Origin of the sequence: Nocardioides sp. T2.26MG-1 (genome assembly GCF_950101795.1) — a bacterium.
Classification (GTDB): Bacteria; Actinomycetota; Actinomycetes; order Propionibacteriales; family Nocardioidaceae; genus Nocardioides.
Genome location: NZ_CATNLZ010000004.1, coordinates 1 through 57,671, shown reverse-complemented (window position 1 = coordinate 57,671; position 57,671 = coordinate 1). Strand labels below are relative to the sequence as shown.

Here is a 57,671-nt window from a genome sequence, read left to right as displayed (position 1 = left end):
AGCTCGACGCCCGCCGGCAGGGCCGCGACGACGCCGCGGTGCGCGCCGCGCTCGCCCGGATGGTCGACGCCGCCCGTGCGGACGACAACCTCATCGAGCCGATGCTCGACGCCGTCCGGGTCGAGGCGACGCTCGGCGAGATCTGCGACGCGCTCCGCGCCGAATGGGGGGAGTACCGCGAGCCCGCCCGGTTCTGAGTCGGCCGGTTCCGAGGTCCCAACCGCTACCCGTCGGTAGCCGCCGAACGTCCCAAGACCGTCGGCCCGCACCCAGGGGACTTCCGGCCCGGGTGGGGGGTGGTGGGGTCTGGTGGAATCGTCCTCGTGGATCTCGCTCAGGCACTCGCGTCCCTGCCCGCCAACCCCCGCGTCGTCGTGACCGGCAACCACGCCACGCCGTGGCACACGGTCAAGCTGGTCGACGACGCCCTGGACGAGTACCGCCTCTGGGCGCTGAACGGCCAGCCGCAGCTGCCCGACCGCGAGGGCGTGGTCCTCGAGACGTCCTTCGTCGGCCCCGGCCAGCGCAAGAGTCCCCGGCTGAGCTACGTGCCGTCGCGGCTGTCGATGGTGCCCTCGCTGTTCGGCAAGCAGCTCCCGCCGGACGCGGTCGTCATCCACACGACGCCCCCGAGAGACGGCAAGGTGTCGCTCGGCGTGGAGGTCAATGTCCTGCCCGCCGCGATCGAGGCCACCCGGCGCAACGGCGGCCTCGTGATCGCCCAGGTCAACCACAACATGCCGTGGACCTTCGGCGACGCGCTGGTCGACCTCGACCAGATCGACGTGCTGATCGACGCGGACGAGCCGATGCCGACCGCACCTGTCAGCGCCATCGACGAGACCTCGGCCCGGATCGGCCAGCTGGTCGCCGAGCGGGTCTCGGACGGCTCGACGCTCCAGGCCGGCATCGGCGCCGTCCCGGACGCCACCATGCACGGCCTCACCAGTCGCAGCGGCCTGCGGGTGTGGACCGAGATGTTCTCCGACAGCGTGCTCGCCCTGGAGAAGATCGGCGCCCTCGACCGCAACATCCCGATCTCCGCGTCGTTCCTGTTCGGCTCGCCCGAGCTGCTCGAGTGGGTGGACGGCAACGAGCGCGTGGAGATGGTGCGCACCGAGGTCACCAACGACCCGGGCCGGATCGCCCGCAACCCCAAGATGGTCAGCGTGAACACCGCGCTCCAGGTCGACCTGTTCGGCCAGGCCAACGCCTCGCGCATCAACGCCCGCATCCACTCGGGCTTCGGCGGCCAGACCGACTTCATCGTCGGCGCCATGCACAGCGCAGGCGGCCAGGCGTTCCTCGCCCTCCGCTCGTGGCACCCGAAGGCCAACTGCTCCACGGTCGTCCCGATGGTCGACGAGCCGATCACGTCCTTCCAGATGAGCGCGATCGTCACCGAGCAGGGCCTCGCCACGGTGTTCGGCAACGACCAGCGGGAGCAGGCGCGCCAGATCATCGAGCACGCCGCCCACCCGAGCGTCCGCGAGGAGCTGCGCGAGGAGGCCGTGGCCCTGGGCCTCGCCTGAGCCGCGTGTGAGTGGATGCCCCGCCCCTCCCTAGGATGGGGCCCATGAGCACCCCACGAAGTCGCGTGCTTCCCCCGCTTCGCTCCTCCAGCCCACGATTCCGCGGGGGCCCCGCATGACGCAGCAGCCGTTCTCCCGCCCGGGAGCGATCGACCTCTCGGGACTCAAGAGCCCGGCGGCCCCGCCGGTACCTGGAGCGCCGGCGGGGGCCACCGCCGGTGGCTCGTCGTACGCCGTGCAGGTCAGCGAGCAGAACTTCCAGGCGACCATCGAGGCCTCCACGACGGCCCCGGTGCTCCTGGTGTTCTACTCGCCCTCCCGGATGCCGGAGAGCGCCCAGCTCGCCCGCGACCTGGAGACGCTGTCGGGCGAGTTCGAGGGCCGGTTCCTCGCCGGGCTGGTCGACATCGACCAGGTGCCGGCGATCGCGCAGGCGATGCAGATCCCGTCGGTGCCGCTGGTGGTCGCGGTGCTCGACGGCCGGCCCGCCCCGCTGTTCCAGGACGTGCTGCCGCTCGAGGAGCTGCGCGCCGCACTGACCCAGGTCATGCAGCAGCTCACGGTCAACGGGGTCGCCGGGCGGCACCAGCCGCGGCACGCCGCACCGGCCGAGGGCGAGGAGACCGACGAGCCGGCCGTCGACCCGCGCTACGCCGCCGCCCAGGAGGCGTTGGGCGCCGGGGACATCGACGGGGCGGTCGCGGAGTACCAGCGGCTCGTCGACGCCAACCCCGCCGACGCCGAGGCGGCCGCTGGTCTGGCCATGGCCAAGCTGCTCCAGCGGACCCAGGGCGTGGACCTGGCCGAGGCCCGGGCCGCCGCCGCTGCCAGCCCCGACGACGTCGACGCGCAGACGATGGTCGCCGACCTCGACATGCTCGGCGGCCACGTGGAGGACGCCTTCAACCGGCTGATCGACCTGGTCCGGCGTACCGCCGGTGACGAGCGCAACGCGGCGCGCGAGCACCTGCTCGGGCTGTTCGGTGCGGTCGGCAACGACGACCCGCGGGTGCTCAAGGCCCGCCAGAACCTCGCGTCGGCCCTCTTCTAGATCCTCGATGAGGCTCGTCACCGGGTTCTCGCGGGGCAACGGGAGGGGGCCCAACCTCGACCGCTGGGTGGTCACCGACGGCTGGGCCGCGGTCTTCGACGGTGTGACCCCGCGCGGGACGGACCTGGACGTGACCACGGCGGCCACGGTCGCGCTGGTCGACGACCTGGTGCGTGCCGTCGAGGCGGCCGCTGCCGACCTGGAGCCGCTCGCGATGGTGGAGCGGCTCACGGAGACGACCGCCGCCCACCAGGGCGCGCAGCGTCCCTCGGCGGCGGCCGTGGTCTTCTCGCTCACCGCCCGCCGGGTCGTGGTGGTCGGCGACGGCTGGGTCGGCGTCGACGGGGCGGCGAGGTTCTACGACCACCGGTTCGAGTCCGTGGTGACCGAGGCGCGCCGGGCAGTCACGCAGGCGGCACTGGCGGCGGGCCGGTCCGTGGACGAGCTGCGTCGGGACGATCCCGGTCGCCGGGCGGTGCACGACCTGCTGGTCGGCGAGGCGGAGTTGCGCAACGTCGACGCCGACGGCCCCTACTTCTACTCCTGCCTCGACGGACGTCCCGTCCCGCGCCGGCACCTCGCGGTCGTCGACGTCCCGGCCGGCGCCCGGAGCCTCTGCCTGGCCTCGGACGGCTACCCCGTGCTCGCCGAGACCTGGCAGGAGAGCGAGCGCGCGTTGTTCGCGGACATCGAGGCGGACCCGCTGCGGATCGGGCGGCATGCCGGCACCAAGGCGCTCGCCCCGGGTGCGGAGACCTTCGACGACCGGACCTTCCTGCTGCTCGAGCTCTAGCCTTCCTCAGCTCTCGAGCGCGTCGAGCAGGGCCCGCACCGCCGGTGACTGCGCCATGCTGCGCCGGTGCACCGCGATCACGTCGCGGGTCGGCACCGGGTCGTGGGCAGGTACGGCGACCAGCCGGTCGCCCAGCGGCGCGCGCCCGAGCCGCGGCACGAGGGCGATGCCGAGGCCGGCGCGCACCAGCGCGAGGTGGGACTCGAACTCCATGGCGGTGTGCACGATGCGGGGAACCCGCCCGGTGCCGTCGTACATCCGGTTCAGCCACTGCCGGCAGATCGTGCTCTCGGGCGTGGCGATCCAGCCCTCGTCGAGCAGGTCGCGGGGGCTGAGGCGGTCGCGGCCGGCGAGGTGGTGGCCGGCGGGGACGATCACGTCGGCCACGTCGTGCGCGACCACCCTGGCCTCCAGGTGGTCGGGGATCGCGAGCGACAGGTCGCCCCAGCGGTGCACCAGGCCGAAGTCGCTCTGGCCCGAGGCGACCAGGTCGACGGTGTCCCAGGGCTCGCGCTCGGTGAGGGCGACGGTGAGGTCGGGGTGGGCGGCACTCAGGTCGCGCACGATGGGTGCGACCAGCCCGCGCATCGCGGTGGAGAACGCGGTCAGCCGCAGGTGCCCGGCGACGGTGCCGGCGCGGCGGTGCAGTCCGGCCTCGACCTCCTCGAGGTCGGCGAGGAGGCGGGCGCCGGCGTCGACGAGCTGGCGGCCGTGGTCGGTGAGCATCACGCCGCGTCCGACCCGCTCGAGCAGCGGTACGCCGGTCTGCCGCTCCAGCCGCTTGACCTGCTGGGACACGGCGCTGGGCGTGAAGCCGAGGGAGTCGGCGGCCGCCACCACGGACCCCTCGGCGGCGACGGCGCGGAGGCTGGTGAGGGCGATCAGGTCGATCATGTAGCCAAGCTACATGGATCGATGTATGACACGTCGCTGGTGCTTCATGGTCTGCCTCGGGTTGGCTGGCCGGGTGAACCGACGCGACTCCCTGCTGGCCGCCCTCGTCGCGACCATCTGGGGCTTCAACTTCGTGGTGATCGACTGGGGCATGGACGGCGTGCCGCCGCTGGTGTTCGCGGCCGTGCGGTTCACCGTGGTCGTGGTGCCGGCGGTGTTGTTCGTCGGCCGGCCCGACGCCCCGTGGCGGGTGGTGGCGGCGGTCGGGGTCTTCATGTCGCTGGGGCAGTTCGGCTTCCTGTACGCCTCGATGGCGGCCGGGATGCCGCCCGGCCTGGCTGCCTTGGTGCTGCAGGCGCAGGTGATCTTCACGGTGCTGATCGCCGCAGGGGTGCTGCACGAGCTGCCGACCCGCGCCCAGGCCGCGGGCGTGCTGCTGGGCTCGGCCGGGCTCGTGGTGGTCGGCGCCGGCCGCGGTGGGCACGTGACCGTGGCGGCACTCGCGCTGTGCCTGAGCGGCGCCCTGTCGTGGGGGATCGGCAACGTGGTCTCCCGCGCGTCGGGCGTGCGCGGCGGCCTGTCGCTCACCGTGTGGTCGGCGCTCGTCGTACCCGTCCCGCTGCTCGCGCTGGCGATGGCGATTGACGGCCCGGCGGTCGTCGGCGACGCGCTGGTCTCACTGTCGTGGCAGGCCGGGCTGTCGACGCTCTACACGGCGGGGCTCGCCTCGCTGGTGGGGTACGGCGTGTTCAACACGCTGCTCGCCCGCAACCCGCCGTCCGCGGTCGTGCCGTGGGTGCTGCTCGCGCCGGTCGTCGCGATGACGTCGGCCTGGCTGCTGCTCGACGAGCGGCCGAACGCCGCCGAGCTCGCCGGGGGAGCGGTGCTGATCCTCGGCGTGCTCGTGGCGCTGCGTCCGTCGGGGGGACGGTCAGGCGGTGGGTCCCTGCGCGCGGACGTCGGCGACCGCGTCCATGGCCTGCCGGAGCTCGGCCAGCCAGTCACCCTCGTGCTGGCCGACGAGGCGGACGCACCAGGCGAGTGCGTCCGACCGTGACCGGGCCACCCCGGCGTCGACGAGGGTGTCGAGCACCAGCCGCTGGGGCTGGCGCAGCCGGGTCATGACCGGCGCCGCGACGTGGGTCCACAGCTCGCGGTGCTCGCCGACGACCACACCCCACGACACCTTGCGCTCGAAGCGGTGCTGGGCCTCGCGGGCGATCTCCATCCGCCGCTCCCGGGTCTCCTCGCGGAACGCCGACGCTCGTCCCGCCCGCGCCTCGGCGAGCGCGATCTCGCTCGGCTCGGCGAGCTCGACGTCGGGGATGGTCAGCACCACCGTGATCTCCTCGCGGTCCACCGTCACCCCGGCCGGCGCGCTCTGCCACTCCTGGGGGAGCCGGCCGGCGAACCAGCCACTCACCCGCTTGTTCTGATCTGATGTAATCATGTAATCAGTGTTGCACGGTGATCAAGGTGGTCCGTCTCCCGATCGCTGTCGTTTGGTCACCAACGACAGTGATCCGCCCCTGACGAACGCCGTTGGTGACCAAACGACAACAGTTGGCGGGGTCGCGGATGCGGGGGGGCGTCCGTCTCGCCCGTCACGCGAAGGGCGGGAGTCCTCAGACCCCGCCGGACTCGGTGTACGACGGACCGGACGCATCGAGGTTGGCGAGCGCGGAGGAGACCCGCCGTGCGGTGAAGTCGGCGCACCGGTCGCGCGCCTGCTCGGGGGTGCAGAACTCCGCGGCCCGGATCTCCCGGGTCTGGCGCACGATCGAGTCGGTGATGGCCGCGTCGTGGGCGCCGCCGTCGAAGACCAGGCACAGCGCGTCGTCCCAGCCGCTCCACGGCGGCAGCCAGTCGGTGAGCAGCAGCGGCCCGGGCTCGATGCGCAGCCCGAGCTCCTCCTCGACCTCGCGGGCGACGGCGAGCTGCGGCGACTCGCCGACCTCGACGACCCCGCCGGGCAGGTCCCAGTCCTGCTTGTAGGTGAGCTGGCACAGCAGCACCCGCTCGTCGCGGTCGCGGATCAGCATCTGGCTGATCGCCCGCTTGCGCGGCAGGAACGAGTTGAGCAGCGCGCGGAAGCCCTCGGGCTCGTGCACGGGTACGTCGGTGGCGAGCCGGGCGTAGACGATCCGGTCCACGGTGCGCCCGTCGACGGTCACCCCGCGCATCACGCCCTCGCGGCGCAGCCCCGACCAGGTCGCGATCCGCTGGGCCGCCTCGTCGTCGGGGTCGACCAGCGCCTCGACCCGGGCATGCGCGGTCAGCGCGGCGGCCACCTCGTGGCGCACCACGTCGACCGGCTGGTCGGGCGCCCACGTGATCCGGGCGATCCCCTCCGCGACGGTGGTCACGGAGGTCGGCTGCTCGGTCACGAGGTCAGATTAGTGTCTCGACAAGCTCGACCGCCGAGCGTCACCGCTTGCGGAACCACACCGTCGCCAGCGGCGGCACCACGATCGTGGCGTGTGCCGGCTGACCCGACCACTCGCCCTCGACCGCGGTGACCGCGCCGAAGTTGCCCACCCCGGAGCCGGAGTAGAGGTCGGCGTCGGTGTTGAGCACCTCGTCCCACTCACCCGCTGCGGGCAGCCCGAGCCGGTAGCCCTCGTGCGGGACCGCGGCGAAGTTCGAGACACAGACCAGGTCGGCGTCACCGCCGCGACGGATGAACGAGAAGACGTTGCGGCCCGCGTCGTTGGCGTCGATCCACTGGAAGCCCTCCGGCTCGTGGTCGCGCATCCACAGGGCAGGCGAGTCGACGTACGCCGTGTTCAGGTCGCGCACCAGCGACTGCACGCCCCGGTGCTCGGGGTGGTCGAGCAGCCACCAGTCGAGCTCGCGGGACTCGGCCCACTCCGACTCCTGGCCCAGCTCGGCGCCCATGAACAGCAGCTGCTTGCCGGGGTGGGCCCACATGAACCCCAGGTAGGCGCGCAGGTTCGCCAGCTGCTGCCACCGGTCGCCCGGCATCTTGCGCAGCAGCGAGCCCTTGCCGTGCACGACCTCGTCGTGGCTGATCGGGAGCACGAAGTTCTCCGACCAGGCGTAGACCAACGAGAACGTCATCTCGCCGTGGTGGTAGGCGCGGTGCACCGGCTCGTGGGCCATGTAGTCGAGCGAGTCGTGCATCCAGCCCATGTTCCACTTGAAGCCGAAGCCCAGGCCGTCGTACGCCGTCGGCTTGGTGACGCCCGGCCACGAGGTGGACTCCTCGGCGATCGTGGTGATGCCCGGGACCCGCTTGTAGACGGTGGCGTTCATCTCCTGCAGGAACTGCACGGCCTCGAGGTTCTCGTGCCCGCCGTGGATGTTCGGCGACCACTCGCCCTCCTCGCGCGCGTAGTCGAGGTAGAGCATCGAGGCGACGCCGTCGACCCGCAGCCCGTCGGCGTGGAACTCCTCGAGCCAGTACAGCGCGTTCGCGTAGAGGAAGTTGCGGACCTCGCGGCGCCCGAAGTTGAAGATGTGGGAGCCCCACTCCTTGTGCCAGCCGCGCTGCGGGTTGGGGTCCTCGTAGAGCGGCGTGCCGTCGAAGCGGGCCAGCGCCCACTCGTCGGTCGCGAAGTGCCCGGGCACCCAGTCGAGGATCACGCCGACCCCGGCCTGGTGCAGCCGGTCGACCAGCAGACGGAAGCCGTCGGGGTCGCCGAAGCGTGCGTCCGGGGCGAAGTACGACGTCACGTGGTAGCCCCACGAGCCGCCGAACGGGTGCTGCATCACCGGCATCAGCTCGACGTGCGTGAAGCCCAGCCCGGCGACGTACGCCGGCAGCTCGTCGGCCAGCTCGGCCCAGGACCAGTACCGGCCGTCGGGGTGCTTCTTCCACGACGCCAGGTGCATCTCGTAGACGCTCATCGGCGACGCGACCGGCTGCCGGGTGGCGCGCTGCTCGAGCCACGCGTCGTCGCCCCAGGAGTAGCCGGACTCGAAGACCTTCGAGGCGGTGTCCGCGGGCCGCTCGGCCCACTGCGCCATCGGGTCGGCCTTCTCACGCCACTGCCCGTCGGGGCCGAGGATCACGTACTTGTACGCCGTGCCCGCGCCCACGCCGGGCACGAACAGCTCCCACACGCCGGACGTGCCGAGCTGGCGCATCGGGTGCTCCCGGCCGTCCCAGCTGTTGAAGTCGGCCTTGACCCGGATCGCGCGCGCCGAGGGCGCCCACACCGCGAACGAGGTGCCCGTGATCTCGCCGAGGGCACTGGGGTAGTGGTGCACCCGGGCCCCGAGGACCTGCCACAGCAGCTCGTGGCGGCCCTCGTTGATCAGGTGGAGGTCCATCTCGCCGAGCGTCGGCAGGAAGCGGTAGGGGTCGTCGACCACGATCTCGTCGGAGCCGTAGCTGACCGCGACGCGGTAGTCGGGGACGTCCGGCAGCGGGATCACCCCGGCCCACACGCCCTCGTGTTCGTGGCTGAGCTCGGCCTCACCCGAGGTGCCGGAGCCGTCGCTCCACCGCACGACCACGCGGGTGGCCAGCGGGCGGAGCACCCGCACGGTCACCGCGCCGTCGTGGGGGTGCGGGCCGAGCACCCCGTGGGGGTTGCCGTGCTCGCCGTGGGCGATCTGGTGCAGCTCTGCCGTCGAGACCGGCTGGACCGCCGGCGTCACCGCCGGGGACGGGCTCGCGGCCGGTGCGGGCGCGGGGGTGGAGGTCTGGCTCTTCTTGGTCTTCTTGAGGGTCATGCCGCTCCGATCCTCGCCACGGCCTCGAGTGGGATGGCCACCCAGGTCGGACGGTTGCGTGTCTCGTACACGGTCTCGTACACCGCCTTGTCGGCGACGTAGGCGTCCAGCAGGACCTGCTGCGCGTCGGTGAGCTCGCCGCCGGCGTACGCGGCGAGGAAGTGGTTGCGGTTGCGGTGCGCCCACTCCTCGGCGCGGTACGCGCGCTGGCTGGCGCCCTCGGGCTGGTCCTCGGCGAACTGCCGCTCGACCACGTGCGGCACGTAGTCGAAGGAGCGGAGCATGCCGGCGACGTCGCGCCACACGGAGTCGGGCCGCAGCCGCTCGGCCAGCGGCTTGGCCGGCTCACCCTCGAAGTCGACGATCTTCCAGCCCAGGCTGGTGCGCAGCGTCTGCCCCAGGTGCAGGTCGCCGTGGACCTGCTGCACCTCGAGGTCGTCGAGGGTGCGCAGACGGGCGTACGCCGCTCGCAGCGCGTCGGCGTGTTCGGCCAGCTCGGGCACCACGCCGAGGGCGGCGTCGAGCCGCGCCAGCATCGCGTCCGCGAGCTCCGCGATCGCCTCCGGCCCGCGATGCTCGACCGGGAAGTGCGCGGCCAGGTCGTCGTGGACCTCGCGCAGCGCCTCGCCGAGGCGGGCGGCCTCGGCGGCGAAGTCGCCGCCGGCCTCGTGGGCGTGCAGGTCACCCTCCGCGAACAGGTTGCGGGCGCTGGTGAGCGCCAGGTCCCACCCGTCGCTGGCGGTGCGCAGGAACTGCTGGAGCATCGCGAGCTGCATCGTGGTCCCCGAGCGCTCCTCGGCGTCGGGGTCGGCCTCCCAGTCGACCCAGTCGAGCCAGCCGTAGAGCGCCGCGATGTGGTCGGAGCCCGCCTTGGTGAGCACCTCGTGGACGCTGATGTCGGGGTTGACCCCCGGCGTGATCTTGCGGAACACCTTCATCAGGCAGTCCTCGCCGTACGCGACCGAGGAGTTGGACTGCTCGCCTGAGAACAACGCGGAGTGCGCGGTCAGGTCGAGGTCGTGGCCGGGCAGCCGGTGGAAGCGCAGCCCGCTGTCCTCGTCGCTGAGGTTGCCGCCCGGCTCGCGGGCCGCACGGTCGAACGCGCGTAGCCAGCTGTCCATCGCCTCGCGGTCGTGGAGGGCGTCGTAGGCGTGCACCCAGCCCTGACCGGGCTCCTCCCACCAGCCGATGAACGCGTGGTCCAGGCGCGCCTCGGGCTCGGTGTAGAACGACATCGGGACCTGGTAGACCTCCGAGCCGCCCGGCCCGTCGCCGTAGGCGACCTCGACGAGGTCGATCACGACGCGGGGGCCCTCCGCCCCGTCGTCGCGGGGCACCTCGCCGATCCGGCGTACGGAGGCCACCTCGAAGGGCCGGCCCTTGCCGCCGAACCAGCGGGTTCGCTCCAGGTAGCGGGCGAACACGTCGGGACCCTGGACCTCGATGGGCGCGGGAGCCGCGCCGGGGGTGCCGGGCACGGTCGGCTCGGCGGGTGTCACGTCGTCGTCGGGGCTCACAGCAGCTGCCCCTCCTCGGTGGTCTCGGGGGCGGTCAGTCGGAACCAGTAGAACCCGTAGCCCGCCAGGGTCAGCAGGTAGGGCAGCTCGCCGATCTCGGGGAACGGCACCCGGCCGAGCAGCTCCACCGGACGCCGGCCCTCGAACCGGCGCAGGTCGAGCTCCACCGGCTGGGGGAACCGCGAGAGGTTGTTGACGCACAGGATGATGTCCTCGGTGCCGTCCTCGGCGACGTGCTCGCGCACGTAGGAGAGCACCGTGGAGTTGGACCCGCCGAGGTCGTAGAAGGTCCCGAGCCCGAACGCCGGATGGTTGCGGCGGGTGTGGATCATCCGTCGCGTCCAGTGCAGCAGGGACGAGGTGTTCTCCAGTTGGGCCTCGACGTTCACCGACTGGTAGCCGAACACCGGGTCCTGGATGATCGGGCGGTCGAGCTTGCCCGGCGTGGCCGAGGAGAAGCCGGCGTTGCGGTCGGCCGTCCACTGCATCGGGGTGCGGACCCCGTCGCGGTCGCCGAGCCAGATGTTGTCGCCCATGCCGATCTCGTCGCCGTAGTAGAGGACTGGCGAGCCCGGCAGCGACAGCAGCAGCGCGTTGAACAGCTCGATCTGGTTGGTGTCGTTGTCGAGCAGCGGGGCGAGTCGCCGGCGGATCCCGATGTTCGCCTTCATGCGGGGGTCCTTGGCGTACTCGCCCCACATGTAGTCGCGGTCCTCGTCGGTGACCATCTCGAGCGTGAGCTCGTCGTGGTTGCGCAGGAAGATGCCCCACTGGCAGCTGTCCGGGATCGGCGGGGTCTGCTCGAGGATCTCCGAGATCGGAAAGCGGGACTCGCGACGTACCGACATGAAGATGCGCGGCATCACCGGGAAGTGGAACGCCATGTGGCACTCGTCGCCGCCGACCTCGAAGTCGCCGAAGTACTCCACGACGTCCTCGGGCCACTGGTTGGCCTCGCAGAGCAGCACCCGCCCGGGGTACTCGTCGTCGACGACCTTGCGGACCTTCTTGAGGAAGTCGTGGGTCTCGGGGAGGTTCTCGCCGTTGGTGCCGGGCCGTTCGTAGAGGTAGGGGACGGCGTCGAGCCGGAAGCCGTCCATGCCCATGTCCATCCAGAAGCGGATCGCGTCGATGATCGCGTCGTGGACCGCCGGGTTGTCGAAGTTGAGGTCCGGCTGGTGGGAGAAGAACCGGTGCCAGAAGTACTGCTGGCGGACCGGGTCCCAGGTCCAGTTCGACGGCTCGGTGTCGACGAAGATGATCCGCGCCTCCTGGTAGAGCTCGTCGGAGTCGGACCAGACGTAGAAGTCGCCGTAGGGGCCGTCCGGGTCGGAGCGCGAGGCCTGGAACCACGGGTGCTGGTCGCTGGTGTGGTTCATGACGAAGTCGATGATCACGCGCAGCCCGCGCTGGTGGGCCTGGTCGAGGAAGAACCGGAAGTCGTCGATGGTGCCGATCTCGGGGTGCACGCCGGTGTAGTCGGCGACGTCGTACCCGTCGTCACGCAGCGGGCTGGGGAAGAACGGCGGGATCCAGAGGCAGTCGACCCCGAGCCACTGGAGGTAGTCGAGCTTCTCCACCAGCCCGCGGAAGTCGCCGGTGCCGTCGGCGTTGGAGTCGCGGAAGGCGCGGACCAGGACCTCGTAGAAGACCGCGGTCTTGAACCACTCGGGCGTGCTGTCGGACGGGTTGTCGGGGGTGTGGTCGGGTGTGGTGCCGGGGACGGCTTCGGTCACCGGGGCCTCCTGACGCTGAGGATGTGGGCCGGCTCGTGGAACGGGTCGAGCCGCACGTAGTTGTGCTCGCCCCAGCTCCAGTCCTCGCCGGTGATCTCGTCGTGGACCACGAAGCTGTCGCCCGCCGTGAGGCCGAGGGCGGCAAGGTCGAGGTGCACGGTGGTCTCGCGGGCGCCGTGCGGGTCGACGTTGACGACGACGATCACGATGTCGCGCTGACCGTCGGGGAGCGTGGCGCTCTTGGAGAACACCAGGATGTTCTCGTCGTCGCTCCAGTGGATCGTGACGTTGCGCAGCAGCTGCAGGGCAGGGTGCTGGCGGCGGATCTCGTTGAGACGGGTCAGGTACGGCGCGAGCGTGCGGTTGTCCCGCTCGGCGGCGTCCCAGTCGCGGATCCGGATCTGGTACTTCTCCGAGTCGAGGTACTCCTCGCTCCCGGGCCGGACCGCCACGTGCTCGAAGAGCTCGTAGCCGGCGTAGACGCCCCAGCTGGGCGACCCGGCCGCGGCGATCGCGGCGCGGATCTTGAATGCGTTGGGGCCGCCGTACTGCAGGTAGGCATGGAGGATGTCGGGGGTGTTCACGAAGAAGTTCGGCCGCATCAGGTGGTCGGACTCGTGGGACAGCTCGCGGAGGTACTCCTCGATCTCCCACTTCGCGTTGCGCCAGGTGAAGTACGTGTAGGACTGGTGGAAGCCGATCGCCCCGAGCGCCCGCATCATCGCCGGACGGGTGAACGCCTCGGCCAGGAACAGCACGTCGGGGTCGGTGCGGCGGACCTCCTTGAGCAGCCACTCCCAGAACGCGACCGGCTTGGTGTGGGGGTTGTCGACCCGGAAGATCCGCACCCCGTGCGACATCCAGAGCCGGACGATCCGCAGCACCTCCTGGCAGATGCCGGTCGGGTCGTTGTCGAAGTTGATCGGGTAGATGTCCTGGTACTTCTTGGGCGGGTTCTCGGCGTACGCGATCGTGCCGTCGGCGCGGGTGGTGAACCACTCGGGGTGGGAGGTGACCCACGGGTGGTCGGGCGCGGCCTGGAGCGCGAGGTCGAGCGCCACCTCGAGGCCGAGGGAGCCGGCCCGCGCCACGAACGCGTCGAAGTCGTCGAACGTGCCGAGGTCGGGGTGGATCGCGTCGTGCCCGCCGTGCTTGGAGCCGATCGCCCACGGCGAGCCGGTGTCGTCCGGCCCCGGGTCGAGGGTGTTGTTCGGCCCCTTGCGGTTGACCTCGCCGATCGGATGGATCGGCGGGAGGTAGATGACGTCGAAGCCCATCGCGGCCACCGCGTCGAGCCGCTTGGCGGCGGTCTTGAAGCTCCCGCTGGTGACCTTGCCGGTCGTGGCGTCCCTGGTGGCGCCCTCGGAGCGGGGGAAGAACTCGTACCAGCTGCTGGCCAGCGCCTTGGGGCGGTCGGCGTACGCCGGGTAGGGCCCCTCGACCGTGACCAGCTCGCGGATCGGGTGGCTCGCGAGCACGCCCGTGACGTCCGGCGCCTCGAGCACGGCCAGCCGGGCGGCCGCGGGCCGCTTCGCGTCGGTGGCGGCGTCGATCGCGCCCTGGAGGACCTGGGCGGCGTCGGCCGCGGACGGGTCCCGCGGGTCGAGCGACGCCACGACCTTGTCGAGGAGGATCCGGGCCTCGAGGAACATCAGGTCGACGTCGACCCCGGCCGGGATCTTCAGGGCCGCGTCGTGCTGCCAGGTGGCCAGCGGGTCCGACCAGGCGACGACCTCGAACCCCCAGGCGCCCCCGGCGTCCGGGGTCACCCAGGCCTCGTAGCGGTCCGGGATCGTGTCGTGCGGGGTCATCCGCACCGGCGGGCGGCGGCGGCCGTCCGGCCCGGTCAGCACCACCTCGGCGGCCAGCTGGTCGTGCCCCTCGCGGAAGACGGTGGCGGTCACCGGAAAGGGTTCGCCGACGGTTGCCTTCGCGGGCTGTCGGCCGAGGTCGACGATAGGAGTGACGTTCATGACGGGGATGCGTCCGACCATGATCTCCAACCTAGCGAGGATGCGGGCAGATGCGGCACCGGAAGTGCCGCCCTGGACGCCGTACCCCGCTGGGGTCGTGGAAAACGCGGGTGGTTTCGAGGCTCGCTGCGCTCGCACCTCAACCACCGCCAGGCCTCGACCGGTGGTTGAGGTGCGAAGGCGCGCTAGCGCCAGGCCTCGACCGGTGGTGGAGGTGCGAAGGCGCGCTGGCGCCAGGCCTCGACCGGTGGTGGAGGTGCGAAGGCGCGCTGGCGCCAGGCCTCGACCGGTGGTTGAGGTGCGAAGGCGCGCCAGCGCCAGGCCTCGACCGGTGGTTGAGGTGCGAAGGCGCGCCAGCGCCAGGCCTCGACCGGTGGTTGAGGTGCGAAGGCGCGCTAGCGCCTGAGCCTCGAAACCACCGGAAAGCAACGCAGGGCGGTGACCGGGGTCACCGCCCTGCCTTGGGTCACTGGGCTTCGACGCGCTCGCGCGACTTCGTTCCTCAGTCGCGTCGCTTGCTCAACCTTCGCTCACGACGCGCCGTGCTCCTGCGTCGCACGCCGCTGCTCGCTTGCTCAACCTTCGCTCACGACGCGCCGTGCTCCTGCGTCGCACGCCGCTGCTCGCTTGCTCAACCTTCGCTCACGACGCGCCGTGCTCCTGCGTCGCACGCCGCTGCTCGCTCGCTCAGTACACCTGCAGCTCGGCGGCGTGCACGATCGTGCCGCGGTCGGACCCGGCCTTGCAGTCGGTGTCGTTGATCGGGTCGTTGTCCTGCTCCCCGGCGTACCCGGCGAAGCCGGTGCACTGGTTCTCGAGCACCACGAGCCGGATCGCGGCCGCCTTGGTCGCGGGGACCTTGAACGTGCGCAGCGTCAGGTTCGGGGCGACCGGGCGGGGGCGCACGGCCGGGAACGCGTTGGCGGGGGAGGTGTAGAAGCGCTTCCAGACCGCCTTGGCGGTGCCGCAGCCGCTGACGCACGCCTCGAGCGCGAACTGCCGCAGCGCGGTGAACCGCGAGCCCGAGTCGGGGTCGGGGTCGGCCGCGAACGGCAGCTCGTTCGGGTCGGCCGGCGCCGGGTTGAGCATCGCGCTCACCTGGACCCGGCGCACCGTGTGGACGCCGCCGGCGAGGTCGACCGCGACGTACGGGCGGGACTCGTCGACGTTCGTGGCGGACACCCCGCCCCACGCGGTCCGCTCGGTGCCGTCGAGCAGGGCCGACGCGTTCAGCGACCCGTCGCTCGCGCCGAGCAGTCGGGCGCCGTTCCTCTTCGCCGCCAGGTTCTGCGGGGCCCGGACGGTGACCTGCTGCGTGCCGGCCTTCACCGTCATCGTGAACCGCTTGAAGCCACCGGCCTGGGAGACGAAGAGCATCTCGTAGCGACCGGGGACGAACCGGGCGGTGTTCTTGAGCCCGCCGGCCGCGGTGGTGTCGGCGACCGGGGTGGCCCGGGCCTCGTAGTGCCCGACGTAGAACCTGCCGGAGCGGTTGCTGCGGAACGTCACGCGCCCGTTCGTGGACTTCGGCGACGCGAAGCTCGGGGCGGTGTCGCCGGAGTCGGCGTTCGGCACCGAGGCGCCCTCGCCCATGCCACGCCTGGCGAACGCGTCCCACATCACCTTCAGGTCCTTGCCGCCGAAGCGCATCCGGTCGGCCGCGAGCATCGCGTCGCGGGCGTCCAGCATCGAGGTCGCACCCTGCTGCAACAGGAAGGAGTCGAAGACCAACTGGATCCAGCGGCGGTTGCCGGGGCAGTGGCTGGCCGGCAGCCGGCTGCCGGTCGCGGTCGCCTGCGCACAGCGCAGCTGGAGAGCCTTGTTGGTGTACGGGAACTGCTTGTTCCACTTGTTCACCAGAGCCTGGCGGACCTCCCACTGGGTGCCGTTCCAGATCTCGCCGTCCGCGTGCACCTCGTTGCCGGTGCTGTCGAACCCGTAGTCGGAGTAGTTGAGCGGGTTCTTGTTGATCGCGTAGTCGCGGATCGCGACCGACTCGTTGCCGGTGGCGTAGACCCCGACCGCCCACGGGTTGCCGCCGTTGGCGTAGCCGTGGCTGAACATGTACTCACCGGCCGTCAGGTCGCTCCAGGACTCGCCCATCGCGCCGCCCTGCTCGGAGGTGAGGCCCTCGTCGGGGCCGGCGACCATGCGGTTGCTGATCGCGTGGGTGTACTCGTGGCCGACGATGCCCATGTCCAGGCCGCCGTCGACGCAAGGGGAGTAGAACGCGCCGGCGATCGGCTGGAAGAGGTACTGGTTGGTGATGCCAGGAACGCCGTCCTGGAGCGTGATCTGGTTGGCGTTGTCGCGGCCGAGGTACGACGGCTGCCCGCCGGTCAACGCGCCGGCCTGGGCATTGCCGACCTCCTGGTCACCGGGGACGCCGCCGCGGCCGAGGTTGTCGAGCTGCATGTTGTAGTTGTCCTCGGTGAAGCCCAGATAGTACGAGTAGTCGTGCATCCGGTTGTGCGCGACGAACAGGTTGGTCACGGTCGCGTCGATGTCGTTGCCACCGGGGGTCAGCTGGGTCGGGTCGCAGCCGGAGTTGTTCCACGCGTCGGTGAACTCGGTGGTGTACTCGCGGGTGGGCGAGATCGGCGCCTGCGCCGTACCGCCCGGGGTCAGGGGGCTGACCCAGGCCTCGTGGGTGTTGGCGTTGTTGCCGACGGTGGTCATCGAGCCGACTCCGGTCGAGGCCACCGAGTCCCAGGGACCCGGTGCGGCGACGTTGCGGAACGGCCCGGTCGGTGAGGTGCAGCCCTCGCCGGCCACCCAGCAGCCGATCACCGAGTTCTTCGGGGTCGTGGTCGTGGAGTAGTCCAGCGAGGGGTTCGCGGTGAAGTACCGCCACTTCGGGGAGAACCCCACGTCGCCGGTCGACGGGCCGGCCGTGTCGCTGGTGGTCACGCTCGCGACGTAGTTGCCCGGGGGCAGGAACGGCACGGTCGGGTCGGCGAAGGGGCAGACCCGCATCGTGTAGACCCCGACAGGGATCGCGTCGGCGGAGTACGTCGCGGTCTCGGGGCTGGTGCCCAGGTCGCCGGTGACGAGGAGCTGGCCGGCCGGGTCGAAGATCTTGATCTCGATGTCGTTGAGCGTGTTGGCCGCCGCGGCGACCGCGACGATCTGCTTGGTCTTGGCGTCGGCCAGCTCGAACTCGTGCTTCGGGCCGCACTCGGTCGCGGTGACCTCCCCCTGGAACTGGAACGCGTCGCTGCTGTTCTCGGCCTGGTTCTGCCGGTGCAGGACGGCGCCGGTGACGCCGTCGACCATCACGGTGTAGGCGAACGCGGAGCCCTTCTGGACGTCGAGCACGTTGGTCTCGAACACCGGGCGCACCGAGCCATCGGCCAGCGCGAGGGCACGCAGCCGGACCAGCTGGTCCTGGGGATAGCCGGGCACGGACAGGTGCGTCCATCCGTCGGCGACCCGCGAGGTGATCTTGTCGAGGACGCCGCCCGCGAGCGTGCGGCCGATGTTGGCGGCGGCCTTGGTCCAGGCCTGGACCGGGCTCAGCGTCGCGGTCGGCGCGGCGCCCGTGGCCTTGACGATGGAGGAGGAGACGTAGGCGATCTCGCCGTTGGCGACACCGACGGTCACCATGCTCGCCAGCGCCGGGTCCAGGTCGCCGAAGCGCTGGCGGAGCAGCACGGCGTGCGCGTCGCTCTGCGCGAGGCGCTGGTCGTTGACGAGCTCGAGGTCCGCGACCGCGGCCCGGGTCATCCCGAACACCGCGGCGTGGTCGCTGAGCCAGGCCCGGGCGGCGGTCTCAGGGTCGCTCGAGGTGGCCCGGGCCAGCACCCCGTCGGCGGGCAGGATCGAGGCCGGCGTACCGAACTGGTTCCAGCGCAGGTCGACCGCACCGAGCCGCGCCGCGGCGGAGCGCTGCGCGGCGGAGGGCAGCACGCTGCCCCGCGCGTCGAGGTCGCTGAGGCCGGCGACCGGGTCGCCCAGGCTGCCCAGCGGGTGGGTGGCGTCGTCGCCGGTGGGGGCGGTGGCGCGGGCCGTCGTGGGGCTCGCGGCGAGGGCGGGCAGCTGCGCGAGCCCGGGGACCAGGGTGGCGGTCAGGAGGGCCAGCGAGGCGGTGCGGTACCGACCGCGGCGCAGGGGTGAGCGGGTCATGCTCCGGTCAACGCCGGACGGGAGGGTTCGTTATGTGGACGGCGTTCTCGCGGACAGTGACGAGGACCGCACGACAACGTTCTCGCCATTCTTTGATCGTTCCAACCTCGAGGCTGTACCGTCGCCGGGTGCGTGCGATCCGTCGATTCACCGTCCGTCCCGTCCTGCCCTCGGCCCTCACCCCGTTGGGTGACCTGGCCGGCAACCTGAGGTGGTCCTGGGACCCGGCGTCCCAGGACGTCTTCGAGTCCGTCGACCCGGTCCTGTGGGAGTCCACCGGCCGCGACCCGGTCAGGCTGCTGGGTGCCGTCGGCCGGCGCCGGCTGGAGGAGCTGGCGACCGACCAGGACTTCCTGGCGCGACTGGGCGCCGCACGCGCGGACCTCGAGCGGTACCTCACCGGCGACCGGTGGTACCAGCGCCGGCTCGCCAGCGGCGAGCAGGGCCCGAAGGCGATCGGCTACTTCTCTCCCGAGTTCGGCATCACCTCGGTGTTGCCGCAGTACTCCGGCGGCCTGGGCATCCTCGCCGGCGACCACCTCAAGGCGGCCAGCGACCTCGGCGTGCCGATCATCGGCGTCGGCCTGCTCTACCGGCACGGCTACTTCAAGCAGTCGCTGTCCCGGGAGGGCTGGCAGCAGGAGGCCTACCCGGTCCTCGACCCCGACGGCCTGCCGATCTCGCTGCTGCGCGAGGAGAACGGTGACCGCGCGATGATCAGCGTCGCGCTGCCCGACGGCCCCGAGCTGCTGGCCCGCATCTGGGTGGCCAGCGTCGGCCGGGTGCCGCTGCTGATGCTCGACACCGACGTCGAGGGCAACCCCGACCACTACCGCGACGTGACCGACCGTCTGTACGGCGGCAACAGCGAGCACCGGCTGCGCCAGGAGCTGCTGCTCGGCGTCGGCGGCGTACGCGCGCTGCGGGCCTTCTCCCGCATCACCGGCCACCCCGCCCCCGAGGTCTTCCACACCAACGAGGGCCACGCCGGCTTCCTCGGCCTGGAGCGGATCCGCGAGCTCACCGTCGCCGAGGGCGGCCCCAAGCTCGACCTCGACACAGCGCTCGAGGTCAGCCGCGCCTCGACCGTGTTCACCACCCACACCCCGGTGCCCGCGGGCATCGACCGCTTCCCACTCACGCTCGTCGAGCAGTACTTCAGCGACGGCGGCCCGACGCCCGGCGTCCCGGTCGAGCGCATCCTCGCGCTCGGCACCGAGGACTACGAGGGCGGCGACCCGGCGGTCTTCAACATGGCGGTGATGGGCTTCCGGCTCGCGCAGCGCGCCAACGGCGTCTCCGAGCTGCACGGCCACGTCAGCCGCGGGATGTTCAGCGGGCTGTGGCCGGCCTTCGACGAGGCCGAGGTGCCGATCGGGTCGATCACCAACGGCGTGCACGCGCCGAGCTGGGTGGCCCGCGAGGTCATCGAGCTCGCGATCGCCCAGGGCGCCGACCCCGAGTCCGACGACACGACCGGGTTCTGGGCCGCGGCCGACAAGGTCCCCGGCACCGAGATCTGGGCGGTCAAGCGCATGCTGCGCGAGCGCCTCGTCGTCGACGCCCGCAAGCGGCTGCGCCGCTCATGGGAGAAGCGCGGCGCGGCGAAGGCCGAGCTCAGCTGGATCGACAACGTGCTGGACCCCGACGTCCTGACGATCGGGTTCGCCCGGCGCGCGGCGTCGTACAAGCGCCTCACGCTGATGATGCGCGACCCGGAGCGGCTCAAGGCGCTGCTGCTGCACCCCGAGCGCCCGATCCAGCTGGTGATCGCGGGCAAGGCGCACCCGGCCGACGACGGCGGCAAGAAGCTGATCCAGGACATCGTCAAGCTCTCCGACGACCCCGAGATCCGCCACCGGATCGTGTTCCTGCCGAACTACGACATCGCCATGGCCAAGCCGCTCTACCCCGGCTGCGACGTCTGGCTGAACAACCCGCTGCGCCCCTACGAGGCGTGCGGCACCTCCGGCATGAAGGCCGCGCTCAACGGCGGCCTGAACCTCTCGGTGCTCGACGGCTGGTGGGACGAGTGGTACGACGGCAACAACGGCTGGGCGATCCCGACCGCCGACGGCGTCGAGGACACCGACCACCGTGACGACCTCGAGGCCGCGGCGCTCTACGACCTCATCGAGAACGACGTCGCCCCGCGCTTCTACGACGTGGACGGCGAGGGCGTGCCGACCCGCTGGCTCGAGATGACCCGGCACACGCTGAAGTCGCTCGGCCCGAAGGTCCTCGCGACCCGGATGGTCCGCGACTACATGCGCCAGCTCTACGCGCCCGCCAGCGTCACGGCGCACCGCCTCAACTCCGACTACCACGGCGCGGCGGAGCTCGCGGCCTGGAAGAAGAAGGTCAAGGCCGGCTGGCCCGACGTCCGCGTGGACCACGTCGAGAGCAGCGGCGTCAGCGACGCCCCCGAGGTCGGCGACCAGATGAGTGTGCGGGCCTTCGTCGCCCTCGGCTCGCTCACGCCCGACGACGTCGACGTGCAGCTGCTGCACGGCAACACCAACGGCGAGGACGTCCTGGTCGACACCGTCATCGACTCGCTGCACGTCGTGGAGTCCTACGAGGGCGGCCGGCACCGGTTCGACGGCGACGTGGTCCTCGACCACTCCGGCGCCTTCGGTTACACCGTCCGGATCGTCCCGCGCAACAACGTGCTCGCCTCCCCGGCCGAGCTCGGCCTGGTCGCCCTCCCGTGACGTAACGTGTGGAAGTCCCGACTCAACGTCAGGTCTCGCGGAACACCACCACCGTGCGGCGGCCGATGGAGAGCCGGTCCCCGGCCTTGACCGGGGTGCCGACCGGGAGCTTGAAGTCGGTGGAGAGGACCACCTCGCCGGCTTGCACCCAGTCGTTCTCGGGGAGCGTCACCCGCTGGGGGAGCCAGTCGGAGTTGAACCACAGCACGAACGTCTTGTCGACCTGCTGCTCGCCGCGGGGGCCGGGGGAGCGCAGCGGTGCTCCCGACACGAACATCCCGACCGCGCGCAGCGTCGGGTCGTGCCAGTCGTCGCCGGTCATCTCGCGGCCCGACGGGTGCAGCCAGGCCAGGTCCTTCGGTCCGCCGCGGATCGTCGGGCGGCCCTCGAACCAGTGCCGCTGGCGCAGCGCCGGGTGCTCGCGGCGCAGCCGCAGCGCGGTCTTGGTGATCTCGTAGACGTCGAGCCACGCGTCGTCGGGGCGCCAGTCGATCCACGAGGTCTCGTTGTCCTGGGCGTAGGCGTTGTTGTTGCCGCGCTGGGTGCGGCCGCGCTCGTCTCCCGCGGTGATCATCGGCACGCCGTTCGAGAGGCAGAGCGTCGCCATCATGTTCGCGACCTGCCGCCGCCGCACGGCCAGCAGCGCGGGGTCGTGGCTCTCGCCCTCCAGGCCGTGGTTCCACGACCGGTTGTTGTCGGTGCCGTCGCGGTTGTCCTCGCCGTTCGCCTCGTTGCGCTTGTGCTCGTAGGTCACCAGGTCGCGCATCGTGAAGCCGTCGTGGGCGGTGACGAAGTTGATCGAGGCGTACGGCGAGCGCCCGTCGTCGAGGTAGAGGTCGGACGACCCCGCCAGGCGGGTGGCGACGCCGCGGATGCTCGAGGTGTGGTTGCGCCAGAAGTCGCGGATCTCGTCGCGGTACTGGTCGTTCCACTCCACCCACGGGGGCGGGAACTCGCCGACCCGGTAGCCGTCCATCGACGCGTCCCACGGCTCGGCGACCAGCTTGACGTGCCGCAGCACCGGGTCCTGGCCGATCGCGGTGAGCAGGTGGCACCCCATGTCGATGCGGTGGTGCACCCGGGTCAGCGCGGACATCAGGTCGAAGCGGAAGCCGTCGACGTGCATCTCGGTCACCCAGTAGCGCAGCGAGTCGAGGATCAGCCGCAGGGCGTACGGGTTGGAGGCGTCGACGGTGTTGCCGCAGCCGGTGACGTCCCAGTAGGTGTCGTCGAAGGGCTCGCCGGGGTGGTCGCTGCCGTTGCGGCAGTAGAAGCCGCGGTCGTCGAGGCCGCGGAAGGACAGCGTCGGCCCGATGGTGCCGGCCTCGGCGGTGTGGTTGTAGACGACGTCGAGGATCACCTCGAGGCCGGCGGCGTGGAAGGCCTTCACCATCGCCTTGAACTCGGTGATCTGCTGGCCGCGGTCGCCGGCGGACGAGTACGCGTTGTGCGGGGCGAAGAACCCGATCGAGTTGTAGCCCCAGTAGTTCACCAGCCCCCGCTCGAGCAGCGCGGTCTCGGACACGAACTGGTGGATGGGCAGCAGCTCGACCGCGGTGATGCCGAGGTCCTTGAGGTAGTCGACGACCGCCGGCGTCGCGAGCCCGGCGTACGTGCCGCGCAGCTCCTCGGGCACCCGGTCGTGCAGCTTGGTCATGCCCTTGACGTGCATCTCGTAGATCGCCGAGTCGCGCCAGCGGTGCCGCGGCGGCGCGTCGTCGCCCCAGTCGAAGCCGTCGTCGGCGACCACGACCCCCATCGGGACGTACGGCGCGGAGTCGGCGTCGCTGCGCCGGGTCGGGTCGTCCTGGTCGTAGCCGTAGATCGCGGGGTCGAGGGTCAGCCCGCCGGAGATCGCCCGGGCGAACGGGTCGAGCAGCAGCTTGTTGGGGTTGAACCGGAGTCCCTGGGCCGGATCCCACGGTCCGGCGATCCGGTAGCCGTAGCGGGTGCCGGGCGCCACGCCCGGGATCGCGCCGTGCCAGATGCCGAGCTCCTGCTCGGTCAGCCGGTGCCGCTGCTCGCCACCCTCGTCGTCGAACAGGCACACCCACGCCGCGGTCGCGCGCGGGGCGTGGACCGCGAAGTTCGTCGCCTCGGGGGACCAGGTCGATCCCATCGGGTGGTTGCTCCCCGGCCACACCGGTGCCCGCTCACCACGGTTGCGCCAGAGTCCAGGGGTCACCGCGCCATTGTTCCTGACGGTGCACAATGCCGGGGGTCTGTTCACGAAGAAGAGAGGCGGGTTCGAGGACATGGGTGAGTTCGTGCGGCTGGAGGTGGCCGACGGTGTCGGCACGATTCGGCTCGATCGGCCGAAGATGAACGCCCTCAACGTGCAGGTGCAGGAGGAGATCCGCGCCGCGGCGACCGAGGCCGCCGAGCGCGACGACGTGAAGGCCGTGATCGTGTACGGCGGCGAGCGGGTGTTCGCGGCGGGCGCGGACATCAAGGAGATGGCCGACATGTCCTACACCGACATGGTCAAGCGCTCGGGACCGCTCCAGTCCGCGCTGACGGCGGTGGCCCGGATCCCGAAGCCGGTCGTCGCCGCGATCACCGGCTACGCGCTCGGCGGCGGCTGCGAGCTCGCGCTGTGCGCCGACGTCCGGTTCGCGGCCGACGACGCGGTGCTCGGCCAGCCCGAGGTGCTGCTCGGCATCATCCCCGGCGCCGGCGGCACCCAGCGGCTGACCCGCCTGGTCGGCCCGAGCAAGGCGAAGGACATCGTGTTCACCGGGCGCTTCGTCAAGGCCGACGAGGCGCTGGCCATCGGCCTGGTCGACCGGCTGTTCCCGGCGGCCTCGGTGTTCGACGAGGCGCTCGCCTGGGCGCGCCAGTTCGCCGGGGCGGCGTCGTACGCGTTGCGGGCGGCGAAGGAGAGCATCGACCGGGGGCTCGAGGTCGACCTCGAGACCGGCCTAGAGATCGAGCGGCAGCAGTTCGCCGCACTGTTCGCGACCGAGGACCGGACCATCGGTATGCGATCCTTCGTCGAGAACGGACCGGGCAAGGCACAGTTCGAGGGCAGGTGAGCGGCTCGTGGCGGAGCGCAAGGCGATGACGGCACGCCGGGGGACCGGCCTGCGAGTGCGGGCCGCCCAGGTCGTGTGGCTGCTCGCGGTGCTGTGCGCGCTGATCCTCGCGGTGGGTGCCCTCTGCATCGCCCTGGACGCCAACCGTGACAACGCGCTGGTCAAGCTCGTGCTCGACGCAGCGGACGTCGTCGACGTCGAGGTGTTCTCCCGGGGCAACGGCATCTTCAAGTTCGAGGGCGGCGACGCGGAGACCAAGAACGCGCTGGCCAACTGGGGGCTCGGCGCGATCGCCTACCTGGTCGTCGGGCGGGTCCTGGAGCGGGTGGTCCGGCCCTGACCGGACGCCGATCGCCCCTCGTGGGGCCGCGATCGTGACAGTGCTGCTGTGACATAGCCAACCCTGGGACGAGTTTCGACCGTCGTTACGCGGCGGTAGCCTCACCACCACATCCGAGACACAGGAGGGGCCGAACCGGCCACACACCATGAACATTGTCGTCTGTGTGAAGTACGTGCCCGATGCCACTGCCGACCGGCAGTTCGAGTCGGACAAGACCGTGGACCGTGTCGGCGTCGACGGGCTCCTCTCGGAGCTCGACGAGTACGCCGTCGAGCAGGCCCTGCAGCTGAAGGAGAAGGCGGGCGATGACACCTTGGTGACCGCGCTCTGCGTGGGTCCCGAGAAGGCCGTCGACGCGGTGCGCAAGGCGCTGCAGATGGGCGCCGACGAGGGCGTCCACGTGGTCGACGACGCGATCGCCGGGTCCGACGCCGCCGCCACCTCACTGGTGCTGGCGAAGGCCATCGAGAAGGCCGGCGCCGAGACCAAGGTCGACCTGGTCGTCTGCGGCATGGCGTCGACCGACGGCGTGATGAGCGTGATCCCAGCGATGCTCGCCGAGCGGCTGGACCTGCCGCAGGTCACGCTGGCCTCGGTCATCGAGACCCAGGGTGACCAGGTCCGAGTGAAGCGCGACGGGGACACCGCGACCGAGGTGATCGGCGCCACGATGCCGCTGGTCCTCTCGGTCACCGACCAGTCGGGCGAGGCCCGCTACCCGTCGTTCAAGGGCATCATGGCCGCGAAGAAGAAGCCGCTGGAGACCTGGTCGCTCAGCGACCTCGGGGTCGACGCCGGCCAGGTCGGCCTGTCGGTGGCGTGGACCGAGGTCCAGGAGACCACGGCCCGCCCGCCGCGCACCGCCGGCGAGATCGTCAAGGACGAGGACGGCTCGGGCGCCACGGCGCTGGCCGAGTTCCTCGCGTCCAAGAAGTTCATCTGAGGAGCTGACCGATGTCTGAAGTTCTCGTTCTCATCGACCACGTCGACGGCGCCGTTCGCAAGCCGACGTACGAGCTCCTGACCATCGCCAAGCGGCTCGGCGAGCCGTCGGCGGTCTTCATCGGCAGCTCGGCGCAGGGCGCCGAGGTGGCGGAGAAGGTCAAGCAGTACGGCGCCGAGAAGGTCTACGTCGTCGACGACGCGCAGATCAAGGGCTACCTGGTGGCCCCGAAGGCCGAGGCGCTGCAGCAGCTGGCGGAGAAGACCTCGCCGGCCGCGATCCTGATCCCCTCCACCTCGGAGGGCAAGGAGGTCGCCGGCCGCCTGGCGATCAAGCTCGAGTCGGGCCTGATCACCGACGCCGTGGACGTCCAGGGCGACGGCACCACCACCCAGTCGGTCTTCGCGGGCAACTACACCGTCCAGGCGAAGGTCACCAAGGGCACCCCGATCATCACGGTGAAGCCCAACTCCGCCGCACCGGAGGAGTCCGCGGGCGCCGGTACGGTCGAGGAGTTCGCCGCGACGATCTCCGACTCGGCGAAGAAGGCGCAGATCGTGGCCTCCCAGCCGCGCAAGGCGACCGGTCGCCCCGAGCTCACCGAGGCCGCGATCGTGGTCGCCGGTGGCCGCGGCACCGGTGGCAACTTCGAGTCGGTCGAGGGCCTGGCCGACGCGCTGGGCGGCGCCGTGGGCGCCTCCCGTGCCGCGGTCGACTCCGGCTGGATCCCGCACACCTTCCAGATCGGCCAGACCGGCAAGACGGTCTCGCCGCAGCTCTACGTCGCCACCGGCATCTCCGGCGCCATCCAGCACCGCGCCGGCATGCAGACCTCCAAGACGATCGTCGCGGTCAACAAGGACGAGGAGGCGCCGATCTTCGAGCTGGTCGACTTCGGCGTCGTGGGCGACCTGCACACGGTCCTCCCCGCCCTGACCGAGGAAGTCACCAAGCGCAAGGGCTGAGCCCTGACCACGTCGACCCGCCCGAGAGTCTCGGGCGGGTCGACGTCATCTGGGGCCGATGTCGCAGGGCCGCGCCGCCCGTCAGCGGACGCCGGTGGCGTAGCCTCGCCGGGTGCCGACCCCCCTCTCGCGCCGCGGCGTCGCTCGGCGGCCACTGCTGCGACACCCGGCCCAGGTGGTCGTGGTGGCGTTCGCAACCGGGATCCTCCTCGGCACCCTGCTCCTGATGCTGCCGGCGGCGCGCGAGGGAGCCGGCGGTGCGCCGTTCACCACGGCGCTGTTCACGTCGACGAGCGCCACGTGCGTCACCGGGCTCGTCGTCGTCGACACCCCGTCGTACTGGTCCCCGTTCGGCGAGGGGGTGATCCTCGCGCTGATCCAGGTGGGCGGCTTCGGGATCATGACCCTGGCCTCGCTGCTCGGCCTGCTCGTCTGGAGGAGGCTGGGCCTGCGCACGCGGATCACCGCCGCCGCGGAGACCAGGACGTCCGGTCTCGGGGAGGTGCGGACCGTGGTGCGCGGGGTGCTCACGATCAGTGTGCTGTTCGAGCTGGTCACGGCCACCGCGCTCACCCTGCGGTTCGCGCTCGGGTACGACGAGCCGTGGGGTCGAGCGGCGTACCTCGGCGGCTTCCACGCGGTCTCGGCGTTCAACAACGCCGGGTTCGCGCTCTGGTCGGACAGCCTGACCCGCTTCGCGAGCGACCCGTGGATCTGTCTGCCGGTGGCGTTCGCCGTCATCGCCGGCGGCCTGGGCTTCCCGGTCTGGCTGGAGCTGGGCCGGCTCGGGCGCCAACCCCGGGCGTGGAGCCTGCACACCAAGATGACGCTGACGGTCACCGCGGCACTGCTGCTGCTCGGGGCGGTGTTCGTGACCGCCAACGAGTGGACCAACCCCGACACCCTCGGCGCCCTCGACCCGCCCGGCCGGCTGCTGGCTGGCTTCTTCCACGCGGTGATGCCGCGCACCGCGGGCTTCAACAGCGTCGACTACGGCCAGATGCACGAGGGCACCCTGCTTGGCACCGAGATGATGATGTTCATCGGTGGCGGGTCTGCCGGCACCGCCGGCGGCATCAAGGTGACCACGTTCTTCCTGCTCTTCTTCGTGATCTGGGCCGAGGTCCGCGGCGAGCGCGACGTCGAGGTGTTCTCGCGCCGGATCAGCGACCGCGCGGTCCGACAGGCCCTCACGGTCGCCCTGCTCGCGCTCGGGGCGGTGGTGGCCTCGACCTGGCTGCTGCTGGAGCTCACCGAGCTCGCCACCCAGCAGGTGCTCTTCGAGGTGGTGTCGGCGTTCGCGACCGTGGGACTCTCCACGGGGATCACCGCTGCCCTGCCGACCAGCGCCCAGATGGTGCTGGTCGGGCTGATGTTCCTGGGCCGGCTCGGCCCGGTCACCCTGGTCTCGGCACTCGCCCTGCGCGAGCGCCAGGATCTGCACCGCCTCCCGGAAGGACGGCCGATCATTGGCTAAGAAGCTCAGCAACGGTGTCGTCGTGCTCGGTCTCGGGCGCTTCGGCACCTCATTGGCCCTCGAGCTCGCCGAGAGCGGGGTGGAGGTGCTCGGGATCGACGCCGACCCCCGGATCGTGCAGTCCCTGGCGGGCCGGCTCACCCACGTCGTGGAGGCCGACACCACCGACGAGGAGGCGATGCGCCAGCTCGCGGTCGGCGAGTTCGACGTCGCCGTCGTCGGTGTCGGCAACGACCTGGAGTCGAGCATCCTCTCGGCCTCGGTCGCGCTCGGGCTGGGAGTGCGCACGGTCTGGGCCAAGGCCATCAGCGAGGCGCACGCGCGGATCCTCAGCCAGATCGGGGTCCACCACGTGATCCGGCCCGAGCACGACATGGGCCGCCGGGTGGCCCACCTCGTGGGCGGCGGCATGATCGAGTACATCGAGTTCGACGAGGGATACGCCTTCGCGAAGACCTCGGTGCCGAAGGCCCTCCACGAGCGCAGCCTGGGCGGGTTCGGCGTGCGCAGCCAGTTCGGCGTGACCGTCGTGGGGGTGAAGCGCGCCGCCGGCGAGTTCGACTACGCCACCGCCCAGACGGTGCTGCGGGCCGGCGACGAGATCATCGTCGCCGGCCCGACCGTCAAGGTGGAGGCGTTCGCCCGGACCTCCTGAGAGGTCCGGGCCCGGGCTCAGCCCTGGCCGCCGTACCCCTCCTCCTCGATGATGCCGATCTGGGGGACCTTCACGGTGCGGTGACCGGGCCGGCCGCCGAGCACGATCCGGCGCAGCGCCTGGTTGTTGTCCGTCGCGGACTCGACCAGGTTGTTCTCGGGGTTCGCGGTCACGGCGATGTAGTAGGTCCCGTTCGGGAGGTTGCGGATGTCGAAGGACTGCCCGGCGCGGTACTGCGTGTAGGTGTCACCCCACCCGGCGGCGAGCACCTCGCGGATGGAGAGCGAGGAGTAGTCGCCGCACGACGTCGACAGGTCGGTGTTCTCGGGGTTCCAGTCCGCGTCCAGGACGGTGAGGTCGACCGCGTCGGTGTTGGCGAGGCAGAACGCCTCCTTCTTCGAGCGGGCGGTCTCCACCTTGTCGGCGTTCAGCAGCGAGTAGCGGGCGAAGTCCTCGAAGTGCCAGTGCTGGTGGGAGGGCTTGGCATCCCAGTGGAGGTGACCGACCGGCTGGTAGCCGGTCTGGTTGCCGGCGGCGTCGAAGAAGTACTGGTAGGCGTCCATCTCGTCCTCGCCGTCGCGGCGGAACCCGTCGACGACCAGGGGGCTGTTGCCGGCGTTCCAGACGGTCGCCGAGAAGCGCAGGTAGTTGGTGTTCTTGCTGAGGTTGATGCCCCAGGCCGGGAGCGAGCGCAGGTCCGGTGCCGGCCCACCCTCGTCGGCGCGGCCCCGCGGCCCGGTCGGACGGTGGGCGGCAGGAGCGTCCACCGGTCGGTCCGACTGGCGGCCGGCGGTCATCCGGCCCTCACCGCCGGAGTCCTCCTCGGCGGTGACGGTGAGCTGGACGGTGCGGGTGGACTCCGCAGGGGTCATCCCGAACGCGGCGGCGTACTTCGGCGCGATCGTCGCGACGACCGTGTACTTGCCCGGCGACAGCCGGAACGGGCGGCCCTGCGACAGGATCGGGCTCGCCCAGCCCTCCTGGATGCCCTGCACGGAGCCGAGGCTGTACGGGTTGTACCAGCAGCCCTGCGGGTAGCCCGAGCGTGCGGGCGCGTCCGGTCGGACCCGCTCGGACCACCCGTTGAGGCAGGCCTTGCGGACCAGGCCGAGCGCGGCGCCGCCCCGCTTCGGCGTGATCTTGAGCGAGAGGAAGCCGTCGAGGCCGGAGAAGCTGCTCATCGAGCCGGCGGGCAGTGCGACGTCGCCGCCGGCTCGGTGCCAGACGCTCTGGATCGGCTCGTCGTACGACGGACGGTGCGACCAGATCTCGAACGGCGCGCCCTCGGCGATCAGCCGCAGGCCGAGGTCGGTCCAGGTGCGCTGCTTGTACGCGAAGGCGGTGACGGCCTTGGGCGCCCACAGGGTGAGCGGTGCGGTCGTCTCGGCGGCCCGGTCGGAGCCCGGACGGTGGTCGGGAGCTGCGGCGGCGCTGGGCAGTGCGGCGGCCGCGGCCGGGACCGCGAGCGCCAGCGAGGCGAGGAGCGCGAGTGCGCGGGAGATCGAGCGGATCAAGGTGAGGGGTCCTTCCCCGAGGCAGCGGTCGCTGCGGTGAGCTGACGCAGCGTACGACGCGCCCTGGCCGGATTTGGTTGCCGAGCAGCAAGACGCGGCCCGCGTCCGGACCGGCTGGAACTACCCTCGAAGCCATGAGCACCGAGCACGACGCGGCCGCCGGTGCGGCTGCGGACCAGGTGGTCGCGGTCGCCGAGCGCGCCCGCGCCGCGAGCCACGGCCTGGCCCTGGCGACGCGCGCCGAGAAGGACCGCGCGCTGGAGGCGATGGCCGCGGCACTGCTGTCCCGTGAGCCGGAGGTCCTGGCCGCGAACGACGAGGACGTGGCCCGCGCCGAGGGCGGGGGGACGCCGCCCAACATCGTCGACCGGCTGCGGCTCACCCCGGACCGCGTCGCCGCGATGGCCCAGGGCCTGCGCGACGTCGCCGGGCTGCCCGACCCGGTGGGCGAGGTCGTGCGGGGCGGCACCCTGGCCAACGGCCTGGAGCTGCGGCAGGTGCGGGTGCCGTTCGGCGTCGTGGGGATGATCTACGAGGCCCGGCCCAACGTCACCGTGGACGCTGCCGGCATCTGCCTGAAGTCCGGCAACGCGGTGCTGCTGCGCGGCAGCTCGAGCGCCCGCTCCAGCAACGCCGCGATCGTCGCGGTGCTGCGCGACGCGGTCGCCGGAGCCGGCCTCGACCCCGACGTTGTGCAGCTGGTGCCGGGTGACTCGCACGACAGCGTGAAGGCGCTGATGCGGGCCCGCGGCCACGTGGACGTGCTGATCCCGCGCGGGGGAGCGGGCCTGATCCGCTCCGTGGTCGAGGAGTCCACCGTGCCGGTCATCGAGACCGGCGTCGGCAACTGCCACGTGTACGTCGACCGGGCCGCCGACCTCGACAAGGCGCTCGCGATCGTGCTCAACGCCAAGACCCACCGCACCAGCGTGTGCAACGCCGCCGAGTCGCTGCTGGTGCACGCCGACATCGCCGACGCGTTCGTGCCCCGGGTCGTCGAGGCGCTGCAGGACGCCGGGGTCACGGTGCACGGCGACGACCGGTTCCGGGCCGAGGCCGGTGTGGTCGCGGCCACCGACGAGGACTACGCGCAGGAGTACCTCTCCCTGGACATCTCCGCGGCCGTCGTACCCGACCTGGACGCCGCGGTCGCCCATATCCGCCGCTGGTCGAGCCAGCACACCGAGGCGATCGTGACCGAGGACCTGGCCGCGGCCCGGCGGTTCACGGCCGCGGTCGACTCGGCCGCCGTGCTGGTCAACGCCTCGACGCGCTTCACCGACGGAGGCGAGTTCGGCTTCGGCGCCGAGATCGGCATCAGTACGCAGAAGCTGCACGCCCGCGGCCCGATGGGACTGCCCGAGATGACGTCGACCAAGTACGTCGTCACCGGCGACGGCCACGTCCGGTGACGTGCCGCCGAGTGAGCGCACGGCGGAGTGCCCGGTAAGGTGTCCGCCATGCTGACCGCGTTCACCATCGCCCTCGCCGCCGAGGAGTCCGTCAACGAGGCTGTGCCGAACCACTGGCTGATCGGCGGCATCACGCTGGCCATCCTGCTGGTGCTGCTGGGAGCGCTGCTCGCCTTCGGTGCGGGACGCGAGCACAGCTGACCACCGAGCGCGTGACCGCCACCCCCCGCGCCGTCGGCAGGCGGGTCGGGGTCATGGGTGGCACCTTCGACCCGATCCACCACGGGCACCTCGTGGCAGCCTCCGAGGTGCAGGCCTGGTTCGACCTCGACGAGGTGCTGTTCGTGCCGACCGGCGACCCCTGGCAGAAGTCCCACCGGGGAGTGTCGGCGGCGGAGCACCGCTACCTGATGACGGTGATCGCGACCGCCGCGAACCCCCGGTTCACGGTCTCGCGCGTCGACATCGACCGGACCGGTCCGACGTACACGATCGACACGCTGCGCGACCTGCGCGCCCAGCTGCCCGACGCCGAGCTGTACTTCATCACGGGCGTCGACGCGTTGGCCGAGATCTTCACCTGGCGCGACGCCGACGAGCTGTTCGAGCTCGCCCGGTTCGTGGGCTGCACCCGGCCCGGGTACACCATGGACGAGGCGGCGCTCGCCACGATCCCGTCCGACCGGGTCACGATCGTGGAGATCCCGGCGCTGGCGATCTCGTCGACCGACTGCCGCAAGCGCAAGCAGCGCGGCGAGCCGGTCTGGTACCTGGTGCCCGACGGCGTCGTCCAGTACATCGCCAAGTACGACCTGTACCCGCCCGACCGACCCGAGCAGGACCATCCCGAGCAGGACCACCCCGAGGACATGCAGTGACCGCCACCGACCACGCCGTCGAGCTCATCAACGCCGCCGCCCGCGCGGCCTCCGACAAGCTCGCCCACCACATCATCGCGTTCGACGTCAGCGAGCAGCTGGCGATCACCGATGCGTTCCTGCTCGCCTCGGCCTCCAACGACCGTCAGGTCAAGTCGATCGTCGACGAGATCGAGGACAAGCTGCGCGAGATCGGGTCCAAGCCGATCCGCCGCGAGGGCGAGCGCGACGGGCGCTGGGTGCTCATCGACTACGGCGAGATCGTGGTGCACGTGCAGCACGACGAGGAGCGGGAGTTCTACTCCCTCGAGCGGCTGTGGCGCGACTGTCCCGCGATCCCGCTGCCGGCCGACGTGACCACCGCCGACCAGAGCCGCTGAGCGGTCCCGTGAGCGACGCGCGCCGCCTGGTGCTGCTCCGGCACGGGCAGACCGCCTGGAACGCCGTACGCCGCGTCCAGGGGCAGCTCGAGTCGGAGCTCGACGAGACCGGCCACCGCCAGGCCGCCGCGGTCGCCCCGGTGATCGCGGCGATGGCGCCGGCCGCGCTCTGGTCCTCCGACAGCGCCCGCGCCCGGCAGACCGCGGCCTACGTCGCGAAGGAGGCCGGGCTCGACCCGGTCTACGACGCGCGACTGCGTGAGTACTACCTCGCCGGGCGCCAGGGCCTGACCCACGAGGAGTACGCCGCGGTCGCGCCCGAGGAGTTCGCGACCTTCCGCACCGGCGACTACGACGTGGTGCCCGGCGGCGAGACCGCGGTCGAGGTCGCCGGCCGGATGACCGCCGCGCTCGGGGAGCTGATGGCCTCGATCGCCCCCGGCGGCCTCGCGGTCGCGGTGTCCCACGGGGCCGCGATCCGCGACTCGGTCGCGGTGCTGCTGGGCTGGCCGGTCCCCGAGCGGGCCGCGCTGCACGGCATGGACAACTGCGGCTGGGCGGTCCTCGACCAGGCTGTCCTCGGGGGACCCATGCGGCTGGTGGTCTACAACCGGGTGGTCGAGCAGCCGAGATAGCCGCGACCGGGGGGTCGATTTCGCATCGACCGGACCGGTTGGCTAGTATTCCGCGAGTTGTCTCCCTGCTGGTCGGGGAAAGCAATGGGGCTGTGGCGCAGCTGGTAGCGCATCTGCATGGCATGCAGAGGGTCAGGGGTTCGAGTCCCCTCAGCTCCACACGAGAGAAGGGCCGGTCCCGAGCGCACAGCGCTGGGGACCGGCCCTTCGAGCGGGTGGGGGAGGCCGGCCGGCGACCGCCCGCGGAGCATTCCGCGGCGCGGGTGCAGCCACGGCGACTCGTGGTTCCGCACGCCCTGGCGAGAGCGGGGCTGGGGTAGACAGGTGCCCGTGGACACCTCCTCGCCGATGTTCCTCGCGCTCGACCTGACAGGCACGTTCGCGTTCGCGCTCAACGGTGCGCTGACGGCCGTTCGGGTTGCCCGCCTCGACATCGTCGGTGTGGTCACGCTCGGGATGTTCACCGCCCTCGGTGGTGGGATGGTGCGCGACATCCTCGTCGACGCGCTGCCGCCGGCGACGTTCGACGACTGGCGCTACCTGACGGTGGCGGCGGTCGGCAGCCTGGTTGCCTTCGTCTTCGGGCGCCGCCTGGACCGGCTCGCGGGACCGATCCTGGTGCTAGACGCGGCAGGACTGAGCCTGTTCGCGGTGAGCGGCGCGCTCAAGGGCCTCGACGTCGGGGTCGGGTTCATGCAGGCCGTGATCCTCGGCGGGATCACCGCGGTGGGCGGAGGGACGCTGCGCGACGTGCTCATCCGCGAGGTGCCGGCGGTGCTGAGCAGTGGTCTGTACGCCATCCCGGCGCTGGCGGGGGCACTCCTGGTGGTCGGTGCCGACCGGGCCGGCGTCGCCGACCTCCCGGCCGCGGTCCTGGGCGCGCTCGTCTGCTTCGCGATCCGCATGGTCGGCGTCCGCTTCCGCATCGACGCGCCGGCTCCACCCGGCGCCGAGCATGGAGCATGATGGTGGGGGTGATCGGCACCACGACTGCGGTCCTGTCGGGCCTCGACCACGTCCGGCACTGGCAGGACGAGCTCTACCGCGACCTGCACGCCCACCCTGAGCTCCCGCACCAGGAGCGCAGGACCGCCGCCGTCATCGCTGCCCGCCTGCGCGAGATGGGCGGTGAGGTGCACGAGGGGGTGGGCGGCACCGGAGTCGTCGGTGTCGTGCGCAACGGCGTCGGCCCCACCGTGCTGCTCCGCGCCGACATGGACGCGCTCCCGGTGCGCGAGGACACCGGGCTCTCCTACGCAAGCACCGAGGTCGCCGAGGACGGCTCGCCGGTGATGCACGCCTGCGGCCACGACGTGCACGTGACCTGCCTGCTCGGCGCGGCCGCACTGCTCGCCGGCGCGCCCGACCGCTGGGCCGGCACGCTCGTCGCGCTCTTCCAGCCGGCCGAGGAGAGCGCCGACGGCGCCCGCGGCATGGTCGAGGACGGCCTCGCGGAGATCGTGGGCAGCATCGATGTCGCGATGGCCCAGCACGTCCTGCCGATGCCGGCCGGGACCGTCGGCACCCGTTCCGGGCCGACGCTGTCGGCCGCTGACAGCATGCGGGTCACCGTCCACGGCCGCGGCGCCCACGGCTCGATGCCGCAGGCGGCGGTCGACCCGGTGGTGCTCGCCTCGATGATCGTGGTGCGCCTGCAGACCGTCGTCGCCCGCGAGGTCGCGCCCGGCGACACCGCGGTCCTCACCGTGGGCAGCATCCAGGCCGGTGCTAAGAGCAACGTCATCCCGGACCACGCGGTGCTCCAGATCAACGTGCGCACCTACGACGACCAGACCCGCTCGCGCGTGCTGGAGGCCATCGAGCGCATCGTGCGTGCCGAGTGCGCGGCCTCGGGGTCGCCCGCGGAGCCCGAGTTCGAGATGTACGACCGCTACCCCCTCACCGACAACGACCCCGACGCGACCGAGCGGGTGGCAGCCGCCTTCGCGGACTTCTTCGGTGAACGCGCGGGCGAGCTGCCCCGGCAGAGTGCGAGCGAGGACTTCAGCGACCTGCCCCGCGCGCTCGGCGCGCCGTACACCTACTGGGGCATCGGTGGCAGCGACCCCGACGCCTATCGGGCCGCGCAGGAGGCGGGCCGGGTGGCGCAGGACGTGCCGGTCAACCACTCCGCTGCCTTCGCCCCCGTCATCCAGCCGACGCTCGACACCGGCACGCGGGCGCTGGTCGTCGGGGCCCTGGCCTGGCTCGCGGCCACCTGAGCGCGAGCCACTCGAGCAGCCCGCCCGCCGGCCGCGGGCGACCCCGGGAGCGGCGGTCGCCGCGGTGGGCGCCGCTAGCGTGGGCGGCCGGTCGACGGAAGGACAGCACGGTGGGTGAGCCGTCGTCGCCCGCTACCTGACGCCCGAGCGGGTCGCGCGCGAGGAGCCGCAGTGCCGTACGCCGTGCGCTCGACTGGATGCAGGACAACCACGCCGCCGACGATGCTCAGCCGGCGTGGATGTGGGGACGCCGGAGGCGTTCCGGCTCGGCCCGACGGAGCACCTCTCGGGTCGTCGGGGCGACTTCGCCCGCGCCGAAGAGCAGGAAGCGGAGCAGGTGCGCGACCGGGTTGCCCTCGGTCCACTCGAAGTAGATGTGGGGGCGCACGCCGGTGCGGTCGCGGATGTCGAGCAGGAGCGATGCCAGCGTGTTGGGTACCGAAGCGCCGGTCACGGTCAGCACCCGGTAGTGGTCGTGGCGGATCTCCCCCCGGACGTCGATGCGGCTCTCGAAGTCGGAGTAGTCCCCGACGCTGACCTCGATGAAGATGATGTCGCCGGCGTTCGGCAGGTCGTGGTCGTCGATGACCTGCTGGATCTTCCCCTGGTAGTCCTCGTGGTGGCGGGAGCCGGGCTCGTTGGCGACCAGCCGGATCGAGCGGCGGGCGCAGTCGCGCAGGAAGGAGTCGGCGCGCGCGTCGTACGAGATCTCCGTGGTCCGCAGCTCGAAGGCCCGCGCGACTCGGGACAGCAGCGACACCAGCAGGATCGCGGCGATGAAGCAGGCGCCGATCTTGATGCCGTCGGGGCGTTCACGCACGTTGTCCAGCGTCGTGTACGTGAGGACCAGGCCGATCAGGGAGAACGCGACGGTGAGCTTCCGCTGCCCGGCCCTGCGGGCCGCCAGGGTGACCGCCACGGCCGCCGAGGTCATGAGCACGAGGACGCCGGTCGCGTACGCGCCACCCTGGGCGTCCACGTCGGCGTCGAAGATCCAGGTGATGAGGAACGCCGTGCCGGTGAGGACCAGCACCAGGGGGCGCACCGCGCCGGCCCACTCCGGTGACATGCCGTAGCGGGGCAGGTAACGGGGGATGAGGTTCAGCATGCCGGCCATCGCGGACGCACCCGCGAACCAGAGGATCAGGATGGTCGAGACGTCGTACGCCGTCCCGAACACGTTCCCGAGGTAGAGGTGGGCCAGATAGGCCAACGCCCTGCCATTGGCGCTGCCGCCCTCCTCGAACTCGGGCGCCGGGATCAGGAGGGTCGTGACCAGGCTGGAGCTGATCAGGTAGACGCTCATGATGCACGCCGCCACCGTCAGCAGCCGCTTGGTGTTGCGGATCCTGCCGGTGGGGTGCTCGGCGTCGTCGTCAGGGCCGCCCTGCACGTGGCTCATCACCGCCACACCGGTCTCGAATCCCGACATGCCCAGCGCCAGCTTGGGGAAGAGCGTGAGCGAGACCGCGACCATGAGAGCGACGTTGCCGTGCTCGGCCGTCAGCGCCGTGGTCCAGTCGGTGACCAGGCGGCCGTCCTCCAGCACATGCGCCGCGGACACCGCGATCACGACGGCGTTGAGCGCCAGGTACGTGATCACGAGGGTGACGGCGACGCCGATCGCCTCGGTGAATCCCTTGAGGAAGACGGCGCCGAGCAGCGCCACCAGTCCGAGCGTGATCCAGAGCTCCTGGCCGTGCAGGAGGCTGGGGACGTGGGGGTTCTCGACCAGGTGAGCGCTCGCGTCGGCGGCCGAGAGCGTGATGGTGATGATGAAGTCCGTGAGCGCGAACCCCAGGAGGACGAGCACGAAGATCTTGCCGCGCCAGAACGGGAGCAGGCGCTCGAGCATGGCGATGGAGCCCTGGCCGTGCGGGCTCTCCGCCGCCACCCGCCGATAGATCGGGAGTGCGCCGAAGAGCGTGAGCAGCACCAGGATGATCGTGGCCAGCGGGCTCAGCAGACCCGCTGCGAGGAAGGCGATGCCGGGCTGGTAGCCCAGCGTGGAGAAGTAGTCCACGCCGGTCAGGCACATGACCTTCCACCAGGGCTGCGGTGCGTCGCCGGCGGGCTGGGTGGCGTGCGGGCCGACGTGTTGCGCGGCGTCGTCGGGTCGGTGGAACAGCCACTCCCGGACGCGCCCAAGGGGTGCCTCCGCAGGCTCGAGGTCGAGGCTCACTTCTCCCATCCAACCCGCGGGTGTGCCGGTCCGGGCCCGGCCTAACGACTCCCTAACACGCGGTCCGCGGCGTCAGGCCTGCGCAAGGATCGGGTGCCCGGGCGTCAGGATCGTGTCAGGAGCGGCCGGTCCTCGTCCGGTCCGGTCTTGACTTGGCGCCATGGCTCAGCGCGCGATGATCGACCAGGTGGGTGTGCGGTTCGGCATCGGGGCGGGCCTGCTGTTCCTGGTGACGGGGGCCGTCGTCGTGGGCGGTCTCCCGAGCGCGCACGGCGTCGCCCTGCTGCTGCTCGCGACGGGCGTGCTCGCGGCCCCGTTGGATGGCCCGCACGCGCTGCTCCTGGGCCTGGCGGGGTGGGCCTTCGCGACCGGGTTCGCGGTCAACACGCTCGGCCTGCTGACACTGGCGCGCCCCGACCTGCTGCGACTGGCGGTCTTCGTCACGGCGGCCTCCGTCACCCGCCGACTCGGTGAGGCCGGCTGAGTCGGCGGGCCGCCCGGGAGCACAATGGTCGGGCATGCGCTCACGGGCGCCGACACGTCTGGAGGAGCGATGGTCCGCGGGAGCCTGAGCGCCGAGCGGCGGGCGTCCGGATACGTGCTGGCGATCCTCGGTGCGGCTGGGTTGCTCGCGTTGCTGGTGCCGGTGCGGGACAACCTCGACCTCGCCAGTGAGGCGCTGCTCTTCCTGCTGCTCGTGGTCACCACCGCCCTGGTCGGCGGCCTCGGGCCGGCGCTGCTCGCCAGCGTGTTGTGCTCGGGACTGCTGAACTTCTTCTTCACGGCGCCGTACCACACGTTTCGCATCCATGAGGCGAGCGACATCGTCTCGGTGCTGGTCTTCGCACTGGTGGCCGCGATGGTCAGCTGGGTCGTCGACATCGCCGCCAGGCGAGCGTCCGCCGTGCGCGAGGCGGCGGAGCTTGAGGCCGGCAACCGGCTGCGCACGGCACTCCTCGCCGCCGTCGGCCACGACCTGCGCACCCCCTTGGCGACCGCGAAGGCCGTGGTCTCCGGCCTCCGCAGCCGCGAGGTCACCCTCGACGAGCGCGACCGCCGTGAGCTCCTCGAGACCGCCGACGACGCGCTCGACCGGCTCGGGGCGCTGATCGACGACCTCCTCGATCTCAGTCGGCTGCAGACCGGAGCGCTGCCGGTCCGAACCCGATCGGTGCCGCTCGACGACGTGGTCACTCGGGCCCTCGACGACCTGGGCGTGGTGCCCCGCGCCGTCATCCTGGACCTCCCTGAGGAGCTGCCCGAGGTCATCGTCGACCCCGGCCTGCTGGAACGCGTGATCGCCAACCTGGTGGCCAACGCGCAGCGCTATGCGCCGGACCCGCCACTGCTCACGGCGGTCGTCCATGACGACCGCTTGGAGCTGCGTGTCGTCGATCATGGTCCGGGGATCCCGCTGGCTGACCGCGACCGGGTGTTCGTGCCCTTCCAGCGCCTCGGCGACTCCGGCCCGGCGGGCCTCGGGCTGGGCCTCGCCCTGTCCCGCGGCCTGGTCGATGCCATGGGTGGTGAGCTGGCGATGGAGGAGACGTCCGGCGGCGGTCTGACGGTCGTCGTCTCGCTGCCGACCGAGCCGACCGAGCCGGCGGCGCCGCGCGCTGGGGTGAGGGGGTGAGCACGGTCCTGGTGGTCGACGACGAGCCGCAGATCCTCCGAGCGCTCTCGATCAACCTGCGCGCGCGTGGCTACGAGGTGGTGACCGCCGGGGACGGGGGCGAGGCGCTCCAGCTCGCGGCCGCAGCGCTCCCGGACGTGGTCATCCTCGACCTCGGGCTCCCCGACCTCGACGGTGTCGAGGTGATCGCCGGGCTCCGGGGGTGGGCCTCGGTGCCGATTCTCGTGCTGTCGGGTCGCAGCGACAGCGCCGACAAGGTGGACGCGCTCGACGCCGGTGCCGACGACTACGTCACGAAGCCGTTCGGGATGGACGAGCTGATGGCCCGGCTCCGGGCGATGCTGCGGCGCAACAGCCCGGCCGACTCGACCCCGGTCGTGACGTTCGGCGACGCGGTCGTGGACCTGGCCGCCACCCGGGTGACGGTCCGTGGCGAGGAGGTCCGGCTGACCCCCACCGAGTGGCACCTGCTCGAGGTGCTCGTGCGGCATCCCGGGAAGCTCATCAGTCAACGCCAGCTCCTCGTCGAGGTCTGGGGCCCGGGCTACGAGACAGCCCACGGGAACCTGCGGCTCTACATCGCCCAGCTGCGCCGGAAGCTGGAGCCGGAGCCGTCGCGTCCGCGGTACGTCCGGACCGAGCCGGGCATGGGCTACCGCTTCGAGCCCTGACGCGGATCTGCCGGACGGCCGGCCGCAGCTCCTGTGCGCGGACGGCGCTAGCGTGGGCGGCCGGTCGACGGAAGGACAGCACGGTGGGTGAGCCGGTCGAGATCGACACCGGTCAGGTGGCGGACCAGCGGACGGTGTACGACGCGCAGCGGGGCCGGTGCCCGGTGGCGCACGAGGACGGCGCGTGGGTGGTGCTGAGGCACGCGGAGGTGGTCGCGGCGGCGACCGACCCGGCGACGTACTCCAGCGACGTGAGCAGCCGCCGGGCGATCCCCAACAGCCTCGACGGCGCCGAGCACGCGGCGTACCGCGCCGTCGTCGACCGCTACCTGACGCCCGGGCGGGTCGCGCGCGAGGAGCCGCAGTGCCGGGCGCATGCGGCCGCGATCGTCGACGCTCTGCCGCGAGACACCACGGTGAAGACCGTCGGCGGGATCGGCGTGCCGTACGCGGTGCGCTCGCAGTCGACCTGGTTGGGCTGGCGGCCCGACCTCGAGGACGACCTGGTCGCCTGGATGCAGGACAACCACGCCGCTACGCGCTCGGGTGACCGCGCCCGCACCGCGGAGGTGGCCGAGCGGTTCGACCGGATGGTCCACACCCTGCTCGACGCGCGCCGGGACGCGCCCGCCGCCGACGTCACCGGCGAGCTGCTGGGCGAGACCGTGGACGGCCGGCCGCTGACGGACGAGGAGGTCGTGTCGATCCTGCGCAACTGGACCGCCGGCGACCTTGGCTCCCTGGCCACCTCGGTGGGCGTGATCGTGCACTTCCTCGCGACCAACCCCGCTGTCCAGCGCGTGGTGCGCGCCCAGGTCGAGGCAGGGGACCGCGCCGCGGTGGAGGCGGCGGTCGAGGAGATCCTCCGCATCGACGACCCGTTCGTGGCCAACCGCCGGGTGGCGACCCGCGAGGCGGAGCTGGGCGGCGAGACGATCCCGGAGGGCGGCCGGGTGCTGCTCAACTGGACCGCGGCCAACCGCGACCCGCTGGTGTTCGGCGACCCCGACGAGTACGACCCGGCCGGTCACGCCGCCGCCAACCTGGTCTTCGGCATCGGCCCGCACGTCTGCCCGGGTCGCGACCTCACCCTGATGGAGCTGCGGGTCGTCGTCGAGGAGCTGCTCGCCCGGACCAGTTGGATCGAGCCCGCGCCGGACCGTCCGGCCGTGCGCGAGACGCCGCCCGTCGGCGGCTGGGCGCGGGTCCCCGTGGTGCTGCGCTGAGAGCTCGCCCCGGCTCAGCCGAACGGGTGGCTGGGCGCCTCGCTCGGGCGCTCGGCGAGCCGGACCGTCGAGTCGGCCCAGGAGATCTCGGCGGTCTCGGCCGCGACGATCACGGTGTGCCGGTGCAGGCGGCGTACGACGGTCCGCACCAGCCACGGGCCCTGGTCGCTGCGCCGGTCGTAGCCGAGCAGCGAGCCGGGTCGCCCGTGGCCGACGATCAGCGAGCAGAGCACCAGCGACCCCTCGGCACCGGGCTCGAACCGCGCGTCGAGCACCCGCCCGATCCGCTCGCCGTCGGGGCCGAGCACGTCCATGCCGGTGAGCCGCCCCAGCCGGTGGCCCTCGCGGTCGCGCCGGAGCACGCCGTCGCGGCGTACCGACAGGTGCAGCGCGCTGTCGAGCCGCTCGACGTCCTCCATGTCGATGCGCCATGGGCGGGTGCGGTGCGGCTCGGAGACCTTGAGCTGGGCCCACTTCGCCACGAGCTCGTCACCGAGCCGGCCGCCGAGGCGGGAGAGCAGCGCGGCTGGGCCGGTCAGCACCGCGGTGATCGCGAGGTCGTCGCCGACCTGGGTCAGCTCGACGTCGTCGACCTTGCCGAGCAGCGCGCCCTCGCAGTCGATCAGCTGGCGGTCGAGCAGGTGCAGGGCACCGTCGATCGGCCGCTCGAGGCGGTTCTCCCGGGGCTCGTCGCGCCGGCTGGTCATTGGCCCATCCTCGTCCAGATCATCAGCGGGATCGCGGCCACCGCGGCGACGCCGATCACCACCAGGTAGACGCTGCCCAGACCGTTCGCCAGCCGGCCGTTGACGTGCTCGCCCATGTAGTCGGGGTCGTTGGCGACCACCAGGATCGGGAAGTAGGTCAGCGGCAGCGCGACGGCCGAGAACACCACGGACACCTCGGTGACCATGATCGGGTCGACCGCGGTCATCAGGAACGCCGTCGCCGCCAGCGTGGCCAGCAGCAGGATCGCGTGGAAGACGGTCGCCTCGCTGGGGCGGACGTACTTGCCCCACTGGGCGCCGAAGTACTGCGCGATGCTGTAGCCGACGCTGAGCCCGGTCTCGCAGGCCGCGCCGAAGGTCGCCGCCACGAAGCCGAGGATCGCGACCGCGAGCCCCACCTTGCCGAGCGCCGCCGCGACCGGCAGCCCCACCTGGCCGAGGCTGTCGACGGTGATCTCCAGCGGCCCGAGCACCGCCCACGCGCTGCCGGCGATGGCGAGCGACAGCAGCCCGCCGAGGGGGAAGCCGACGAACACGTTCGCCCGCATCGTGGCGATGTCCTCGGTGGTCCAGCGCTCCTCGACGCCGCCGGAGGAGAAGAAGAACACCTCGTACGGCGTCATCGCCGCGCCGAACAGCGCGACCGCGTAGTACGCGAACGTCCGCCAGTCCTCGTCGGCAGGCTTGTCCGCCACCGCGGCCTGGTGGGCGAGCGCACCCCAGTCGGGGCCGAGCTGCCACAGGCCCACCGCGAACACGACCAGGGCCAGGCCGAGCAGCCCGAGCACGTTCTCGATCGCGCTGAACTTCGCGCGCCACAGCAGCAGCCACACGAGCAGCCCGACGAGCGGCACGATCAGCAGCAGGTGCACCGAGGCGACCAGCTGGAGCGAGAGCGCCACGCCGCCGATCTCGGCCACGAACGTGAGGAACGTGATCAGCATCGAGGAGACCAGGTTGAGCAGGCCGAGCCGGGGACCGAGCCGCTCGCGGACGAGGTCGAAGGTGGCCCGGCCGCTGACCGCGGCGACCCGCCCGGACATCTCGGCGAACACGCAGATGCCGAGCACCCCCGCGGCCACCGCCCAGGCCAGCGACAGCCCGAACCGCGCGCCGACCTGGGCGTTGGTGACCAGGTCGCCGATGTCGACGAAGCCGCCGATCGCGGTGAGGATGCCGAGGGCGACCGCGAGGTACTTCTTCACGGCAGCCCCTCCGCCGTGTCGGTGATCTTGCGACCGAGGCGGTCGAGGGCGTCGAGCAGTCTGGGATAGCGGTCCGTGTCGCGGCGTACGACCGCGATCCGCACCTCGCTGAGCAGGTCGGAGGCGTCGGACATCAGGCTCGTCACGCGCTGGTACGTCGCGTCGTCACCGGGCACCGGCTGCTCGCCGCCGAGCTTCGCCATGATGGCGCCGACCGCGGACTCGCTGTCCTGGGCGACGACCTGCTGGTACTTCCCGGGCACCTTGCCCTCCTGCTCGAGCCGGAGGAGCAGGCCCACGGTGGCGACCTCGCTGGCGGTGTCCTCGAGCGCCTGTCGGGCCTGGTCGGTCCACGAGGAGTGGTCGGGTGCCTGCGGTGCGCACGCGCTCGCGAGCAGCACGACCAGCGCCGTGCTCCAGGCCGCGAGCGTGTGGACGGTCGATCTCACGCCCCGACCCGTACCCGAGCGGGCGCGCGGTCATTCGGTGGCGGCGCGCTCCCTGGGGATCGTCAGCGCGAGCAGCGCGGCGATCGTCGAGGCGGCGACGCACAGCACGAACAGCTCGCGGTACGCCGTCAGCGAGGGCAGCTCGTATCCGCCGAGGCTGACCGTGGCCGCGGCCAGGATGCTGCCGCCGATCGCGCTGGCGAGCGTGGTGCCGATGCTGCGCGCCAGGGTGTTCAGGCCGTTGGCGGCGGCCAGCTCGTGGACCGGCGTGTGCTCGTTGATCAGCGTCGGCATCGCGGCGTACCCGACGCCGACGCCGACGCCGAGCACGACACCACCGACCACGACCCACCAGATCGAGCCGGTGAAGGCGATCCGGATCACCCAGCTGAGGGCGACGACCGCGGCCCCGAGGGCGAGCGTCTGCGGCGCTCCGCGGCGCCGGATCAGCTGCGCCGCGACCGGCGCGAAGACCAGCATCATCAGGCCGCTGGGCAGCATCACGAGCCCGCTGACCAGCATCGAGGAGCCGAAGCCGTAGCCGCTCTCCTCCGGCGCCTGGACGTAGCCCGCGGTGCCGATCATCGACGCGAACAGCGCGAAGCCGAACAGGATCGAGGTGAGGTTGGTCAGCACGATCGGCCGCCGTCGCAGCGCGACCAGGTCGACGAGCGGCTCGCGGATCCGGGTCTGGGACCAGCCGAAGACCACCAGCAGGACCGCCGAGAGCGACAGCAGCCCGATCACCCGCGCCGAGCCCCAGCCCCAGGTCGCGGTCTGGGCGAGCGGCAGCAGCAGCGCGACCAGCGTCGCGCTGAGCAGCACCGCGCCGACCAGGTCGAGGCGACCGCCGCTGCGGGTCGGCGCCTCCGGGACGACGACCAGCACCGCGACGATGGCGACCGCGCCGCCGACCGCGGTGATCCAGAACAGCGCGTGGAAGTCGGCGTGCTCGGCGATCAGGCTGGCGACCGGCAGCGCGAGCGCGCCGCCGACGCCGAGCATCGCGCTGATCACGGCGACGGCGGCGCCGACCCGCTCGCGGGGCAGCGTGGCGCTGAGCAGGCTGATCCCGAGGGGGATCGTGGCCATCGACGCGCCCTGCACGGCGCGCCCGAGGATCAGCAGCGCGATGTCACTGGTGAAGCAGGTGATCAGCGAGCCGACGACGAGCATCGACAGCGCCACCAGCATCATCCGGCGCTTGCCGAACATGTCGCCGAGCCGGCCGAAGAGGGGTACGGCGACCGCGCCGACGAGCAGCGTCGAGGTGAGCAGCCACTCCACGTTGCTCGCCGAGGTCTCCAGTGTCGCCGGCAGCGTGGCCAGGACGGGGATCAGCAGCGCCTGAGTCAGGGAGACCGCGAGTGCGGCGAAGCCGACCACGAGCAGCTCGAGGCGGGCGCGGCCGGCGGTGGTGTGCGCGACGATCTCGGCGTCGGTGGCGCCCTCGATCGGGTGGCCCAGATGGTGGACCTCGTGGTGCGCCCCGTGGTGTTCCCCGTGGTGTGTCTCGTGGTGTGTCTCGGGCGCGTCGGTCTCGGTGGAGTCGGTCATCGGTCCCTCTTGTCGGGGTGGGCATAGGTGATGGCGGCGACGGTGGCCGCCAGGTCGTCGCGCTGCACGAACCGGCTGAGCAGCCGGACGAACGTCGCGCGGTCCGAGGGCGACCAGTCCTGCAGGCTGTCGCGCAGCTTGCCGCGACGCTCGACCTCGGCCTCGTGGAGCAGCTCGACCGCCCGCGGCGTGAGGTGGACCCGCCTGGCCCGCCGGTCGTCGTGGTCGGCCTGGCGCACGACCAGGCCGCGGTGCTCGAGGTCGTCGACGTGGCGGCTGACGGTCGTGGAGTCCAATCGCAGCTGGGCCGCGAGGTCCTTGACCCGCAGCGCCCCGAGCCGGTGCAGCTTGAACAGCACCTTGACGGGTCCCCGGCCGAGGCCGGGGGAGAGCGTCTCGGCGAAGTCGGCGACGTAGAGGTCGCCGTGCAGGGTCAGCTCGCTGAAGGCCTCGTGCAGCACGTCCTCGAGACGCTCCTGCGCCATGACGACCTCCTTGGATAGGTGTACTGGTACATCTAACAACAGGTGACGTCGGGAGTGTGATTCCGGGAGGATCGACCGGTGAGCGCCATCGACGACTTCCTGGGCCTGGTCGCGCAGCTGCCGGGTGTGGAGCGCACCGACCGGACCCGGTGGTCGCAGTTCGACGTCCGGGGGCAGCGCTTCGGGTACCTGTGGGAGCGCACCGTGACGGTCGGGCTGAAGCAGACGATCGCCGAGCAGCTGGCGCTGGTCGGGGAGCGGCCCGACGTGTTCGAGGTGCAGTTCACGGCGTACGGCTTCGGTTGGGTCGTCGTCCACCTGGAGAAGGTCGAGCGTGACGAGCTCGCCGAGCTGGTCTTCGAGGCGTGGCGGCTCTCCGCGCCGGCCGAGCTGGTGGACGAGCGCGCGGACCGGCTTCCGGTCTGACGCGGACCCGATAGCATCGCGGCGACAAGAACCTGTTCCAGTGAGGCGGACCCATGCCCGGACCCGGCCCGGACGGCTTCAACCTCGCGGCGGTCTTCGACGCCGTGGCCCGCGCGGTGCCAGACCAGGAGGTGCTCGTCTGGCGCGACCGGCGGCTGACCTACGCGCAGCTGAACGCCCGGGTCGACGGGCTCGCGCACGCACTGGTGGCGCACGGTCTGGGCTGCCGCACCGAGCGCAGCGAGCTGGCCGGTCACGAGTCCGGGCAGGACCACCTGGGGCTCTACCTGCGCAACGGCAACGAGTACCTCGAGGGCATGGTGGCGGGCTACCGCGCCCGGGTCGCGCCGTTCAACGTCAACTACCGGTACGTCACCGACGAGCTGCTCTACCTCCTCACCGACGCCCGCACCCGGGCGCTCGTCTACCACGCGGAGTTCGCGCCGCAGGTCGCCGCGGTCCGCGACCGGCTGCCGGACCTCGAGCTGCTCGTGCAGGTCGCCGACGAGTCCGGGCGCGAGCTGCTGCCCGGCGCGCTCGACTACGAGTCGCTGCTGTGGACGCCGTGTCCCGCGGGCGGGATGCCCGAGCAGAGCGGCGACGACCTGTTCGTGCTCTACACCGGCGGCACCACCGGCATGCCCAAGGGCGTGCTGTGGCGCAACGACGACATCTTCGTGACGTCCATGGGCGGCACGCCGTTCGGGACGTCCGAGCCGTTCACGTCGTACGACGCGATCGCGGAGGCCGCCCGTGCGGGTGACGGCGGCATGACCCTGCTGATGATCCCGCCGTTCATGCACGGCGCCGCGCAGTGGTCGACGTTCCACGTGATCACCGGCGGCGGCAAGATCGTGCTGCCCGACGACGTGCGCCGCTTCGACCCGGCCGACGCGCTGCGCACCGCGGTGCGCGAGCGGGTCATCAGCATCCCGGTCGTCGGCGACGCGGTCGCGCGGCCGCTCGTGGAGGAGATCGAGCGCGGCGGCTACGACCTGTCGGGCCTGGCCGCGGTCAACAACGGCAGCGCCCCGCTCACTCCCGGGGTCCGGGCCCGGCTGCTCGAGGCGCTGCCGCACATCGTGGTGATGGACGCGGCCGGCGCCTCCGAGACCGGGCTGCAGATGAGCTCGATGTCGCTGAGGGGGATGGAGGCCGACACCGCGACGTTCACGCCGGTGGCGGCGACCACCGTCGTCGACGACCTGTTCACCCGGGTGCTGGAGCCCGGTGAGGGCGGGGGCTGGCTCGCGCAGCGGGGTCGGGTGCCGCTCGGCTACCTCGGCGACGCGGACAAGACCGCGCGCACGTTCCCCGTCATCGGCGGCGTCCGGTTCGCGATCCCCGGCGACCGCGCCCGCTACCTCGAGGACGGCCGGATCGAGCTGCTGGGCCGCGACGGGGTCACGATCAACTCCGGCGGGGAGAAGATCTTCGTCGAGGAGGTCGAGCGCGCCCTGGCCGGCCACCCCGACGTTCGCGACGTGGTGGTCGTCGGCCGGCCCTCCGAGCGGTGGGGGAGCGAGGCGGTCGCGGTGGTGCAGCTCGCCGAGGGCAGCACCGCCACCGATGCCGACCTGCTCGACGAGGCGGGCCGGCACGTCGCGCGCTACAAGATCCCCAAGGCGGTGATCCGGGTGCCGCTGGTCGAGCGGTCGCCCTCCGGCAAGGCCGACTACCGCTGGGCCCGCGCCCAGGCGGTCACGCCGGCGGGCTGAGGCCCCTACGGCGGCCGACGTCGCCCACGAGCCGGGGTTCCCTCCTCGCCCTCCCCCCGCGCCGGGGCCGGCCCCCGGCCGGCGCATGCCCGCCGGGGGAGCGGGCACCGACGGGACATGGCTTCGTTCGACACCGTGGTCTTCGACATCGACGGCACCCTGCTCGACTCCAACTACCATCACGCGCTGGCGTGGTCCCGGGCCTTCGAGCAGGTGCTGGACCGGCACGTGCCGGTCGCGGCGATCCACCGCCGCATCGGCATGGGCGGCGACCGTCTCGTGGCCGCCGTGGCCGGCGACGACGTCGAGGAGCAGCACGGCGACGCCGTACGCGAGCGGTGGGAGAAGCAGTACGACCAGGTCATCGACGAGACCCAGCTGTTCGAGCAGGCCCGCGAGCTGCTGGCTGCCGTGGGGAGGGCCGGCCTGAAGGTCGTGCTGGCCAGCTCGAGCATCCCCAAGCACGCCGAGCGGCCGCTGGAGCTGCTCCGGGCCAGGGAGCGCTCCGACGACTGGACCACCGGCGAGGACGCGGACGAGTCCAAGCCCGACCCGGAGCTGCTCGACGAGGCGTTGGCGAAGGTCGGCGGCGGCCGTGCGGTGATGGTCGGCGACGCCGTGTGGGACGTGGAGGCCGCGAACGCCCAGGGGATCCCGACGATCGGGCTGCTCTGCGGGGGCTACGGCCGCCAGGAGCTGCTCGACGCCGGCGCCGTGGCGGTGTACGCCGACCCCGCCGACCTGCTCGCCCACCTGGATGAGGCGCTCGGGACGGCCGGGAACCGGTAGCGCCGAGGCCGGCGGGCCCCCGTCCCGCCGGCCGGTCCTGCTCGGCTCGCTCAGTCGCTCGCCGAGATCGTCCAGTAGCTGTCGGTCGGGGCGCCGGCGGCGTCGAAGCAGCGCACGCTCACGCTGCTGTCGCTCCAGCCGCCGACCGTGCACCAGGTCGGGCTGCCGCCGTACCCGGAGACGACGACGTTGCCTCCGTTGAGGTTCAGGCCGGCGAAGGTGATCGTGTAGCTGCCCGCGCCATTGTGCGTGACGTTCACCGGGCCGCCGGAGCGATTGTAGGTGTAGCCGTTGTTGGTCAGGTCGGCGTTCGCGCTCGGGGAGCTGTTCCACGCGTAGGCGCGCACGATGCCGAGGTCACCGGTGCCGAAGAGGCTCGCCCGGTCGATGGCGCCGTCGGCCAGGTCGACAGCAGACACGCCGCCGTCCTTGAGGTCGACGCTCTTGACGCCGCCGTTCTTGAGGTCGGGGCTCTTCACCGAGTTGTTCACGATCTGGCGCGACCCGACCGAGTTGGCCGGCAGCATGCTGGCGGCCACCGCGGCGCCGCCGCCGCCGATCACCAGCACCAGGGCGGTCGTGCTGGCGACGTTCGCGTAGGTCATCCGGGACATGAGTCTGCTGAACATGAGCTGGTCCACCGTTCTGGAGGGGATGGGTGAACGCCAGCAAAAGACAGACCCCGGGGGTCCCGCATGACCCGGATCAGCGCGGAGAACCGCCCGAGGTGACTATTGCGTCGTCGCGCCCACTTCTTCGAGCTCGCTCCAGTCCACGGTGGCGGTCCGGCGCTTGTACTCGGTGACCAGGCCCGGCCAGTTGGTGGTGATCCGGGTGCCGTCGACGTACCAGCTGTCGCACGCCGCCCACACGCTCTCGCCGAGGCGGCCCTGCATCTCCCGGTCGTAGGCCTCCCAGACGTCGCGGCGGACGGCGACCCGGTGCGCGGCGCCGTCGGCGACCCGGCGCGCGACCTGGGCGATCCAGCCCGCCTGAGCCTCCATCATCCCGATGATGGAGCTGCCGCCCAGGTTGGTGTTGGGGCCGTAGACGCAGAACAGGTTGGGGAACCCGGGCACGGTCAGGCCCAGGTGGGCCCGGGCGCCGTCGGCCCACACCTCCTTGAGCGAGACGCCGCCCGCGCCGCGGACGTCGATGCCCGCGAGGAACTCGGTCGCGGCGAACCCGGTGCCCCAGATCAGCACGTCGACCTCGTGCAGCTCGCCGTCGGCGGTGCGGACGCCCGCCGGCTCGATGCCGGTGATCCGGTCGGTGACCACCTCGACGTGGTCGCGGTCGAGGGCGGGGTACCAGTCGTTGGAGAACAGCAGCCGCTTGCAGCCGATCGGGTAGTCGGGCACCAGCTTGCGGCGCAGCTCGGGGTCGTGGATCTGGCGCCGCAGCTGCAGCCGCCACGCGGCGCGCAGGGCGGCGATCATCGGCCGGGTGATCGGCGACTCGCCGGCCAGCGCGCCGTTGAGGCGCTCGGTGAGCCAGTAGACGAAGCGGCGCTCGCCGGCCGGGATCGCCGGCAGCCGGTGGAACAGCCGGTGGTGCCGCGGGCTGTAGGCCTGGTCGGGCTTGGGGACGACGTACGGCGCGGACCGCTGGAACACCGTGATCGAGCCGACCCGGTCCACGATGCCGGGCACGAACTGGATCGCGCTCGCGCCGGTGCCGACCACGGCGACCCGCTTGCCGGTCAGGTCGACGTCGTGGCGCCACTGGGCGGAGTGGAACGCCGGGCCCGTGAACGTGGAGGCGCCGGGGATCGAGGGGATGACCGGCTTGGACAGCTGGCCCACCGCCGGGATGACCAGGTCGGCCGTCAGTGTCCCGGTGTCGGTGGTGACCTGCCACGTCGATGTCGCGTCGTCGTACTCGATCGCCGAGACCTCCACGCCGGTGCGGACGAGGTCGCGCAGGCCGTCGTCGGCCGCGGTGCGCCGGATGTAGTCGAGGATCTCGGGCTGCGGGGAGTAGCGGCGGCCCCAGTCGGGGTTGGTGGCCCACGACCAGGAGTAGAGCGGGGAGGGTACGTCGCACGCCGCGCCCGGGTAGGTGTTGTCGCGCCAGACCCCGCCGACGTCGTCGGCCCGCTCCAGGACCGTCACGTCCGTGACGCCCACCTGCCTGAGGGTGTGGGCGACGCCCAGCCCGCCGAACCCTGCTCCGATGACGACGACCCGCGGTCCGCTCACGGCGCACACCCTAGAGGGCTGCCGACCGTTTGTTCACCCCTGCGTCCACGGCAGGACACGGAGGAGGCCGCCGGCATTGGCGTGGCGTCCCTAGCCTCCGCGTGGGCGCACTCGGCGCCCATCACCGGAAGGACGGATTCTCTGATGCGGAGACCCGCACCCAGCACCACGGCCCTGCTCGCCCTCGCGGTCGCCTCGACCGTGCTCGGCAGCCTGGGCGTCGCCAGCGCGACGGACGCCCGTGACGAGGCCAAGCCCGGCAAGAACGACATCAAGAACGTCATCTACCTCCTCGGCGACGGCATGGGCCGCACGCACGTGACCGCGGCGCGCGAGCGGTACTACGGCGCGGACGGCGAGCTCGTCATGGAGTCGCTGCCCGCCGTGGGCCAGGTCAGCACCTACGCGGTGCAGCCCGGTTCCGGGCAGCCCGGCGCGGCCGACTTCGCGCCCAACTACGTCACGGACTCGGCCTCCGCCGCGACCGCCTGGTCCTCGGGCGTCAAGACCTACAACGCGGCCCTGGGCGTCGACGCCAAGGGCAAGGTCGTGCCGACGATCATGGAGTACGCCAAGAAGGCGGGCCTGCGGACCGGCAACGTGTCCACCGCCGAGATCACCGACGCCACCCCGGCGGGCCAGATGAGCCACGCGCTGCTGCGCGGCTGCCAGGGCCCGACGTACTCCGAGGCGGCCTGCCAGAACACCGAGATCACCGGCTCGGCGCTGCCGACGACCGACGTGCGGGTCACGCCGATCGCCGACCAGATTGCCCGCAACGGGACCGCCGACGTCATCCTCGGCGGCGGCCTGTCCCGCTTCGACGCGGCCGACGAGGCCGCGCTGAAGAAGCAGGGCTACGCGGTCCTCGGGTCCCCGGCCTCGCAGGCCGTGGCGACCCGGAGCGACCTGGCCGCGGCGAGCGGGAGGAAGGTCTTCGGGCTCTTCAACAAGGGCAACCTCACGATCGAGAAGTACAAGCGGGAGAACGCCGCCTCGGTGCAGGCGCAGGAGCCCTCGGTCGCCGAGATGACCAAGAAGGCCATCCAGCTGCTGTCCACGGGCAACAAGAAGGGCTTCTACCTCCAGGTGGAGGGCGCGCTCATCGACAAGCGCTCGCACGCCAACGACGCCGCCCAGACGCTCGAGGAGATGAAGGCGTTCGACGAGGCGGTCCGGGTCGCCCGGGACTTCGCGAAGAAGGACGGCCACACGCTCGTGATCGTGACCGCCGACCACGAGTGCGCCGGCTTCAACATCATCGAGCAGGGCTCCTACACCAATGCCGAGGCGGCCACCCCGCCGGGCAACGTGGACAGCGGCAATACCGCGAACAACTCCACCCCGACCCGCGGCTCCGGCGCCAAGGACCCGGTCCGGTCGAGCGGGATCATCAACGGTGCCGGCAGCGCCGACCCGAAGAACTTCGCTCCCGCGACGTTCCGGACGCCCGACGACCCGGCGAGCGTCACCGACGGGTCGCCCGACGCGAGCCTCTGGCTCAGCTACCTGTCGGGCAACCACACCGGCGCCGACGTGCCGGTCTTCGCGTACGGCCCGGGCTCGAGCCGGCTCGCGGACAGCATCGACAACACCGACCTGTTCGGCATCGTCGGGCGCGCACTCCACCTGACCTCCTGAGGTCCAGGCGTCCAGTGCACTCCAGCACGGGCGGGGGCCGACCGGCCCCCGCCCGTGCCCACCGATCAGGAGCAACTCCATGACCACCAAGATCCGGGTCACCCTCGTCGGAGCGGTCCTCGCCGCGGCGGTGGCCGTCACCTGGCTGGCCGTCGGCTGGTCCCGGTCCGACGATCCGGCCGCTGCCGCAGCACTTCCCGACCCCGCCACGGTGGCCCGCACCGACCTGCCCGGGCTGGCTCCCGCGACCGGGGAGCCCCGGCTGCCCGGCCTCGCCGAGGCCGCACCTCGCCCCGGCACCGTCGGCGTCGTCCCCGGGCCGTTCGACGACCGCTTCACCCTCGGCCGGCTGCAGCTCCAGAACGGCGCGGTCAGCGGCCGCCTGCACGTGACCAGCGACGTGAGCGATGTCCTGGAGCTCCAGGTGCTCGCGGGCTTCTACGACGCGCGCGGCGAGCTCCTGGGCACCGGCCGCGCGACGTACCACCTCGACGAGGCCGCCGCGCACGCCGAGCACGAGGGGACCCCCTCCGAGCTCGAGAGCTTCCGCGTGGTCGCCCCGAGCCGGTACGCCGGGCGGGTCGCCTCGGCGGCCGTGGGCGTGCCGGTGCTCGTCAACGAGTGACGCGAGCCCCTCCCCGTCCGCCGACCGCTGTGGCCAGCCGGCCGGGGAGGGGTATCCTGCCTGCATGTGGAGGACCCTGCTCCTTACCTAGCCGCGTCGAGCGCACCATCCCGACGCGGCTGCCCCTCGTGCCCGAGGGGCTTTTTTGTGCCCGGAGCAGACCCCCGACACCCATCGTGAGAGAGACGAGATGAGCGAGCAGGACACCCAGCAGGCCCCCGAGTCCCCGCAGCAGGCCGAGGCCGCGGCGTACGACGTCCGCGCGGTCCAGGACAAGTGGCTGCCGGTGTGGGAGCGGCTGGACCCGTTCCGTGCGGACGACGACTCCCCGCGGGAGAAGAAGTACGCGCTCACGATGTTCCCCTACCCGAGCGGCGACCTGCACATGGGTCACGCCGAGGTCACCGCGCTGCACGACGTGATCGCGCGGTACTGGTGGCAGCGCGGCTACGAGGTCATGAACCCGATGGGCTGGGACTCCTTCGGCCTGCCCGCGGAGAACGCCGCGATCAAGAACGACGAGCACCCCGCGACGTACACCTACGCCAACATCGAGACGCAGTACGAGTCGTTCAAGCGGTACGGCATCTCCTTCGACTGGTCGCGCCGCCTGCACACCTCCGACCCCGAGTACTACCGCTGGACCCAGTGGCTGTTCCTGAAGTTCCGCGAGCGCGGGCTGGCCTACCGCAAGTCCTCGCCGGTCAACTGGTGCCCCAACGACCAGACGGTGCTGGCCAACGAGCAGGTCGTCGACGGTCGCTGCGAGCGCTGCGGCGCCGAGGTCACCAAGCGCGAGCTGACCCAGTGGTACTTCAAGATCACCGACTACGCCCAGGAGCTGCTGGACTGCCTGGACGACCTGGAGCCGACCTGGCCGGCCCGCGTCGTCACCGCGCAGCGCAACTGGATCGGCCGCTCCGAGGGCGCCCACGTCGACTTCGCAGTCGAGGGGCGCGCGGATCCGATCACCGTCTACACGACGCGGCCGGACACGATCTTCGGGACCACGTTCATGGTCGTCGCGGTCGACTCGGCACTGGCCGACGACCTGGTCACCGACGGTCAGCGGGCGGCGTTCGAGGCCTACCGCGAGGAGATCCGCAAGGAGACCGAGATCGAGCGGCTGGCGACAGACCGGCCGAAGACGGGCGTCGACCTGGGAGTCACCGCCACCAACCCGGTGACGGGCGCGCAGATCCCGGTGTGGGCGACCGACTACGTGCTGGCCGACTATGGCACCGGCGCCGTCATGGGCGTCCCCGGTGGCGACCAGCGCGACTGGGAGTTCGCCACCGAGATGGGACTGCCGATCGTCCGCACCACTCAGACGCCCGACGGGTTCGAGGGCGAGGCGTTCCACGGCGAAGGACCGGCGATCAACTCGCCCGCCCCCGGCGTCGACTCGCCGCTGGACATCAACGGGCTGGCGGTCGACGAGGCGAAGCGCGCGACCATCGCCTTCCTGGAGCAGCAGGGCTCAGGCGAGGGTGCGGTCAACTTCCGTCTGCGCGACTGGCTGCTGAGCCGCCAGCGCTACTGGGGCGTGCCGATCCCGATCATCCACTGCGACGCCTGTGGCGAGGTCGCCGTTCCGTATGACCAGCTGCCGCTGGAGCTGCCGGAGCTGCGGGGCGCCGATCTGAAGCCCAAGGGCGTCTCACCGCTGGCCGCGGCCTCCGACTGGGTCGACGTCGCCTGCCCGACGTGCGGCGGGCCCGCCAAGCGGGACAGCGACACGATGGACACGTTCGTCGACTCGTCTTGGTACTTCCTGCGCTTCTGCTCGCCGCGCTACGAGGACGGTCCGTTCGACCCCGAGCTGGCCAAGAAGTGGATGCCCGCCGACATCTACGTGGGCGGCGTCGAGCACGCGGTGCTGCACCTGCTGTACGCGCGCTTCTTCACCAAGGTGCTGCGCGACATGGGGATGCTGGAGGTCGACGAGCCGTTCGCGTCCCAGCTGAACCAGGGCATCGTCATCAACCAGGGCAGGAAGATGAGCAAGTCGCTGGGCAACGGCGTCAGTCTGGGGGACCAACTTGCGGAGTTCGGAGTGGACGCCGTTCGCCTGACCCTGGTCTTCGCCGGCCCACCGGAGGACGACATCGACTGGGCCGACATGTCGCCGGCCGGGTCGCTGCGGTTCCTGCAGCGCGCGTGGCGGCTGTCGGGCGACGTCACCTCGCCGGTCGGCGCCGCGCCGGCCGACGGCGACATCGCCCTGCGCCGGGTCACCGCCCGGACGGTCCACGACGCGGCCGAGATGATCGAGTCCTACCGGTTCAACGTGATGGTCGCCCGGGTGATGGAGCTGGTCAACGCGACCCGCAAGGCGATCGACAGCGGCGCCGGTCCGGACGACCCTGCGGTGCGTGAGGCCACCGAGGCCGTGGCGGTCCTGCTGTCGCTGGTCGCGCCGTACGTCGCCGAGGAGATGTGGGAGCGGCTGGGCCACGAGCCCACCGTGGCCCGGGCCGGCTGGCCGGAGGTCGACCCCGCGCTGCTGGTCGAGGAGTCGGTGACCGCCGTCGTGCAGATCCAGGGCAAGGTGCGTGCGCGCCTGGACGTGGCGCCGGACATCAGCGATGCCAACCTGGAGCAGCAGGCGTTGGCCGACCCCGCGGTGGTCCGGGCGATCGACGGGCGCCCGGTGCGCAAGGTGATCGTCCGGGCACCCAAGCTGGTCAACGTCGTCGTGTGACCGCCAGGTGGTCGAGCGGTGACCGCTCGGTGGTCGAGGTCGTCGAGACCACTACCCTCGCCCACATGCCGGTCGTCATCGTCACCGACTCGACCGCCAGCCTCCCACCGGAGGTGGCGGCCGAGCACGGGGTCGTGGTCGTGCCGCTCCAGGTGGTGATCGGCGCGACCGTGTACGACGAGGGCGCCGACGGTGCCACCCCCGACCTGGTCGCCGCCGCGCTCAAGGAGTGGAAGCCGGTCAGCACGTCGCGTCCCGGCCCGGCCGCGCTGCTCGAGGTCTACGAGCAGGCGGCCCGCGACGGGGCGACCGAGATCGTGTCGGTCCACCTGTCGGGCGACATGAGCGGCACGTTCGAGTCCGCCCAGCTGGCCGCGCGCGACGCGTCGGTGCGGGTGGTGCCGGTCGACACCCGGCAGGTGGGGGTGGCGACCGGGTTCGCCGTGCTCGCCGCCGCGGACGTCCTGGCCGCGGGAGGCGACGCCGACGCCGCCGCCGAGGCGGCCCGGGCCCGCGCCGCCGCGTCGGCCTCGCTCTTCTACGTCGACACGTTGGAGTACCTGCGCCGCGGGGGCCGGATCGGCCATGCCGCGGCGCTGCTCGGGGGCGCCCTGTCGGTCAAGCCGCTGCTCAAGATCGAGGACGGCGTCGTGGCGTCACTCGAGCGGGTGCGTACGTCGGCCCGCGCGCTGTCCCGACTGGAGGAGCTCGCCGTGCAGGCGGCGGGGGAGGGCCCCGTCGACGTGTGGGTGGGGCACCTCGCGAACGCCGACCGGGCCGCCGACCTCGCCCAGCGGCTCGGGCACCGCCTCGAGGCCAACCTGGAGGGGCGCGAGGTGTGGTCGGGCGAGCTCGGCGCGGTGCTGGGCGCGCACGTCGGCCCGGGCATGATCGCGGTCTGCGTGGCCCCCCGGCTCTGAGCCCACCGTCGGGCCACTGCTGGGAGAGCCCACGGTTCGTCCACAGCGACCCTCGCGGCACCGTCGTCCACAACGGGTCGACGGGCGCCGCCCGAAGGTCCGCGCCGCTGCCTAGCGTCGCCGCATGGCCCATCGTCGACCGAGCCCCGAGCACCAGGAGGCCGTCACCCGCCGGCTCGCGCTGCTGAGCGCGGAGCTGACCGGTGACCGCCCGCCGCTCCCGCCGCCTCCACCTCCCCAGGCGGAGCCACCGCCGGCGCCACCGGTGGTGCCGGTCCCGGGCCGGCACGCGGCCCGCCGGCCGGGCGCGCCACGGTCCGTGGCGGCGCTGGTGCCGCCGACCCTGCGCGGCCGGGTGCTGCTCGGCCCCGCCCAGCTGACGGTCGTGGCCCTCGTCGTGGCGCTCGGGCTGGGTGTCACCTGCTGGTGGGTCGTGCGCGGCGACGCCGACCGGCTCGAGGCGCCGGCCCTCGAGCCGACGACGGCGGCGCTGGCGACGCAGAGCCCGCTGGCCGACGCCTCCCCGGTCGCTGCCGACGCCGCCGCGTCCGCGTCCGCGTCCGGGGCGAGCGTCACGGTCGACGTCGCCGGCCGGGTCCGCCGCCCCGGGATCGTGGTGCTCGACGACGGCGCCCGCGTCGTCGACGCGCTGGAGGCCGCCGGCGGAGCACGGCCCCGCACCGACCTGACCGGCCTCAACCTCGCGCGCGTCCTCGTCGACGGTGAGCAGATCGTGGTGGGTCAGCCACCACCGTCCGGGGTCGTCGCCGCCGCGGTGCCGACCCCGGGTGCGCCCGGTGGGCCGCTGGTCAACCTCAACACCGCCACCCAGGCCGAGCTCGAGGCGCTGCCGCAGGTCGGCCCGGTCACCGCGCAGGCGATCATGACGTGGCGCGACGAGCACGGCGGGTTCACCGCGGTCGACGAGCTGCTCGAGGTCGACGGCATCGGCGACGCCACCCTCGCGCAGCTCGCGCCGTACGTCACGGTCTGAGCGATGGCCGGCCGGTCCCGAT

48 protein-coding genes, 1 tRNA gene and 1 pseudogene (1 of these 50 running past the window's edge) are annotated in these 57,671 nt (G+C 72.0%); 32 read left to right on the top strand and 18 right to left on the bottom strand.

The window, feature by feature from the left end; all coding sequences use genetic code 11:
- From QQZ14_RS06540 to QQZ14_RS06525, 4 genes are all read left to right on the top strand, one after another.
- Window positions 1–197, top strand: the 3' end of a protein-coding gene (locus tag QQZ14_RS06540) for an acyl-CoA mutase large subunit family protein (protein ID WP_284533418.1). 1,492 nt of this gene lie to the left of the window's left edge; 197 of the gene's 1,689 nt are visible here — the last part of the coding sequence; the start codon falls outside the window, past its left edge; its stop codon occupies window positions 195–197.
- A gap of 126 nt (window positions 198–323) precedes the next feature.
- Complete coding sequence (locus tag QQZ14_RS06535; protein ID WP_284533417.1) at window positions 324–1,532, top strand: acetyl-CoA hydrolase/transferase family protein; 1,209 nt, start codon at window positions 324–326, stop codon at window positions 1,530–1,532.
- Window positions 1,533–1,647: 115 nt separating this feature from the next.
- Window positions 1,648–2,583 (top strand): co-chaperone YbbN, encoded by a 936-nt coding sequence (locus QQZ14_RS06530; RefSeq protein WP_284533416.1) that lies wholly within the window; start codon window positions 1,648–1,650, stop codon window positions 2,581–2,583.
- 7 nt (window positions 2,584–2,590) lie between these two features.
- Window positions 2,591–3,376 carry a hypothetical protein gene (locus tag QQZ14_RS06525; RefSeq protein ID WP_284533415.1) on the top strand — a complete coding sequence of 262 codons (786 nt, stop codon included), beginning with the start codon at window positions 2,591–2,593 and terminating at the stop codon, window positions 3,374–3,376.
- 6 nt (window positions 3,377–3,382) lie between these two features.
- On the opposite strand, the gene QQZ14_RS06520 is transcribed toward QQZ14_RS06525, so the two are convergent.
- Entirely contained in the window at window positions 3,383–4,270 is an 888-nt protein-coding gene (locus QQZ14_RS06520; RefSeq protein ID WP_284533414.1) for a LysR family transcriptional regulator, read from the bottom strand.
- Between the two features lie 13 nt (window positions 4,271–4,283).
- Here QQZ14_RS06520 and QQZ14_RS06515 point away from each other — a divergent pair.
- Window positions 4,284–5,171: pseudogene (locus QQZ14_RS06515) on the top strand (EamA family transporter); the annotation flags it as partial.
- A gap of 30 nt (window positions 5,172–5,201) precedes the next feature.
- Here the strand turns inward: QQZ14_RS06515 and QQZ14_RS06510 are convergent.
- The 7 genes from QQZ14_RS06510 to QQZ14_RS06480 all read right to left on the bottom strand — a co-directional run bounded on the left by QQZ14_RS06510 (window position 5,202) and on the right by QQZ14_RS06480 (window position 18,322).
- Window positions 5,202–5,720, bottom strand: a complete 519-nt coding sequence (locus QQZ14_RS06510) for a hypothetical protein (protein WP_284533413.1) — start codon at window positions 5,718–5,720, stop codon at window positions 5,202–5,204.
- 175 nt (window positions 5,721–5,895) lie between these two features.
- The gene (locus tag QQZ14_RS06505; RefSeq protein ID WP_284533412.1) at window positions 5,896–6,657 is read right to left on the bottom strand and encodes an NUDIX hydrolase; all 762 of its coding nucleotides are present in this window, start codon (window positions 6,655–6,657) and stop codon (window positions 5,896–5,898) included.
- 40 nt (window positions 6,658–6,697) lie between these two features.
- Window positions 6,698–8,971, bottom strand: a complete 2,274-nt coding sequence (gene glgB / locus QQZ14_RS06500) for a 1,4-alpha-glucan branching protein GlgB (RefSeq protein WP_284533411.1) — start codon at window positions 8,969–8,971, stop codon at window positions 6,698–6,700.
- Window positions 8,968–10,488 carry a maltokinase N-terminal cap-like domain-containing protein gene (locus tag QQZ14_RS06495; RefSeq protein ID WP_284533410.1) on the bottom strand — a complete coding sequence of 507 codons (1,521 nt, stop codon included), beginning with the start codon at window positions 10,486–10,488 and terminating at the stop codon, window positions 8,968–8,970. The genes glgB and QQZ14_RS06495 overlap by 4 nt, the downstream gene beginning before the upstream one ends.
- Entirely contained in the window at window positions 10,485–12,224 is a 1,740-nt protein-coding gene (gene treS, locus QQZ14_RS06490; RefSeq protein WP_284533409.1) for a maltose alpha-D-glucosyltransferase, read from the bottom strand. The genes QQZ14_RS06495 and treS overlap by 4 nt, the downstream gene beginning before the upstream one ends.
- Entirely contained in the window at window positions 12,221–14,218 is a 1,998-nt protein-coding gene (locus QQZ14_RS06485) for an alpha-1,4-glucan--maltose-1-phosphate maltosyltransferase (protein WP_284533408.1), read from the bottom strand. Before QQZ14_RS06485 ends, treS begins: the two co-directional genes overlap by 4 nt.
- 666 nt (window positions 14,219–14,884) lie before the next feature.
- Entirely contained in the window at window positions 14,885–18,322 is a 3,438-nt protein-coding gene (locus QQZ14_RS06480; protein WP_284533407.1) for a M36 family metallopeptidase, read from the bottom strand.
- A gap of 128 nt (window positions 18,323–18,450) precedes the next feature.
- On the opposite strand from QQZ14_RS06480, the gene glgP reads away from it, so the two are divergent.
- Entirely contained in the window at window positions 18,451–21,036 is a 2,586-nt protein-coding gene (gene glgP, locus QQZ14_RS06475) for an alpha-glucan family phosphorylase (RefSeq protein WP_284533406.1), read from the top strand.
- Window positions 21,037–21,064: 28 nt separating this feature from the next.
- Here glgP and glgX read toward each other — a convergent pair whose 3' ends face one another.
- Window positions 21,065–23,179, bottom strand: a complete 2,115-nt coding sequence (gene glgX, locus QQZ14_RS06470) for a glycogen debranching protein GlgX (protein ID WP_284533497.1) — start codon at window positions 23,177–23,179, stop codon at window positions 21,065–21,067.
- A gap of 112 nt (window positions 23,180–23,291) precedes the next feature.
- Here glgX and QQZ14_RS06465 point away from each other — a divergent pair, with 112 nt between their 5' ends.
- The 6 genes from QQZ14_RS06465 to QQZ14_RS06440 all read left to right on the top strand — a co-directional run bounded on the left by QQZ14_RS06465 (window position 23,292) and on the right by QQZ14_RS06440 (window position 28,454).
- Entirely contained in the window at window positions 23,292–24,071 is a 780-nt protein-coding gene (locus QQZ14_RS06465; protein WP_284533405.1) for an enoyl-CoA hydratase/isomerase family protein, read from the top strand.
- A 7-nt stretch (window positions 24,072–24,078) separates the two neighbouring features.
- Window positions 24,079–24,411 (top strand): hypothetical protein, encoded by a 333-nt coding sequence (locus QQZ14_RS06460; RefSeq protein ID WP_284533404.1) that lies wholly within the window; start codon window positions 24,079–24,081, stop codon window positions 24,409–24,411.
- Window positions 24,412–24,577: 166 nt separating this feature from the next.
- Window positions 24,578–25,357 carry an electron transfer flavoprotein subunit beta/FixA family protein gene (locus tag QQZ14_RS06455; protein ID WP_284533403.1) on the top strand — a complete coding sequence of 260 codons (780 nt, stop codon included), beginning with the start codon at window positions 24,578–24,580 and terminating at the stop codon, window positions 25,355–25,357.
- Window positions 25,358–25,368: 11 nt separating this feature from the next.
- Window positions 25,369–26,322, top strand: coding sequence for an electron transfer flavoprotein subunit alpha/FixB family protein (locus QQZ14_RS06450; RefSeq protein WP_284533402.1), 954 nt, complete (start codon window positions 25,369–25,371; stop codon window positions 26,320–26,322).
- Window positions 26,323–26,434: 112 nt separating this feature from the next.
- Window positions 26,435–27,799: a TrkH family potassium uptake protein gene (locus tag QQZ14_RS06445; RefSeq protein WP_284533401.1), complete on the top strand. Its 1,365-nt coding sequence runs from the start codon at window positions 26,435–26,437 to the stop codon at window positions 27,797–27,799.
- Window positions 27,792–28,454, top strand: a complete 663-nt coding sequence (locus tag QQZ14_RS06440; RefSeq protein ID WP_284533400.1) for a potassium channel family protein — start codon at window positions 27,792–27,794, stop codon at window positions 28,452–28,454. Before QQZ14_RS06445 ends, QQZ14_RS06440 begins: the two co-directional genes overlap by 8 nt.
- 17 nt (window positions 28,455–28,471) lie before the next feature.
- Here QQZ14_RS06440 and QQZ14_RS06435 read toward each other — a convergent pair whose 3' ends face one another.
- Window positions 28,472–29,968, bottom strand: coding sequence for a lysyl oxidase family protein (locus tag QQZ14_RS06435; protein WP_284533399.1), 1,497 nt, complete (start codon window positions 29,966–29,968; stop codon window positions 28,472–28,474).
- Between the two features lie 134 nt (window positions 29,969–30,102).
- On the opposite strand from QQZ14_RS06435, the gene QQZ14_RS06430 reads away from it, so the two are divergent.
- The 8 genes from QQZ14_RS06430 to QQZ14_RS06395 all read left to right on the top strand — a co-directional run bounded on the left by QQZ14_RS06430 (window position 30,103) and on the right by QQZ14_RS06395 (window position 35,495).
- Window positions 30,103–31,380 carry a glutamate-5-semialdehyde dehydrogenase gene (locus QQZ14_RS06430; protein WP_284533398.1) on the top strand — a complete coding sequence of 426 codons (1,278 nt, stop codon included), beginning with the start codon at window positions 30,103–30,105 and terminating at the stop codon, window positions 31,378–31,380.
- Between the two features lie 48 nt (window positions 31,381–31,428).
- On the top strand, window positions 31,429–31,581 hold the full coding sequence (locus tag QQZ14_RS06425; protein ID WP_284533397.1) for a hypothetical protein: 153 nt from the start codon (window positions 31,429–31,431) through the stop codon (window positions 31,579–31,581).
- A gap of 11 nt (window positions 31,582–31,592) precedes the next feature.
- A complete protein-coding gene (gene nadD, locus QQZ14_RS06420) occupies window positions 31,593–32,258 on the top strand; it encodes a nicotinate-nucleotide adenylyltransferase (RefSeq protein ID WP_284533396.1) in 666 nt (221 codons plus the stop codon).
- Window positions 32,255–32,638 (top strand): ribosome silencing factor, encoded by a 384-nt coding sequence (rsfS, locus tag QQZ14_RS06415; protein ID WP_284533395.1) that lies wholly within the window; start codon window positions 32,255–32,257, stop codon window positions 32,636–32,638. The genes nadD and rsfS overlap by 4 nt, the downstream gene beginning before the upstream one ends.
- 8 nt (window positions 32,639–32,646) lie before the next feature.
- Window positions 32,647–33,273, top strand: coding sequence for a histidine phosphatase family protein (locus tag QQZ14_RS06410; protein WP_284533394.1), 627 nt, complete (start codon window positions 32,647–32,649; stop codon window positions 33,271–33,273).
- An 86-nt stretch (window positions 33,274–33,359) separates the two neighbouring features.
- Window positions 33,360–33,432 (top strand) — tRNA-Ala (locus tag QQZ14_RS06405).
- Between the two features lie 171 nt (window positions 33,433–33,603).
- A complete protein-coding gene (locus QQZ14_RS06400) occupies window positions 33,604–34,239 on the top strand; it encodes a trimeric intracellular cation channel family protein (protein ID WP_284533393.1) in 636 nt (211 codons plus the stop codon).
- On the top strand, window positions 34,236–35,495 hold the full coding sequence (locus QQZ14_RS06395) for an amidohydrolase (protein ID WP_284533392.1): 1,260 nt from the start codon (window positions 34,236–34,238) through the stop codon (window positions 35,493–35,495). Before QQZ14_RS06400 ends, QQZ14_RS06395 begins: the two co-directional genes overlap by 4 nt.
- 226 nt (window positions 35,496–35,721) lie before the next feature.
- Here QQZ14_RS06395 and QQZ14_RS06390 read toward each other — a convergent pair whose 3' ends face one another.
- Entirely contained in the window at window positions 35,722–37,686 is a 1,965-nt protein-coding gene (locus QQZ14_RS06390) for an amino acid transporter (protein ID WP_284533391.1), read from the bottom strand.
- 151 nt (window positions 37,687–37,837) lie between these two features.
- Between QQZ14_RS06390 and QQZ14_RS06385 the strand changes: the two genes are divergently transcribed.
- The 4 genes from QQZ14_RS06385 (at window position 37,838) to QQZ14_RS06370 (ending at window position 41,207) form a co-directional block, all read left to right on the top strand.
- Window positions 37,838–38,161, top strand: coding sequence for a hypothetical protein (locus tag QQZ14_RS06385; RefSeq protein ID WP_284533390.1), 324 nt, complete (start codon window positions 37,838–37,840; stop codon window positions 38,159–38,161).
- A gap of 69 nt (window positions 38,162–38,230) precedes the next feature.
- Window positions 38,231–39,310, top strand: coding sequence for a sensor histidine kinase (locus QQZ14_RS06380; protein ID WP_284533389.1), 1,080 nt, complete (start codon window positions 38,231–38,233; stop codon window positions 39,308–39,310).
- The gene (locus tag QQZ14_RS06375) at window positions 39,307–39,981 is read left to right on the top strand and encodes a response regulator (protein ID WP_284533388.1); all 675 of its coding nucleotides are present in this window, start codon (window positions 39,307–39,309) and stop codon (window positions 39,979–39,981) included. The genes QQZ14_RS06380 and QQZ14_RS06375 overlap by 4 nt, the downstream gene beginning before the upstream one ends.
- 83 nt (window positions 39,982–40,064) lie before the next feature.
- Window positions 40,065–41,207 (top strand): cytochrome P450, encoded by a 1,143-nt coding sequence (locus tag QQZ14_RS06370; RefSeq protein WP_284533387.1) that lies wholly within the window; start codon window positions 40,065–40,067, stop codon window positions 41,205–41,207.
- 14 nt (window positions 41,208–41,221) lie between these two features.
- Here the strand turns inward: QQZ14_RS06370 and QQZ14_RS06365 are convergent, their stop codons facing one another.
- From QQZ14_RS06365 to QQZ14_RS06345, 5 genes are read right to left on the bottom strand one after another with little or no spacing between them, the layout of a single operon-like run.
- Window positions 41,222–41,914: a hypothetical protein gene (locus QQZ14_RS06365; RefSeq protein WP_284533386.1), complete on the bottom strand. Its 693-nt coding sequence runs from the start codon at window positions 41,912–41,914 to the stop codon at window positions 41,222–41,224.
- Window positions 41,911–43,140: an NRAMP family divalent metal transporter gene (locus tag QQZ14_RS06360; RefSeq protein ID WP_284533385.1), complete on the bottom strand. Its 1,230-nt coding sequence runs from the start codon at window positions 43,138–43,140 to the stop codon at window positions 41,911–41,913. The genes QQZ14_RS06365 and QQZ14_RS06360 overlap by 4 nt, the downstream gene beginning before the upstream one ends.
- Entirely contained in the window at window positions 43,137–43,589 is a 453-nt protein-coding gene (locus QQZ14_RS06355) for a hypothetical protein (protein WP_284533384.1), read from the bottom strand. Before QQZ14_RS06355 ends, QQZ14_RS06360 begins: the two co-directional genes overlap by 4 nt.
- 30 nt (window positions 43,590–43,619) lie before the next feature.
- Window positions 43,620–45,146 carry an MFS transporter gene (locus tag QQZ14_RS06350; RefSeq protein WP_284533383.1) on the bottom strand — a complete coding sequence of 509 codons (1,527 nt, stop codon included), beginning with the start codon at window positions 45,144–45,146 and terminating at the stop codon, window positions 43,620–43,622.
- A complete protein-coding gene (locus tag QQZ14_RS06345; protein ID WP_284533382.1) occupies window positions 45,143–45,631 on the bottom strand; it encodes a MarR family winged helix-turn-helix transcriptional regulator in 489 nt (162 codons plus the stop codon). The genes QQZ14_RS06350 and QQZ14_RS06345 overlap by 4 nt, the downstream gene beginning before the upstream one ends.
- Before the next feature lie 78 nt (window positions 45,632–45,709).
- On the opposite strand from QQZ14_RS06345, the gene QQZ14_RS06340 reads away from it, so the two are divergent.
- From QQZ14_RS06340 to QQZ14_RS06330, 3 genes are all read left to right on the top strand, one after another.
- The gene (locus QQZ14_RS06340) at window positions 45,710–46,057 is read left to right on the top strand and encodes an MmcQ/YjbR family DNA-binding protein (protein WP_284533381.1); all 348 of its coding nucleotides are present in this window, start codon (window positions 45,710–45,712) and stop codon (window positions 46,055–46,057) included.
- A gap of 53 nt (window positions 46,058–46,110) precedes the next feature.
- Window positions 46,111–47,775, top strand: coding sequence for an acyl-CoA synthetase (locus QQZ14_RS06335; RefSeq protein ID WP_284533380.1), 1,665 nt, complete (start codon window positions 46,111–46,113; stop codon window positions 47,773–47,775).
- 117 nt (window positions 47,776–47,892) lie between these two features.
- Window positions 47,893–48,564, top strand: coding sequence for an HAD family hydrolase (locus tag QQZ14_RS06330; RefSeq protein WP_284533379.1), 672 nt, complete (start codon window positions 47,893–47,895; stop codon window positions 48,562–48,564).
- 50 nt (window positions 48,565–48,614) lie between these two features.
- On the opposite strand, the gene QQZ14_RS06325 is transcribed toward QQZ14_RS06330, so the two are convergent.
- Together QQZ14_RS06325 and QQZ14_RS06320 are read right to left on the bottom strand one after the other, a co-directional pair.
- Window positions 48,615–49,193, bottom strand: a complete 579-nt coding sequence (locus QQZ14_RS06325) for a hypothetical protein (protein WP_284533378.1) — start codon at window positions 49,191–49,193, stop codon at window positions 48,615–48,617.
- A 102-nt stretch (window positions 49,194–49,295) separates the two neighbouring features.
- The gene (locus tag QQZ14_RS06320; RefSeq protein WP_284533377.1) at window positions 49,296–50,765 is read right to left on the bottom strand and encodes a flavin-containing monooxygenase; all 1,470 of its coding nucleotides are present in this window, start codon (window positions 50,763–50,765) and stop codon (window positions 49,296–49,298) included.
- 144 nt (window positions 50,766–50,909) lie between these two features.
- Between QQZ14_RS06320 and QQZ14_RS06315 the strand changes: the two genes are divergently transcribed.
- The 5 genes from QQZ14_RS06315 to QQZ14_RS06295 all read left to right on the top strand — a co-directional run bounded on the left by QQZ14_RS06315 (window position 50,910) and on the right by QQZ14_RS06295 (window position 57,649).
- Window positions 50,910–52,406, top strand: coding sequence for an alkaline phosphatase (locus QQZ14_RS06315; protein WP_284533376.1), 1,497 nt, complete (start codon window positions 50,910–50,912; stop codon window positions 52,404–52,406).
- 79 nt (window positions 52,407–52,485) lie between these two features.
- Complete coding sequence (locus tag QQZ14_RS06310; RefSeq protein WP_284533375.1) at window positions 52,486–53,031, top strand: hypothetical protein; 546 nt, start codon at window positions 52,486–52,488, stop codon at window positions 53,029–53,031.
- Window positions 53,032–53,221: 190 nt separating this feature from the next.
- The gene (gene leuS / locus QQZ14_RS06305; RefSeq protein ID WP_284533374.1) at window positions 53,222–55,735 is read left to right on the top strand and encodes a leucine--tRNA ligase; all 2,514 of its coding nucleotides are present in this window, start codon (window positions 53,222–53,224) and stop codon (window positions 55,733–55,735) included.
- 65 nt (window positions 55,736–55,800) lie between these two features.
- On the top strand, window positions 55,801–56,655 hold the full coding sequence (locus QQZ14_RS06300) for a DegV family protein (protein ID WP_284533373.1): 855 nt from the start codon (window positions 55,801–55,803) through the stop codon (window positions 56,653–56,655).
- Window positions 56,656–56,779: 124 nt separating this feature from the next.
- Window positions 56,780–57,649: a ComEA family DNA-binding protein gene (locus QQZ14_RS06295; RefSeq protein ID WP_284533372.1), complete on the top strand. Its 870-nt coding sequence runs from the start codon at window positions 56,780–56,782 to the stop codon at window positions 57,647–57,649.
- Window positions 57,650–57,671: the final 22 nt, after the last annotated feature.

Bases quoted from the DNA above. Each gene is read 5' to 3' on its own strand.
- QQZ14_RS06385 (WP_284533390.1), top strand. From the start codon at position 37,838: ATGGCTCAGCGCGCGATGATCGACCAGGTGGGTGTGCGGTTCGGCATC.
- QQZ14_RS06530 (WP_284533416.1), top strand. From the start codon at position 1,648: ATGACGCAGCAGCCGTTCTCCCGCCCGGGAGCGATCGACCTCTCGGGA.
- QQZ14_RS06510 (WP_284533413.1), bottom strand. From the start codon at position 5,720: ATGATTACATCAGATCAGAACAAGCGGGTGAGTGGCTGGTTCGCCGGC.
- QQZ14_RS06325 (WP_284533378.1), bottom strand. From the start codon at position 49,193: ATGTTCAGCAGACTCATGTCCCGGATGACCTACGCGAACGTCGCCAGC.
- QQZ14_RS06520 (WP_284533414.1), bottom strand. From the start codon at position 4,270: ATGATCGACCTGATCGCCCTCACCAGCCTCCGCGCCGTCGCCGCCGAG.
- QQZ14_RS06525 (WP_284533415.1), top strand. From the start codon at position 2,591: ATGAGGCTCGTCACCGGGTTCTCGCGGGGCAACGGGAGGGGGCCCAAC.
- QQZ14_RS06430 (WP_284533398.1), top strand. From the start codon at position 30,103: ATGAGCACCGAGCACGACGCGGCCGCCGGTGCGGCTGCGGACCAGGTG.
- QQZ14_RS06315 (WP_284533376.1), top strand. From the start codon at position 50,910: ATGCGGAGACCCGCACCCAGCACCACGGCCCTGCTCGCCCTCGCGGTC.
- glgB (WP_284533411.1), bottom strand. From the start codon at position 8,971: ATGACCCTCAAGAAGACCAAGAAGAGCCAGACCTCCACCCCCGCGCCC.
- QQZ14_RS06450 (WP_284533402.1), top strand. From the start codon at position 25,369: ATGTCTGAAGTTCTCGTTCTCATCGACCACGTCGACGGCGCCGTTCGC.
- QQZ14_RS06295 (WP_284533372.1), top strand. From the start codon at position 56,780: ATGGCCCATCGTCGACCGAGCCCCGAGCACCAGGAGGCCGTCACCCGC.
- QQZ14_RS06300 (WP_284533373.1), top strand. From the start codon at position 55,801: ATGCCGGTCGTCATCGTCACCGACTCGACCGCCAGCCTCCCACCGGAG.
- QQZ14_RS06395 (WP_284533392.1), top strand. From the start codon at position 34,236: ATGATGGTGGGGGTGATCGGCACCACGACTGCGGTCCTGTCGGGCCTC.
- QQZ14_RS06345 (WP_284533382.1), bottom strand. From the start codon at position 45,631: ATGGCGCAGGAGCGTCTCGAGGACGTGCTGCACGAGGCCTTCAGCGAG.
- QQZ14_RS06310 (WP_284533375.1), top strand. From the start codon at position 52,486: ATGACCACCAAGATCCGGGTCACCCTCGTCGGAGCGGTCCTCGCCGCG.
- QQZ14_RS06365 (WP_284533386.1), bottom strand. From the start codon at position 41,914: ATGACCAGCCGGCGCGACGAGCCCCGGGAGAACCGCCTCGAGCGGCCG.
- QQZ14_RS06425 (WP_284533397.1), top strand. From the start codon at position 31,429: ATGCTGACCGCGTTCACCATCGCCCTCGCCGCCGAGGAGTCCGTCAAC.
- QQZ14_RS06380 (WP_284533389.1), top strand. From the start codon at position 38,231: ATGGTCCGCGGGAGCCTGAGCGCCGAGCGGCGGGCGTCCGGATACGTG.
- QQZ14_RS06350 (WP_284533383.1), bottom strand. From the start codon at position 45,146: ATGACCGACTCCACCGAGACCGACGCGCCCGAGACACACCACGAGACA.
- QQZ14_RS06390 (WP_284533391.1), bottom strand. From the start codon at position 37,686: ATGGGAGAAGTGAGCCTCGACCTCGAGCCTGCGGAGGCACCCCTTGGG.
- QQZ14_RS06335 (WP_284533380.1), top strand. From the start codon at position 46,111: ATGCCCGGACCCGGCCCGGACGGCTTCAACCTCGCGGCGGTCTTCGAC.
- QQZ14_RS06485 (WP_284533408.1), bottom strand. From the start codon at position 14,218: ATGGTCGGACGCATCCCCGTCATGAACGTCACTCCTATCGTCGACCTC.
- QQZ14_RS06330 (WP_284533379.1), top strand. From the start codon at position 47,893: ATGGCTTCGTTCGACACCGTGGTCTTCGACATCGACGGCACCCTGCTC.
- QQZ14_RS06480 (WP_284533407.1), bottom strand. From the start codon at position 18,322: ATGACCCGCTCACCCCTGCGCCGCGGTCGGTACCGCACCGCCTCGCTG.
- QQZ14_RS06465 (WP_284533405.1), top strand. From the start codon at position 23,292: ATGGGTGAGTTCGTGCGGCTGGAGGTGGCCGACGGTGTCGGCACGATT.
- leuS (WP_284533374.1), top strand. From the start codon at position 53,222: ATGAGCGAGCAGGACACCCAGCAGGCCCCCGAGTCCCCGCAGCAGGCC.